Origin of the sequence: Shewanella sp. 10N.286.51.B8 (assembly GCF_041469325.1) — a bacterium.
Classification (GTDB): domain Bacteria; phylum Pseudomonadota; class Gammaproteobacteria; order Enterobacterales; family Shewanellaceae; genus Shewanella.
In genome coordinates, this window is the sequence record NZ_JBFRKG010000035.1 from 57,672 (window position 1) to 115,342 (window position 57,671).

A 57,671-nucleotide genomic window follows, 5' to 3' on the forward strand; every position below is an offset into this window, starting at 1 on the left:
ACTTCTATGGCGCCTTTGTGAAATACAGCCAAGAAGATAAAACCGGCCATAAATCAGCCAGCCTGGTATCACCAAGCCCGATTAACTTCGGCTTACCCACCGATTCTCGCACTAAGCAGTTAGATGCTGGAGTGAACTTATCTGGTGAAAACTGGCTCACTGAGTTGAGCTACTTTGGCAGTTATTATCAAAACAATATCGACCACTTAAGCTTGCCTTATGCCAATGATGTGTACTCAGCAGCGCCAGATAACCAAGCCCACCAGGTGGCGTTATCAGGTCAGTACCAGCTCAATCGCACCGTGATGAACGGCCGCATTGTGACAGGCCGGATGATACAAGATGACAACCTCATTCAAGTAACGGGTAACCCGCTACAAAACTGGGATGGTCAAATTGACACCCTTGATGGTCGTTTTGCGCTGACCTCGATGCTCACTAACCGTTTACGTTTAGGCGGCAGCGTTGATTACAGCAAGCGTGATAATAAAAGCTCAACCGCTGAATTTGCCCAATACAACTTCAATAGCTTAACTGGCGCCTTTAGACAAAATACCCCGCAAGATATTGAACGTAACACCTATAAAGTCAATGCCAGTTACCGCATCGCCAGTGGCTACCGCTTACAAGCCGGTTACGACCGCAAAGAAGTGGAACGCACCTTCAGTGACCGCGAGCAAACCAATGACGACAACCTATGGCTAAAATTCAATGTCCGCGCCTTAGACAAGGTTAATTTTAATCTTAAGGCCGAGCACGCTAATCGCAGTGGCTCTGACTATGAAGCCAATGAGCTGACCTCATCTGAAAATAACGCCCTGCTGCGCAAGTACTATTTAGCTGACCGCACCCGCAACGCCGTTGAATTAAAGGTGAACTACACCCCTATCAACTGGATGAGTCTGGACATCAGCAGCCGTTATGCCCAAGACGAGTATGACGATACCCAAATCGGCCTGACTGAATCTGAAGATTACGGTTATGACGCTAACCTTAACATCGCCTTTAATCAGCATGTTGATGGTTACGTGTTTGCTGGGCAGCAATGGATTAACTCAAGCCAAGCAGGCAGCCAACGCTTTGGCGCAGCAGATTGGATGGCTGACATTGAAGATGAATTTATCAACTTAGGCGCAGGCGCAAGCTACGGCGGCCTGATGCAAGACAAGCTCACCTTAGGCATTGATTACTTATTCAGTAACTCAATCAGTGACACTGATGTCACCGCCGAAACCATGAATCCGTATGGGGATTACTACTCATACAACCACAGTGCCAGCATGTACGCCGATTACGCCTTGAGCGAGCAAATGGCACTGAAATTAACTTACCGCTATGAACGCTATTTCGATACCGATGCAGCCAACGTAGGGGTCAATGATATTCCGGGGATGATTACTCTGGGTGATATCAACCATAACTACAACGCACACCAAGTGATGTTGTCGTTTACCTACCAATTGCGCTAAGCCGCATCGTTAATGCTACGAGAGGATATATCAATGGAACGTAGAAGTTTTTTAAAAGCCAGTGCCGCATTAAGCTGCGCAGCAACGGTAACCGGTTGTAAAACCAGTTCAGATGATGCCAATGTCACCCCAACTCCGCCACCTGTGGCCGATGAGCAAATGAATTGGTCTGCCTGTTTGGTTAACTGTGGTTCAAACTGCCCAATTAAAGTATTTAGTCGTGATGGGGTAATTACTCGAATTGAAGCTGATCATGAAACCACTGACGAATACGGGGTTAACCACCAAATCCGTGCCTGTGCCCGCGGCCGCTCTTTAAAGCAACGCACCTATGCACCAGATCGTTTAAAAACCCCAATGAAGCGTATTGGCAAACGTGGCGAAGGTAAGTTTGTACCTATCTCATGGGACGATGCTTACGCAGAAATTGCAGCGAAACTACAAGAAACAGCAAGTACACATGGCAACGAGTCAATCTACTTTAACTATGGAACTGGCGCCTACTACGGTTTTGCAAACAATGCTGCCACTTGGGGTCGATTACTTAACCTAAATGGTGGATTCTTAAACCATCATTGGGATTATTCATGGTCGCAAGTTTACATGGCGGCAATGGCCACTTATGGCGACAAATGGGACTCGATTGGTGGTTCAAGTTTGGCTGAAATCGAAAACAGTGATTTATTCATTGGTTTTGGTTTTAATCCAAACGAAATTCGTCAATCAGGTTCTGGTGAAGGCTATGACTTCATCAAAGCACTTGAAAATAATAAGCATAGTATCGAAGTGTATATGGTTGAGCCGCGCTATACCGACTCAATGCGTGGTAATGAACACAAGTGGTTAGCTGTTCGTCCAGGTACTGATGCAGCGCTTGCTGAAGCCGTTATTCACCACATGATTGATACTGGCTGGGTTAACGATAACTCTGCCGCTTTCTTAGAAAGCCATTGTGTTGGTTATAGCAAAGCGTCACTTGAGCAACTAAAAGCTGAACTAGAAGTTGAACAAGACCAAAACAAGCGTGAACACGCACAATATATTAACCCTGAAGACAACTACCATGACTACATCATGGGTATGGGTAAATACCTTGGACAAGGCGCTCGCACCCCTGAGTGGGCTGAAAAGATTTGTGGTGTTACCGCTGACAACATTCGTGAACTTGCAACCAAGTTAATGAATGCTAAAGCTCCATACATCTCTGCCGGCGCAGGTGTCAGCCGTCATGCTAACGGTGACCAAAATACTCGCGCAGTTTATATGCTTTCTATTATGACGGGTAAACTCGGCCAAGCGGGTGTTAGCACCGGTGCCATGCCATCAAGCAACCAGTTCCCACTTGGTGGTGGTTTGCCAGCTGGTAACAACCCAGTTGATATTACCATTCCTTGTTTCTCTTGGTCTGATGCCATTGTCCGTGGTGAAGAATTTACTGGCACCACTGACGGCGTTCGTTACGCTAGCAACGCCTTAAATGAAATCGAAGACAACAACAGTGCCAAGTTAAACAGCAACATCAAAGTGATCATTAATACTTCAAGTAACATCTTGATCAACCAACACTCTGATAGTAACGGCACCGCTGAAATCCTCGCTGATGAGAGTAAATGTGAGCTGATTGTTGTTTGTGATTGCTGGATGACGCCTTCAGCTCGATACGCCGATATTATTCTGCCTGATACCACTTGGCTTGAGTCAGAAGATCTTGCCGATGACAGCTATGCATCAGGTCAAATGGCTTATGCAACCATGATGAGTTCATCGCTTAACCCGCTAGGTGATGCAAAATCAATGTATGACATCTGTGCTGGTATTGCAGACAAAATGGGTAAAGGCGGCGAATATACTGAAGGTAAAACAGGCCGTGATTGGTGTGAAGAGATTTACGCTGGTACCCGCGCTGCAAATACTGATGTTGATATGCCAGCTACCTATGGCGAAGCGCAAGAAGTGGGCTTATTCAGAAAGTATATGGCTAACACTGTTGTTGCCTTAAAAGACTATGTAGCTAATCCTGCAGCAGCTCCAAGACCTACCATCAGTGGCAAAATTGAAATCTACTCAGTGTCTTTAGCTAAAAAAGCCGCTACTTGGACCTTACTTGATGGCGATGAAATTACTCCGCTACCAAAATATGTAGTGACATGGGATGGCTTCGAAGATGAAGAAGCAGCAAAAGATTACCCATTACAGCTATGTGGTTTCCATACTAAAGGCCGTACTCACTCAAGCTACCACAACGTACCTTGGTTACGTGAAGCGGTTGAAGATGCAGTATGGATGAACCCAAAAGATGCCAATGCCAGAGGTATTACCCAAGGGGTAAAAGCACAAGTATGGAACGACCGCGGCACAATTGAATTACCTGTTCGTGTCACACCACGTGTGGCACCGGGTGTGGCAATGGTTGGTCAAGGCGCTTGGTATACACCAGATCCAGCAGGCCGTGTAGGTCAGTCTGGTCATATTATCGATGTTGGCGGTTGTATTAATACCTTAACCAAATACCACCCAACTCCGGTGACCAAAGGTAACCCACAACATACCAACCGTGTACAAATTGCAACAGCTTAATGGAGTAAATAACAATGACCACTAATATCCAATATGGTTTTTATCTCGACACTGCTAAGTGTACTGGTTGCAAAGCGTGCCAAGTATCTTGTAAAGATAGAAAAGACTTACCAGTCGGTATCAACTGGCGCCGTGTATATGAATATGGCGGCGGACAATGGGTTGAAAACCAAAACGGTAGCCTAGAGCAAAACGTATTCACTTATTACACCTCAATTGGCTGTAATCACTGCTCTGAGCCTGTTTGTGTAAAAGCTTGCCCAACAGGGGCAATGCACAAACGTCGTGAAGATGGCTTAGTGCACGTGGCAACTGATTTATGTATTGGCTGTAATAGCTGCGCTAGAGCATGTCCATATGATGCGCCACAACTAGACCAAGAACGTAAAGTAATGACCAAGTGTGATGGTTGTTATGAGCGTCTAGCTGAAGGTAAAAATCCAATGTGTATTGACTCTTGCCCGTTACGTGCAATGGACTTTGACACCATGGACAACCTCCGCGCTAAATATGGTAATGGTGATGGCCACATTGCACCTTTACCACCAGAAAGCATTACATCGCCGAACTTGATTATTAAAGCGAATGTGAATGGCGGTCGTGATGGTGAAATCGTCAACTTCTCTGAAGTTTAAGACGTCATAAAGCCAATTAGCTAGCCAAGTATATTGATACTTGGCTAGCTTTTTTAGCATAAATAATCGTATTTAATGTGACCTAAGTAGGGTCATAGAATAAAACCCAAAAAATCACCACATTTCCATGTAGCATAGCTAATACAGCATCACGTTAATTACTCTTTATCCGCGCTATAACTGGTATTATCAACAAGCCTATGACTGCAGAAATTACCCAATATGGATTCTATTTTGATACACGTAAATGTGTTGGCTGTAGAAAATGTCATCGCGTGTGTAATAAAAAATTTGATGTGGAAAAATCCGTCAGCACTCGACGGGTCTATAAATATGGCGATGAACGCATTCCTACGGCATTATCAAAACAACCCAATATCTCGACCTATTATTTATCAGTATCCTGCAACCATTGTAGCGAACCAGTATGCGTATTGGCCTGCCCAACAGGGGCGATGCATAAACGTGCCAAAGATGGCTTAGTTCATGTTGCTCAAGAGACATGTGTTGGATGCGGTTCTTGCGCCCGTGCTTGCCCTTATGAAGCGCCCCAACTCGACCCAACACGTAAAGTGATGGTCAAGTGCGACGGTTGCTTCGAGCTAATCGAGCAACAGAGCCTACCTTTGTGCGTCGATGCCTGTCCAAAAGGCGCATTAGACTTCGGCTTGATCCATGAGTTAAGAAGCAAATACGGCACTGAAGTAAATATCTCTTCATTGCCTTCAGCACACATTACCTCCCCCAATATGCTTTTAGGTGGACAGCCAATAACCTCCTCGACTAATAAACCCAAGGGCAACATGGGTAAGCGATATTAGTTTTCTTTATTGGCCATATGACTAACGTTATAAATGACCTTAAGTAACTCATCTGAGTTGATAATGCTAACGTTAAAATGTGCGCTAAAAATCATCACCAATTAAGTCCATTCTATTCGCACGGCTTTATGTGATTGGCGATAGCATCAAATCACAGTATATTGAGTTTATGATGTCGGCCATGTTCTCAATACGCCGCTATCGACGCGCTGTTATTAACGCGATAATCACTGAATTCGTTATTAAGGCTAACTACGTGAAAACCAACCTCATCACCCCTGAAGGGATGACTAAACTCAAAAATGAGCTCAATTATTTATGGCGTGAATATCGTCCTGAAATCACCAAAAAAGTGACTTGGGCGGCGAGCCTTGGTGACCGCTCCGAAAACGCTGACTACAAAGAGAATAAACGTTTATTACGACAAATTGATGGCCGAGTGCGGTTTTTACGTAAGCGTATCGAAAACTTAAAAGTGGTTGAATATGCCCCTGAGCAAGAAGGTAAAGTGTTCTTTGGCGCTTGGGTCGAGATTGAGAATGATGCTGGCGACACCTTGGCATTTCGTATTGTCGGCCCCGATGAAATTTACGGCGATGCCAAGGGCTATATCTCCATTGATTCACCCATGGCACGAGCATTATTGAAAAAAGAAGTCGATGATGATGCCGTTGTTCCCACCCCCAATGGCCCCCAAGATTGGTATATCAATAAAATATCCTACACCGTTTAGCTAATAGAAAACCTCAAAGCCTCAAACAAAAGTAGAATTTTGCACTGCAAAGCATGCAGTTTAAGGCTGTTTTAGCTACTAAAATTTGCCCTATAGATATATTTAACTAGACTTAAAGTTGTATTTATTTAGCTGGCCTTAACGATATATAGTGCTTTAGCGCTTAGTTTTTAATCTTGGTTCAAGCGCTGATAATAGTACTGTCTATAGCCAAATCGCTGAGCTTTCAAGCAAAAGTCCATTCACCCCCTAATACCTGCATGGAAGCGAGCTTTGAATAAGATGAATAAAAGGATTTTTTATGTACAGTAAAATCTTTTGGGCTGTTGGACTGCTTGTTGTTAGCTTTAAGCTAATGGCGCTGAGCTATGTACCGCAAAATATTGTCGGTAACTGGCTCAATCAGCAAACAGATTACATTGAGCTATTACAAATCAATGAAGACGGCTCCTACCTGCAACTGGGGCTTGACCTACTCCAGCCTGAAAATAGCTTTGCCGAATGGGGCAGTTATACCTTATCTGAAAGCAGCAACTTTGCTGACTTACCGCTGATCATTAGTTTTAACCCCACCTTCAGTAATAATCCTGCAGAAGGCTTGATAACATTGCTCACTGACCGTAGTAAAAGCCATGTCTATATCAATGCCAGTGCCAGTGCCGAGCGCTTACAGCTCAATATGGACTCCCAAAGCGACAGCTCAATTGATGTCATTATTGAATATCATCAGCTGCAGGCTCAAAGTATTGAAGGTTATTGGTACAATCAGGAGTTCGATGATTTATTTGCGGTATTGATGCTCAATAATGGCTTGTATGTGCAATTACAAATCAACTTGGATCATGATGATGAAAATACCGGCATGGAGTGGGGTCAATATCAACACCAAATGGACTCAGGCGAAGTCTACTTTCAAGCTGAATACGATGATAACCAACAAATCGGCTTTAACCGCTTAAATGATATCGCCGCTGCCGCGTTTAATATTAAGCTGCACGATAACCAGCTTATTTTTTTATTGGACAGTAATGATGATGGCGTGATTGACTCCTGTTCAACCTTATTGCGTAAAAACTGATTTAGTTACAATTTCCCTTAATCAATTTAATGCCATTAAAATCACTTTTTTTCATAGACTTAATCCTTGTTATTGATCATATTACCCCTCACAATTAGCAAACAATTCATCCAGCGCTTGTTTGCACTCTTATAAAGTCGCTATATTTAGCTTAATAACTGTATTTAGTGCCGAAATTTAGCCAAAGGATATGTCATGGGCCAAGAAACATCTAAAATTCTCGTTGTCGATGATGACATGCGACTCAGATCATTATTGGAACGTTATCTGCTGGAGCAAGGTTACCAAGTTCGCAGTGCAGCAAATGCCGAGCAAATGGACCGCTTATTAGAGCGAGAAAACTTCCACCTGTTAGTGTTAGATTTAATGCTTCCCGGTGAAGATGGATTATCGATTTGTCGCCGCTTACGCCAACAAGAAAATCCCATTCCTATTATTATGCTGACCGCCAAAGGCGACGAAGTTGACCGTATTATTGGTCTAGAGCTTGGCGCTGATGATTACTTACCTAAGCCGTTTAATCCGCGGGAATTGCTCGCACGTATTAAAGCCGTTATGCGCCGTCAAACGGCTGAAGTACCAGGTGCGCCAGCGCAACAAGAAGAAGTCATTAGCTTTGGTGAGTTTTCCCTTAACCTCGCCACTCGTGAGATGTTTCATGAAGATAAAAGCATTGCCTTAACCAGTGGCGAGTTTGCGGTATTAAAAGTGTTGGTTTCACACCCTAGGGAGCCACTATCGCGGGACAAACTAATGAACCTTGCCCGTGGCCGTGACTACTCTGCACTTGAGCGCTCAATTGACGTACAAGTATCCCGTCTGCGCCGCTTAATTGAAGTCGATGCTGCTAATCCCCGCTATATCCAAACGGTTTGGGGTTTAGGTTATGTGTTCGTGCCTGACGGCACCGCTCGAGGTTAAGCCTTATTAGCCAAGCTCAAGCCATAAAACTGAAGTGGTGGCAGCGTTTCCTGCCACGTAATTCATTCAGTCAAACCGTACTATTAATTGGTAGCTTGCTACTGATTAATCAGTTGGTGTCTTATTTATCTGTGACGGTTTATTTCATTAAACCCAGTTACGAACAAATCAATCAACTGATCGCACGGCAAATCAACTTATTATTTATTGATGGCGTAGAGATCAGCCGTGAACACCTCACCATTGTCGATGCCCTAAACGCCAAAGTGCGTGACGATGAGATGAAAGTCTATAACCAACAAGGCGCCATTGAAGCTGGGGTAGACAGTGCGACCTACTATGGATTTTTATCTGCACAAATGTCTGAGTATTTAGGCGGAGAAGCAGAAGTGCGCTTTTCCCAAGGGACTCAGTTAGAAGTGTGGATCCGTCCACCTCAAGCCACCTCGGTGTGGATTAAAGTACCGCTGACTGGCCTAAACGAAAATGATTTATCGCCACTGACCTTATATTTATTGGTTATTGGCGCCTTAAGTGTCGCTGGAGGCTGGTTATTTGCTCGGCGTCTTAATAAACCACTTAAACGCCTACAGCGAGCGGCCTTTACAGTATCAAAAGGGGAATTTCCTGCGCCATTGCCCTTAAGCGGCTCTTCTGAAATCGTTGAAGTGACTCACGCCTTTAATCAAATGTCTCACAGCATGAAGCAGTTGGAGCAAGATCGCGCGCTATTGATGGCGGGGATTTCCCACGATTTACGCACACCACTGACTCGTATTCGCCTAGCATCTGAAATGATGGTGGAAGAAGATCAATATCTAAAAGATGGCATCATCACCGATATTGAAGACATGGACGACATCATTAATCAGTTTATTGCCTATGTGCGCCATGACCAAGAAAGCGCCCGGGAACCCAATGATATCAACCGCCTTATTCGCGAAATCGCCCAACAAGAAATGCATCGACAAGGTGATATCGAGCTGCAATTGCAAGAAGGCCCTATGGTGTCCTTTCAAAGTGTGGCCATTAAACGGGTATTAAGTAATCTTGTTGAAAACGGCTTTCGCTACGGTGGCGGCTGGATAAAAATTAGCTCAATCCATAAAGCCAAATACGTCAGCTTTATTGTTGAAGATAATGGCCCTGGTATTAATGAAACTAAAATTGATGAACTATTCCAGCCATTTACCCAAGGCGATAGCGCTAGAGGCTCTGTGGGTTCAGGGTTAGGGTTAGCGATAGTTAAACGTATTATCGATAGGCATCACGGTAAAATCCTCCTTAAAAACCGCCCAGAAGGCGGGCTGCATGCCCAAGTGTGGCTGCCTATTAGCCGTCATTAATACCCAAAAATAAGCATAAAAAAAAGCGACTCATAGAGTCGCTTTTTTAGTTAAGCCTCAGCCATTATAAATCAGCATGAGGGCCAAATACTTCATAATGCAGTTGTGATTCTGGCACATTAAGCGCTAATAATTGCTGCTTAACGGCTTTCATAAAGCCGATAGGGCCGCAGAAGTAGTATTGTGCGTTTGGCACAATATGTTCAGCAATCTTGTTGAGCTCAACTGTCCCTTCAAAATCAAAATCTTCCGCCGGTAAATCTGTCGCTAAAGGATTGCGATACCAAACGTAGCTTTCTAAGTTGGTATTCACATCTCGTTTGGCTTGAATTGCTTGTTTAAAGCTGTGCTGTGCGCCATCTTCACAGGCATGAACCCAAGTGATATTCGCTGTATGTGATTGCGATAATAGCTGGTTCAACATGCTCTTCATTGGCGTAAGGCCGACACCAGCCGACAACAACACTACAGGCGTTTCAGCAGCGGTATTCAGCACAAAATCACCCGCAGGTGCAACCACATCGATGATATCTCCGACTTGGTAATGCTCATGCAGTAAGTTAGAAACTTTACCGCCCTGTTCACGCTTAACACTAATGCGGTACGTACTGCCATTAGGTGCATCTGATAATGAATACTGACGAATTTCAGTAAACTCAAGCTGTTCATGCTCAAGCGACACACTTAAGTATTGCCCTGGAGTGAATTCGACGACTGGCTGACCGTCTTCTGGTGCTAACAGGAATGAAGTGATAACCGAGGATTCGGGCGTTTTCGCTTGAACCACAAAGCGGCGTGTGCCTTCCCAGCCACCTTGAGCCTGTGCTGTTTGCAGGTAAAGCTGTGCTTCGCGGTTGATAAAGATATCCGCTAAAAAGCCATATGCATTACCCCAAGCGGTCAGCACTTCTTCAGTCACGGCATCACCGCCGAGTTCTTTAAGTGTCGCTAAAAGGTGTCCACCAACAATGGCGTACTGCTCTGGCTTGATTAAGAAACCTGTGTGTTTATGAGCAATACGCTCAACAGCTGAGCCTAGCACGGCAAGATTATCGATATTTTTTGCGTATGCGGCCACCGCACTGAATAAGGCAAGCGGTTGTCCGCCAGAATGCTGATGGGTCAAGTTAAATACATCTTTTAACTCGGGATTATGTTCAAACATACGTTGATAAAAATGCGTCGTCAGCGCAGGACCAGCTGACTCTAATAAGGGAATGGTGCTTTTAACAACGTCAATCGTATGTTGATCTAACATAAACAACCTCTAATATGTATTTATAATGCATGTTTTGATAGATGTTAAACATGCATTTGATTTAGATCAATGTTTTTCGACTCTTTTATCCTTGAGTGATTAGAAAAATAGCAATTCAGTATAAGCCAAATAAAAAAACCAGCGACATCAGCGCTGGCTTCATTAATTGACGACTCATAGCTACAACTCAGGCATACAAATCAGCCAAGCTGATAGAAGCATTCTTACATGCAGTTTTACAGAGCGCTCAATATCGCTTCTGCAGTACTGACTTCAAAAGACTTTGGCGCTTCCACATTTAAGCTGGTTACCACACCATTATCGACAATCATCGCATAACGCTGGGAGCGAATACCGCCAAAGCCTGCGGTATCCATATCTAAACCTAATGCTTTGGTAAAACTTGCATCGCCATCTGCTAGCATCATGAGTTCACTGGCATTTTGCGCATCCCCCCAGGCTTTCATTACAAAGGCATCATTGACAGATACACAAGCAATGGCATCAACCCCTTTAGCTTTAAGTTGATCAGCAAGCACCACAAAACCCGGTAAATGCGCTTCTGAGCAGGTGGGTGTAAACGCGCCAGGTACAGCAAACAGCACGACTTTTTTACCGGCGAAAAATTCACTTACATCATGATTTAGCATGCCATCATCAGTTAGTTCGCTTAATGTACCTGCTGGTAAAGCTTGTCCTTGTTCTATCATGGTAAATCCTTATTTATTGAATAATGTGCTCATCAGCATAGCGCTAAAGCGGCGTTACAAACACTGAGTAACTGTATGGGCTTTAGCTGTTGTTAGCGTTGAGCTTATTGTGAGCTCACTTTAACCGATATCGGTTTTAGTGCTCGATATGCATGTCGACAGCCTTTGCCACAACCCAGCAAACAAAGTTCACATATCAGTGATAATAAAAAACCGAGCACTAAACCTATGGTTATCGCCCGTGTATCGAGCATGATGGTATGGCTAAAGTTGTGCCATACCTCTTGGCGTATATCTTTCATTGGCTCAAATGCCACCTGTTCAAAACCACTAAAAGCCGTTTGATTGAACTGCATAAGTGCCCCATTTAGCAACTGATAACGTTGATAAATGGCTTGAATACTGTCGCCACCTGCACTAAAAACTTGGTCAGGGTTATGTTGATAATGGGCTATGAGCTGTTGAATATCACCAGCAAAAAATCGATCTGCATCTTGCTCAAACTCGGCTAAACTCAATTTTGCTTCTTGGGTATGAGCTTGCAATCGCTGACCATACTGATCAACAAAAGCAGGCACTTGCACGCCAAGTAATACCCCTGAGACAAATAGTATTAAGCGTAAATAATCGAATACAGATTTCATAATAGATCACGGCCTTTAAATGAGTATGACGGCTAAAACACTACAGTAAGCCGTTCGCGCTTCTATGTAGCAAACAGTAAGCTAAAAACTATATCTACCAGATTAGCCACAAATAGAAAGCGCTTTATCATTAAAAGCAGTTAACAGCCGCAAGCTTACCCATGAAGGCACCTGCTCATGAGCTTTATTTAACCCATAGGGTTAATACGTCACTCAAAGCAAACCAACATTACATAATTTTATTGTTTATATAATTATTGATAATTTTTCATTAAAACCTTGTCTGTATACAATTCGCTCATCAAATTTACACCAGTTAATGAGGAATACACCATGAGCAACCACGATGACAGCAGCAATGCTAAAAATAACGACTTAAACCTAGGCCGCAGAAACATGCTAAAAACAATGGGCGTGGGCGTTGCAGCCGCTGTTGCCGCCACTACTGCCGCATCAGTTATGGCAGCCACAGGCACTGAGCCAACCAAGCTTGCTGGCGCTATGGGTAATGATAAATTCAATACCAATAATCCCTACCCACGTACTTTTTCTCATATCGGGGTGTCAGTACCTAATCTAGAGGAAGCGGTTAAGTTTTATAGTGAAGTCCTCGGCTGGTACGTGATCATGGAACCTACCGAAGTAAAAGAAGATGACAGTGCAATCGGGGTTATGTGTACCGACGTATTTGGCGCAGGCTGGGAACGCTTCAGAATCGCTCACATGTCTACGGGCGATCGCATTGGCCTTGAACTGTTTGAATTTAAAAATCAGCAAAACCCTGAAGATAATTTTGAATATTGGAAAACTGGTATTTTCCACTTTTCAGTTCAAGATCCAAACGTTGAAGAATTAGCGGAAAAAATTGTTGCTGCTGGCGGTAAAAAACGTATGAAAGCACCACGTTATTACTTCCCGGGTGAAAAACCATACCGCATGATTTACATGGAAGACCCATTCGGAAATATCATCGAAATTTATAGCCACAGCTATGAACTACAATATTCTAGCGGTGCTTATAGCTAAATCGAGCTAAAAGCCAAAGCTCGGTAAAGGCTAAATCTAGGTAAAAGACAAAGGAGGCATTATGTGCCTCCTTTTTTGATTTTTAGCTAACGGCTAAAGCTTAGCCTCGATGCTTATCTTAAGCACTTATCTTAAGCGCTTATCTTAGATGCTTGGCAATTCACTAAAAAATCCATTGATAAGTGAAACCTGCCAACATAGCCATGGACAGAATCACTACTAAGAATGCGACTATCATCTGATTTTTAAATATTGATTTAAGTAAAATAACCTCAGTTAAACTGGCCCCAGCGCTGCCGATAATTAGCGCCATAACAGCACCTAAACCCATACCCTTTGCTGCCAATGCGGCGCTTAATGGAATAACGGCTTCAGCACGGATATAAAGTGGAATACCAACCACTGCCGCTATTGGAATAGCAAACCAATTATCTTCACTGGCAACATTGGCAACAAATTCAGTTGGCATAAATCCGTATATTAACGAGCCAACAGCGATACCACCGATAAGATATGGCAATACTTTTTTAAAGTCAGACCAAGTGGTGTTCCACAATGCTTTACTGAAAACTTTATCCCATTTACTGAGAGGTTTTGCCGCTTTACCATTACACGAACTACCGCATCCACCCTTCACTTCAGCTTTTAGATAGGCTTCAGGTTTGACATATTTTTCAAAGCCTAATTTTTCAAGGCTGTAACCTGCAATAACCGACACTCCCATTGCTATGACAAAGTAAAATAAGGTCACTTGCAGCCCAAAAGTCACTGCGAATAAACCAATAATAATGGGATTGAGTAAGGGGCTTGCAAACAAGAACACCATCATGGTGCCAAAGCCTGCTTTTGCTCTGAGTAAGCCCTTTAAAAATGGAATGGTAGAACAAGAACAGAAAGGGGTAATCGCCCCTAAAAAAGCGGCAATGATATAACCTTTACCGTTTTTACCACTCAATATTTGCTGAATTTTTGCTGGCGGAATAAATTGCTGTAGCACCCCAACAAAGTAACTGATAGCCAGAAACAGCAAGGTCAGCTCTACCGCCAAAAATAAAAACATATGCAAAGTTTGTTTAAGCATATCTGAATTAATTAATAGTAAATCTTTCATGGCTTATAAATCCGTATTTCTAGAATAGTCGAAATATAGATTATGGCACTGGCGAGATCAAGATATTTCTAGTAATATCGAAATATAATTTTAAACAGGATTGGACATGGATATCGAAATTATAGCTAAAGCATTGAAAGAATTAGGCCATCCAACAAGATTAACCATTTTCAATAAAGTCGTACGCGCAGGGTATCAAGGTATTGCTGTCGGTGGACTTCAACAAAGCTTAGCCATTCCGGGTTCGACGCTCTCGCATCACATTTCGAGTTTAGCCTCTGCAGGGCTAATCACCCAGCGCCGTGAAGGACGCACCCTATTTTGTGTCGCCGAATTTGACAAACTGCAAGCTGTAATCAGCTTTTTACAAGATGAATGCTGTGCCGATGAAAAACTTCAAACTAAGTAGTCCACAACAGTTACACAAGCTAGCCAGTATTATATTTAGTAAACAGGCATATGCTCCACCAGCAAGTCGATAAAGCGGCGAACTTTTGGGGATAAATGCTTACGGCTTGGATAAACCGCATATATGTCGATTTGAGGTTGAATGTAATCTTCAAACAGTATGCTGAGCTGTTGCTTTTCAAGCGCTGCTGTTAAGTAAAATGAGGGTAAGCGGCAAATACCGTGATGATCGAGCACCATCGCCAGTTCCATATCGGCATTATTACAACCAATCACTTGCGCCACAGTTACCGTTTCTGAGCGACCATCAACATGTTCAAACAGCCAGCGATCTGGCTGCTTTAAATTGCTATAGCAAATACATTGGTGCTCAGTTAACTCGCTGGGTACTTGCGGGGTTCCGTGTGTTGCAAGGTATTGCGGTGTTGCCACAACATGCGCATGAAATTGACCAATACGTTTACAGATTAAACTCGAATCAGTTAATTGCCCAGTGTCTCGAATCGCTAAATCATAGCCCTCTTGCACTAAGTCCACATGGCGATCGCTAAAATCAATGTCTAGCTTTACCTCGGGATACATGCGCATATACAAAGACAAAATGGGTTGTAAATATTGCAATCCAAAGGTCACTGGGCAGCTAATCTTTAGAGTGCCGTTGGGGGTCATTAAGCTGCTATCGATCATATTGATTGCCGCTTGGGCATCGGCGACCATTTGCTGACATTGCTGATAAAACAGCTTGCCCTCTGCGGTTAAACTCAGCGAACGCGTGCTGCGATGCAATAATCGAGTATTAAGCCGCTGCTCTAATTTTGTGACAGTTTTACTGACATAAGAAGTGGAATGGCCGGTTTTTTCTGCCGCTAACGAAAAGCTCCCAAGCTCGATCACTTGGGTAAAAATCACCACACCATCAAATAGCTTTGTATCTTGATCCATCACGCTCGGCCATTGTTACTGCATTTGAGCCACTATAACGGCGTTATTCATTCCAATAAAGATTAAAATAGCTTAAAAAACCACTATTGCGAGTTATATGGAAACAATAAATATCCAACAACTAACTTAATCAATCCGCAAAAAAGCCGTACAGTAGCTGCATAAGTTAATAGCAAACACACTTTAGTCATCCACCGCTTTGGTTTTAGGTGTTTACAATATCAGCGATTTAAATAAGGCAATAACATGAAAATATTAGCATTTGCAGCAAGCAGTAGTCGTCATTCAATCAACAAAACCTTGGCAAATTATGCCGCTAACTTAGCCGCTAACTTAGTCGATGGCGCGGAAGTAGAATTGTTAGATATTAACGATTATGAAATAGCATTATTTAGCGAAGATAGAGAAAAAGAGTTAGGCAAGCCTGCATTGGCACAAGCCTTTTTTGATAAAATCACCCAGGCAGATGCTTTAGTCATTTCTTTTGCAGAGCATAATGGCTCTTACACTGCAGCCTACAAAAACCTGTTTGACTGGACATCACGTATTGATCAAAAACTGTTTCAAAATAAACCAACGCTATTATTAGCCACCTCACCAGGCCCTGGCGGTGCTAACACGGTATTAACCGCCGCAACCACATCTGCGCCCTACTTTGCCGCTGATGTAAAAGGCACTTTGTCGGTACCCAGCTTTTATCAAAATTTTGATGTAGAAACAGGTACATTAACGAACCCAGAACTTGCCGAAAAACTCACTCAAGCCGTCAGCCAGCTCGCGAGTTAACTCTAATTCAAGATACTCGATAGCGCTGTATTATTGCCACAGCGTTATCTTGCTGATTTTTCTCATTGCTTTGAGTATCTAATTCAATTTCAGAATCAAGCACCCCACCATTGGCGATGATCATTTTTGCCGAGGCAAGATTGTGCTTATAACAATGAATATGCAGCTCATTGATGCCTTTACCCTTTGCCAATGCGATAGTTTGCGCCAGCAATTCAACCCCTAAGCCTTTACCTCGAAAACGCGGTCGAATACCGAGTCCAATATGGCCGCCACAATAACGAATATTATCATTGAGAGTTAAGCGTAAATTGGCGACACCTAAGAGCTCATCACCTTCCACTAACCAATAAGTTTCACTGGCCACATAACCTGCAGGTAAATTCTGCCCGCGGGCAAAGTCACTGATTTTTTCGAGCATTGCGCCAAAATCACTGTGGTCAAAATCAAGCGGAAACGGGTAGCGCTCTTCATCCCCTTGCTCGGTAATATAATCAATATAGCTTTGCTGGTAGTAGCCACTTGGCTTTACGAGTTGCAACAGGCTTCTCCTTGGATGATCTGACTGACACCAACAGCGCCTTATGGCTCTGTTGGTGTCGCCTTACTCGATTTTACTTACGACCCAGAATACGCAAAATTCTAAGGAACAAGTTAATGATATCCATATACAGGGCTGCAGCACTATCAATAGCATTATCTACTGTTTTCGGAATTTGATTGGCACGGCCCCAGTCATAGCCTATGTAGCCACAAAAAATCAGCACCACAATCCAATCTAATATGCCGTGATGAATACCAAACACGTATATTTCAATCAGCTCAACGACAATCACTAACAATAAAGCAATAGTTAGCGCACCAGCGATTTTGCTAAAAAACGCCGGAAATAACGTTCCTAGACACATCATGCCGATAGTCACTAGCCCTGTAATCCGAATGGCTTCTGATACTAATGCGGCATCATATTGGCTCACCACTAAATTAATAATGAAGCCAAATGGCACCACCACAAAGTTGTAGCCAGCAAAACTAACAATGGGTTTATCAGATGAGGAAAATAGATAAACACCCAAAAAGCATGACGCAAAATACCCGATAAAAAACACCCACGAATTAATATCTGCAATTGCTTGCGGTGAAATATTTGTCACCATCCACCAATTAACGCCAAAGCCCCAGCAGAGTGTTAAGCCAATAACAAGATTATAAAAAGTGGGACTGATCAGGGTGTCGTCTGTATTGCGACGGTCAAAAACATTACTTTCCACAACAATATCCTTTCGTTGTTAATAGACGTTATTGAGCCATTAATGGCTCAATAACTGACAGCAGATTTACTTAATTAATCGCAAAGTATATGGCACGCGAAAGTTATCACCTTTTGATGTGGCAATCGCGCCCATAATGCAAAAGACCAAATGACAAACGCCCAATACCAAGGTAAATAACACCCCAATTAAAATGAAAGTAAGAATGAACGAAATGAAATAACCAATGGTGGCAGTAATTGACCAGTTCAGCGCCTCTTTAGACTGCTCTCTAAGGTATGCATCATCTTCTTTGACTAGATACAACACCAACGAGGGGATAAACCCAAAAAAGATGGTACCAATCCAGCACAACAGCGCCATATTTTTACTATCTTGTGAAATTTCATTTATCACTACGTCGGTATTTTCGCTCATTATTCATTCCTTTATAGACACCCAATGAACCCACTAAAACTGGGTGCAAGACTTTAGCGGTATTTAGTATTTAGTTCGTAGCAAATAGAAAAAGTAATAAACACTATCCAGCAGATCTGAAAGAATATGATTGATATCCATATCAGGGCTTAAAATAGTTGTCCTTTACTATCTATATTGATACTTAATGCCCAATAACAGCTTGATTAAAGCATCACAGTGGCACTCAAGGTTTAAAATATAACCACGATTGATATTAGCAAGTCAAATTAACCTTTTAAAACAGAACGATATAAACCATATTATCGCTTTATGAGTTAATAATTTCAGCCTAGGTCATCGATACTGGGTAATTGATACTGGGCATTTAATACTACTGGGCATTGGATAACAGCATCATAGTTTGGCTTTTTACTATAAAAAGCTGGCGTAAAAGATAAATATATTTCATTGATGCAAAAGGGAATACCGCCTAAAACGCTTGCTTTGCTCCTCCGCACAAAATAAACAAGATGTGATGTTAAAGTCTGCATAATTCAATTAATGTATCATCACTTATACCAAGTTATTTACCCCACTAAAAATAAAAAAGGTAAACAATAACAACGTGACCAATAATCAAATCAATAATAATAAAATCCACAATAATAACGTCGCAAAATCAGCGGCTTTAATGGGCACGCCAACAGCACAACTATCCGCATTACGGCTCATTTATTGGCTATTAAAAATAGGCTTGATCTTATTTGCGACTCAGTTATTTGGCTTAACCGCCCCACCAATGGAACTCAACTTTATTCTTGCTGTTGAAGCTGTCTATGTCGCTATTGGCTTTCGCGTTCGTTACGCCATTAACCAAAACCCATTATTGTTTGCCACCTTATTGCTAGATACCCTATTTTGGATTATATGGCTGTATTGTACTGGTGGCTCAGCTAATGCCTTTATTTCATTGCTTTTATTGCCTATCGCCATCGCTGCTGTCATGTTGCCACAATGGGCCCCTTGGTGTTTGGCGCTTATTTCTACCGCCGCCTACAGTGCGATGATTTTTACTCAACCCGATCACAGCATGCACCATGGTATGGACATGAGTTCCCACTACTTAGGCATGTGGTTTAACTTTGTTATTTCAGCATTAGTACTCACCACCACGGTGGCGTTTATTGCTAAAAAAATTCGCCAAAAAAACGCCCAATTACATTACTTGCGCGAAGCGCAAATGCGCCAAGAAAAGCTATTGGCGCTGGGCACAGTATCAGCACAAATGGCTCACCAATTGGCTACGCCACTGGCTACTTTAAGGCTATTATTAGAAGAGCTTGGCGAAGATAATCAAGCGGGTCACTTACAGCTTGAAATGAATAAGGCGCTGAATCGCTGCGAGAAAAGCCTAACAGATTTAAGGCAGGCCACCGAGTCTATTCGATCGGAAAAAATGCACTCGCAAACCGTGAATAATTTAACCAGTAGCCTGCAAGAGCAAGTTAATTTACTCATGCCTGAAATTCAGCTGTCTTTAACCCTGGCTGACAACGCTGACCGAGTAGAAATTCTCACCGATATGAGTCTATTACCGGCATTATTGGCATTAATTGAAAATGCCGCCAGAGCCAGTCAGGAAAATATTCAAACCCAAAAAGTAGCGATAAAAATCACCTTAGATAAACAAGTTGGGCTAAGCATTGGCATTTACGATTTTGGTGAAGGTATGTCTGAAAGTTTGCTGGAAAAACTTGGCCATAAAATGATTGAAAGCCCCAAAGGCTTAGGGATTGCAGTGTTATTAAGCCATGCCAGTTTTGAGCGCTTAGGCGGCAAACTAACCCTACAACCCAACCCAGAGCAAGGCACGATTGCCACTGTAACCTTACCCATAGAAAAATAGGCTTATTAGGTATGAATAACTTACTCATTATTGAAGATGATAGCGCCTTAGCCGCCGTGCTCGCCAGCCGCTTAAGCCGTCATGGGTTTAACTGCGTGCAATGTAACAGTGCGGAGCAAAGCTTATTAAAAGCCCGCCAGCATGCACCGAGTCATATTTTATTAGACATGAAATTGGCCGATAAGAATGGTTTAGCGTTAATCACCCCGCTGCGCCAATACCTGCCTAACGCATTAATCGTATTACTAACGGGCTACGCCAGTATTGCCACTGCAGTTGAAGCCATCAGATTAGGTGCCGACAATTACTTAGCCAAACCCGTTGATACCCAAACCTTATTAAACGCCCTCAATGTTAGCCCCAATGAGCAAAATGAGCCGTTATTGTCTGAGCAGCCGATTTCGCCCAAGCTACTAGAGTGGGAGCATATTCAACAGGTTCTGACCGCCAATAATGGCAACATTTCTGCCACGGCAAGGCTATTGGGGATGCACAGAAGAACGCTGCAACGTAAATTACTGAAAAAGCCCATTACTGACACGCGATAAAGGCCCTAGTGGCTGCTATATACATTTTTCAGCCCCTAAAACTGTCACCATGGGATTTGACTTCAGTTTACTTAATTAATCGCAGGCTAAGGGCACGCGGAAACTGTCGCCTTTGGAGGTGGCTAAAGCGCCTATGGTACAAAAGACCAAATGACTGATAGCCAATACTAAAGTAAGCATGACTCCCATTAAGCTAAAGAAAAGCATAAACCCAATGCTATAACCAACGACACCAGTGAGAAACCAATTCAACGCCTCTTTTGATTGTGCTTGGATATAGTCATCATCTTGTTTCACAAACAACAATACCAGCGCCGGAATGAAGCCGAAAAACAAGGTGCCAACCCAACATAGTCGCGCCATATTTTTCGCATCTTGGGTAATTTCATTGATGACTAATTCCGTGTTTTGGCTCATGGATAATTCCTTTATACACATTCAATGAGCACTGTGAAGCTGGCTACATGATTGGTGTATGAGTTTAATGGTATTTAAAAAATTAAAAAAAGTGCATGAAAACAGCAATGAAGGTCTGACAGGATGTCATCGATATCCATACCTGGCTTAGAATAGTTATCCTTCACTATTTGTACTTTCACCTGTACCTGTATTTATAATTATTTTTGCGGCCTAATGACAGCTTGCGACAAAGTAGCTAATAAACTCTGTTTAAAATATAAGCAGCGCCACTGACAATAAGTCAAACTAGCAAATTTAACCCAACATAATAAAATAAACGCCCTAAATATAAGCGCTTAATTTATCTTTAAAGCTAATTGTCTCGCCAATTTTGCCCTCTGTTTTGCCTCGGATATAAGCAAGATTATTATTAAACTTTTACCGCCAATTGCCGATATGTTTGTATGCGGCGGTCTTTTAACAATAAGGCAAATAACGCCAATCATTTAACACTGGGATTAGCGTCAATTTATTTTAAAGCTATTCCTTTTATATCAGTTACATACCAAGACTAAGGCTTACGCCGAGGATTTCAAATGAAACAAATTAGTTTTCGCAAAGTCGATGCCGTACTAATTAAGCTGAGCCTAAATGGTAAATTTTGGGTTATTTGTACCCTAGTCACCTTTTTTACCGCAGCTATAGCACTGACAAATTACCTTAATAGCAATAGCCAAATAAGCCAGTCATCACAGCAATTTGCCCAAACAACCATTGATGCTTACGCGAACAGTGCCAAGGCTCAAAACTTATCAGACGATGCACTTGCTGACTTTGCCCGACAAATAAATGCGTCTGTGGGTTATATGAGCGCCGCCAAACGTAGCGGCGATAACATTACCGTCAGTGCTGCGGTTGGCAATCAAGCACTTGTAACCACTATTAATGTCACCCAAATTGAAATGGCAGCAAAATCAGCTACTAAAAACATAATGATGATAGCCTTATTGAGCTTATTGCCCTTATATCTGGTTTGCTATTGGATCTCGACCTCCCTTGGTGGCGGCCTGTGGGATATGTATATTGCCATTAAGCGCCTTGCAGACGGTGATTTAAGCCAGCGACTGAATTTTTTTGGTAGCGATGATTTCAGTGTTATTGCCCGTGAAATTGATCGCAGCGCCGATAATATGAGTGAAATGGTGTCAGCCATTGCAGTTAATGCTGAAACACTAGCTGGTGCTGCGGTTGAGTTTAATCAACAGGCGCAACAAAGTGAGCAGTTAACCCAGTACCAACATGATTTTTTAGATACGGTATCAGTTGCTATGGCGCAAATGACCGCAGCCATTGAGGAAGTATCCCACAATGCCTCGAATACCTCTGAGCAGACTCAGCTCAACTCAGCCCAAGCTAATAACAGCCAGGTGCAAATTACTGAAGCCGTTACCCGTATTAGCACCTTAACAGGCAGAATTTCAGAAGCCTCAAGCTCAGTGGCTGAGTTATCTACCGCCGCCGCTAATATCGGCGCTGTGGTCACCACCATTAACAGCATTTCAGAACAAACCAACCTGTTAGCCCTAAATGCTGCTATTGAAGCGGCTCGCGCCGGTGAGCAAGGTCGAGGCTTTGCCGTGGTTGCTGATGAAGTGCGCACCTTAGCCAGTCGCACCCAGCAAGCCACGGTTGAAATTCAAACCATGATTGAGGGACTGCAGCAAGACACTAATACTCTTTCGCACATCACCACCGATATTGTGGCGCAGGCAGATAAAGGCCGTAATGCCATTGAGTCTGTCGGTAACGATGTGGATCAAATGGTTGGCTCTATTAGCCATGTGTTTGATATGAGTAGCCAAATAGCAACCTCATCAGAGGAGCAAAGTGCGGCAGCGCGAGATATTGCTGGCCAGCTAAGGGATATTCGAGGCCAAGCAGAAACCATCAAGGATAGTGCCCAGCGCTCGGTCAGTCTCGCCACCAATTTAAATGACTCTTCGAATAGCTTGGAAGGTATTTTAAAGCAGTATACTTTAGCGAAATAACAGCACTTGAGCGAAATAACAGCACTTGAGCGAAATAACAGCACTTTAGCTAAAAAATAACGATATAAAAAGTGACCCTAAAGCAAGGTTAGCCCTTTGCTTTAGGTTGCTGATTTTAAGCAATTTATCTTTTAAGCGGTTTTTACACTAAGCCACGTTACTGATCCACACCGTTTGATAGGGCTCAAGTAACATCACTGCGTTAATGTCTGCAATCACCTCACCATCAATGAGATCAAACCAGGTTTCAGTGCCAATTAAATTCAGTTCAGCCAACGGCAGCTCCATCACTTGATCGGTAATATTACTGATACAAAAAATACTTTGTCGTCTATCACGGCTTTGACGCCAGAAACCAAATAACTGTAAACCTAAATGCAACGTAAACTGGGTCGCATTAGGGTTAAATGCTCGCTGCCGTGTACGAATACTAATTAGCTTAGTTAATGATGCCAGCACTTTACTGTGCTGATTATTATCATCGGCTAGTAATCGACTTAGCTCTTCATAGTCCCAGCGATGACGGTTAATAGCCCGGTTATGGGAGGTATTGGCTAGCTTTTCATAATCATTGCCAGTGCCTAACAAGCTATGAATATAAATACCTGGTATGCCCTCAAGCCCCAGCATAATCGCGTGGGCGCAGCTAAAGCGAGCTAAACCAAACTCATCTTTACCTTTCACTGTGCCTTGTAAGGCGTCAATTAAAGCAATGTTCATTTCATAGGGCTTTTGCTCCCCCTCTTCAGAGGTGCGGCTAGATATTTTGCCGCCAAATGACACCATGGTTTCCACTAGGGTGTTAATTTCATCCTCATCTAATAAGCCTTCAGCAGGTCTTAGCCCTACACCATCGTGGGAGGCAATAAAGTTAAAGTAAGTGGTGCCGTCCTGCGCGGGCGGCATACTCATCTGCCAACGTTTAAGGTATAAACAACTGCCAGTGATCAAGGTATTAATCAATAACGGCGGCAATGAAAAGTTATAAATACAATGGGCTTCGTTAGCATTACCAAAATAGGTTAGGTTTTGGGTATTGGGTATGTTGGTTTCGGTGATCACCACCGCATTATGTTGCGCATGCTCAATAAGGGTGCGTAGTAATCTAATCACTTCATGAGTTTGCACTAGATTAATCGATTTAGTGCCGACGATTTTCCATAAAAACGCCACTGCATCTAAACGGAAAATATTCACGCCTGCATCAAGGTATTGTCTGATGATCTTCACAAACTCCAGCAGCACTTGCGGGTTTCTAAAGTCAAAATCCACTTGGTCATGACTAAAGGTGCACCACACATGCTGCAGACCTTTAGCGGTATCTGTGGGCCTTAGTAAATCAGATGTCCGTGGCCGCACTACCGCAGATAAATCATCCTCAGGCTTAGCGGTAAAAAAGTAATCATGACCTAGGCCCTCACCTTTAATGAAGTTTTGAAACCACGCGCTACGGCTAGAGCAGTGATTAATCACTAAATCAGACATTAATCTGCGTTTGTTGGCAATTAACTCAATATCCGACCAATCACCTAAGGCATCATTGACACTTGAGTAATCAATTACAGCAAAGCCATCATCCGAACTATAAGGAAAGAATGGCAAGATATGCACCCCATTGATGCACTCAAGGTAGTTATCCATAAATTCTGCAAGAATGGATAACGGCTTTTGCCCCTCTTGAATAATGCTATCACCATAGGTGATCATGATGACATCGTGCTGCGACCAATGATTGGCATAGGGATGTGGCTCATCACAATCGACACTAATATTCATGGTGTTAATCAATTGCTCAGCAAGATCATCCACTGACACATCTAGTGTGATATCTTGATAAATACAACCTAACTGCTGAATTAGCTTTTGCTTAAGTGCATTAATGTCTGCCATTTTGACCTCTTCAAACCTGCGAGCTTGCCCTGCTCGCGGGTATCCTAAAATCTCACTCATAATTACATAAACTCTGCATTATCAGCCTCTACCGCTTCTTTGAGCTGCTCAAGCACATCAGGCATAGCGCTGATCACCCGGCTCCATGTTGGCATAAAAGGGGTTTCCATTGGGTTATCAAGAAAACGCTGCCCAGCGGTCACAATATTTTGGGCAAACATTTCTACGGCTTTTTCTTCAGTATGGATATCGGTGGTGAGCCCATTCATAAGCGCATCATTATGGTAAGTTTCCACATAATCGAGGGCGATACGATAATAGGTCGCTTTTAGGGTTCTAAAGGCTTCGGTACTAAAGGTTTCCCCTTGGGTAGCCAATTTACGATAAAACGCCTTGGTGATATCAATCGACATTTTTGATAAGCCCGCTTCCGCATTATCTAGGGATAAATCCTGATGTTTGTGATCGTAATTATCCGCAATGTCCACCTGACAAATACGGTTATGAGCATAGTTACGATGCATCTCACTCAGCACCCCAATCTCTAAGCCCCAATCACTGGGAATACGTAAATCGTTTAACACATCACGTCTAAATGAAAACTCACCGGCTAATGGATAACGAAAGCTGTCCATATATTCTAAATAATCATTATGACCCACCACTCTTTGTAAGGCTTTAATCAATGGCGTGACCAATAGTCGAGACACGCGGCCATTAATTTTGCCGTTGGACATGCGGGCATAAAAACCTTTACTGAACTCGTAATTAAACTGTGGATTGGCCACCGGATATAACAATCTTGCCAGCAGGGATTTTTCATAGGTGACAATATCGCAATCATGCAGTGCCACTGATTCCGTTTTGCCGGACGCCAAAATATAACCCATGCAGTACCAAACGTTACGGCCTTTACCGAGCTCTTTCGGCGCAAGGCCCAACTCACTTAATTTAGCATCAAGGGCTTGCAGTCTGGGGCCGTCATTCCAAAGTACTCTATGGTGTTGTGGCAGCTGATTAAAAAAACCCAGCGCCTGTTTATATTGCTCTTTATCGGCCCTATCAAGCCCAATCACAATTTCATTTAAGTAAGGCACGTCTTTTAATTTACTAATAATTGCAGGTAAGGCTTCACCCTCTAGCTCTGAATACAGCGAAGGTAAAATCAGCCCTAACGGCCGCGTTTTAGCAAATTTAAGTAAGTCCTGCTCCATCTCTTCATGGGTACGCTGGGTCAGATTATGTAGGGTAGTCACTATGCCATTTTGGTAAAAATCAGCCATGTTATGCCTCCTCAAGCTTCAATGATGTTGAAGAATTTGGGTTTAAAAACAAAGCTTCTAGGCATTCTGCCCAGCCTTTAGGGCCGTATTGGCTACTTTGAATCGGTGTTGATGTGGTATCGATTTTTGGAAAAGTATGAGTGGGAGATTTAATTTGAATGGCAATATCAGCCGCCTCTAGCATGGCGCTGTCGTTACCACTGTCACCGAGGGCAATGGTTTGCACGCTGGTTTGATAAGCATTGGCATATTGCTGGGCTAACCAGTCCATGGCGCGGCCTTTATCTGTATGGCCGCCAACATGTAAGAAACGCCCGCCTTGGAGCATATTCACGCCTAGGCTATTCATATGGGCCATAAAGGCTTGCTTTCGAGTGTCATCACCGGTCCACAATAACGGCTCAGAGTAATGCCTTACCAAGGCCAGTGTGGCTTTTTCTGGGGTTAAATCCGTTAGCTCACAAAGCTCTTCGGCTGTCAGAGATGAAAAACCAAGGTAATCTTCTGTAAATGCTTTGGCCTCGGTTTCCAGTAAGGTTAACCAATGGCTTCTTGGCTCACAAAATTCTTTTACCCAATAATACCCTTGGGTAAAGGTGTCTTGAGGCTGAGTGTCAAAGTAACCAATGGGAATGTAGATCACTGCGCCATTTTCTGAAATAAACGGTGAGTTAAAACCAATGGTTTGCTGAAACTTTTCCATTTCGGCAAACGTTTTACTGGTATTAGGGATAATAGGAATTTGCTTTTCATTTAATCCTTCAATTACCGCTATTGCGCTGGAGAAACTGTAATCAAAGTGATCAAGTAAAGTACCGTCCATGTCTGTAAATATTAGCGGTCTTGTGGTCATATTTATTCCCTTCCATTACCTAAACAATTATTCAACTGCCTAAAAATGTTTCAGGTTACATGCCAGCTTTTGGCGCTTTGCACTAAAATGGTTAGAAACCAAACATTAGACACTGAATTTATTGATTAAATAATTTATCCGAAGGGAAAGAACACATTAAAAAAAACACAGAAATGGATCATAAATGCAGGATTTTGAAACAAACTTTGCACCATTACGGTGCAAAGAGAGCGTTAAAGGTTAGCTAATTACACTTGCTAATAGGACTGCATTAGCCAAGCTGTTTTTGGTAAGGGTTATGCGCACTCAGCAGCAAGGTGCACTTTATTTTTACCTGCATATTTAGCTCGGTACAGTGCTTCATCTGCTATTTTTGCTAAATCAAATAATGACTTAGTGCTATCAATATTATTTACCACTCCCATGCTCACCGTTAAATCAAGACTAATATCGTCAAAGTGAAACGCTCGAGATGCTATGCCGTGACGCAAACGCTCTGATATCGCAAAGGCTTGATCCATATTAGTATTGGGTAACACTATCAAAAACTCTTCACCGCCGATCCTACCTATCAAGTCACTGTTTTTTAATAAGGCTTTTGCTCTTTTTGACAGCGATTTTAGCGCAAGATCGCCCACATGATGCCCATAAGTGTCATTAATGGTTTTGAAGTTATCAATATCAAACAGGATCACTGCCAAAGGTTGCTGTTTTTTTGCCGCTTTTTCAACGAGGCTCTGACCTTGGGTAAAGGTTTGGCCACGATTATAAAGCCCGGTAAGAAAGTCAATTTCTGCACGAAATTTTAACGATCGCCGCGAGAGCAATAGGAAAATAATCAAGGTTAATAACACCACAGCAGAAACAAAAAGTAGCATCAGATTAAGCTGATAAATACGCTCTTTATCTTCAACTGCTACCAAGTTTAATTCATTAATAGCAAGCCTATTCGCCAGTAATTGATTTTCAAAATTGACCAATTGGTCATTATGACCAAGCGCAGAAATGATAACTTGGTTGCTAATGACGCTTTGGTGCGCCTCCCTTTCTAAATCAATGACATCAAGCAGCGTATTAACGGCCTCAATGGGCTTAGCCTCATCCATCGCAATTATGGCATCGGCCTGTAAAATCATGCTTTGCTGGTTTTGACTAAAGTGTTTATCTTGTTTGAATGCGCGCGCCATTTCAGCCGCTTTTACTGCATCACCAATTCTTAAATAAGCTAACGCCAGATATAAGTAATTGCTGGTTTTAAAATAACTTTCTTTGGAAGTGTGGTGTAATGCAACCGCTTTTTCTAAATGCTCAATAGCAAGGGGAAAATCATTCATTCTTAGCGCCACGCGGCCGCTATTTAGATGCGCGAAAAATAATAAATCTTTGTAATCTTTAGCTTCATTGGCCAAAGTGAACTGCACCGTCAGGCTTTTCTGAGCTTTATCCCAATCCCCTAGCTTTAATGCCTCGCTAAGCATATTGTGTTGCATATTGAACATGTCTTCTTTGTCATTAATACGCTGCCAAGTCAGGTAGGCTTTTTCAAAGTTTTCATACCCTTGTTGATGTAATCCCACACGCCGATAAAGATTACCTGTCGCATTATAAATCAAAGCTTTACGGTTTAAGTTTAGCGCACTACTTTTATCAACGACTGTCAGCGCTTCGCTTAATAAATCAATGCCCTGTTGAACCGTAGTAGGCTCTGTATAACAAAAAGCATTTTGAGTTAATGTCTTAGCGAGTAATTCTGAGTTGTTATGCTGACGAGCATAATGGAGCGCGAGTGTTCTATCTTCACAGTAAACCGCAGGATCGTTAGTTTGGAGATATTTAGCAAAGGAGCGCTCTAAGTAGCTATCAATTAAGATATCAGTCACCGCCAAAGAGCTAACCAGCGCGATACCCTTATCATAACTGGCTATAGCTAATTCCAACTGGCGAGTTTTTTCGTACTGCTGGCCATAAACAAAATAATACTTTGCTTGAGATTCAGCATCAAAGTTGCTGCCTGTAAGATCAAATTGGTCTAATAACGCAATCGATTCTGCAGCAGAAAGCCCTTTAATTGATTGTTCTAATTTGAGGAAAGCATCATTGGCAACAGCACTCAAGCTTGCTAAAAAAAGCATACTGCACAGCCATGGGATAAATCTTCTCATCTACAAACAATCCATTTTTCGTTAGCTAAATAGCACTTTTGTAGTATATCGACTTAGGCGTAATATGGAATGGCTTCGCAACAAAACTCACAACCACCTACAAATTGATACAAATAGACTAACAGAACTGATACACAAGTAACTTAAACCCGATAAGCCCTTAAAAAATGCACTAGGCATAACAGCAAGAGTTAACGATGAATAGAGTCTGGGTTTACTTAGCATTGGCTAATGCTTGAGATGAATTATCTGAGTTTGCGAGAATCGTTTTGTGAGGCCGATAACAGCCATCACAAATTATTTTTTGCCATAAAAATAGTCAAAAATAACGATTTTAATGCTGTAAATTGGCGTTATTTAACAGAGCTTGGTTCGCACGATGAAGAGTAGCTGTCGAGTTCAATTAACCCTTTGAGGATAATGCCGTGATAGCGCGCTTTAATCAGTTGATAATCCATATCTGCCGCAAAATAGTAGGTGACATCTTCATCGCCAGTTTGCTCCACGGGGATCAAGGTTAACTCCCCCCAAGGTGCAAGTGTAACCGTTTGCTTTTGCTGCACATAAAACTGGTAGGGCTCGATGCCATCAGAGGCTTGCCTTACTAAGGCGAATTGCTGCCGACCTTGTAATAAATGCTCCCGAATTTGAATCGCCAAGGTATCCACATCACGCAAAGGGAGTTCTTTTGACACATAGGTATCCACATCGCCATCAATATCGACCCGCGACTGTCGCCCTGCGTCATCAAAAGTGACTTGCATATCCCGTGAGCGAAATCCTGACACTTGTTGATGAAACTCATCCGTTAACCATTCATTAGTTGCATCAGACCAAGACAGTTCTGCCCGCTGCTGATATTGGGTGCCAATGCCTAAAATACTGGCTTCACTGTTTGACGTTACTACCGCTGATTTGCCTTGCCAATGCTCAGTTCTGGTCATTTCGCCAGTGTGTATCCCATTAAGATAAATGCTGTAATGAGCATTACGGCTGCATTGCTGGTCTGTTTCATTAGCAAGAGATTCACTAGCAAGGGCATCTTTGACGATGGCTTCATTGGCCAATGCATCACTAGCAGCTGCCGCATACAGTATGGCGAGCATCACCAATGACATAGCCACTGACTTAGATGACAGCGCCAATGACATGGCCAATGAGTTAGCCAAAGTTCGCCATCTTGTGGTGCTTATATGCAATTCAGAAATTGTGTTATTCATGCTCGCCTGTTATTGATACGTCAAACAGTAAATTAAAAAACTTCATTCACATTAAGATAGAAGTTAGTTTCATTTTCACCCACACCGACATCAAAACGCAGATTAATATTGTCTTTTATATTGAAGCGAAAACCGGTGCCATAGGATGTCATTAACTCATCAGATAATTGGCTCACTTTAGGCGCAACGCTGCCCACCGCGCCCCAAAAAACCATGCCATAACGCTGAAAAATCGGTAATCGATACTCAACTTGGCCCATCATCATTTGCTCGTCACGGTAACGCCCTTTGATATAACCGCGCATGGCGTTAGAGCCACCTAGATCTGGCAGTAAATTCCAAGGTACATCGCCATCAGTAAAGTGCCCTTGCAGTTGCCAAGCGATTAATCCTGGCGCAGACATAGAGCTTAAATCAATGTAATTGGCTAACTCGACATTGTAAGTTGAAAATGACGATGATTGATCGTTTTGATACAGGCCGGCATCCACTTGAAACAACCAACCTTTAGTGGCATTTAAACGGTAATCCCGCGAGTCGTAAATACTGGTGACGACCACGCCTGAACTAAAATTATTCGGCAATGTTTCAGTCGCATCTACGGCCATTTCAGGCTCAACTAAGGCTAAGTTTTCAGCACTGGCATAGATAAAATCTGCGCCAACACCAATAAAATAGTTGCTGGCAACTTCGGTCATCCACCGTGGCTTAAAACTATAAAGCTGCTCTTCAAACTCATGGTGATTTGCATCGATATTACCTTGCTCGATACCTTGGCCATAATAAACCGCCGCTTCGTTATGCAATTCTAATTGCAGCAATAAACGTTGCTTTCCTTGATTGAAAAACGTCATGTTTTCCACTTCAACGCCGTAAGAATTATTCATCGATACAAATGAGTTCAGTACTAACGATGACGGCTGCTCCTCTGCCGCTGCGCCATCAGTTTTATATAACCCCACCATTAACAAACCTAAGCCAAACTTTTTCTCGGGGGTGTAATAAGCGGTGGGTAAATAGCTCATATCGATAGCTTTAGTGTCATCAAACTCACCATCGGCGCCAAAGACTGACAAAATATCATCAACCCATGTCGGCTGCATATCTTCTGGGGTTTCAAATAAAGGTTCTACTGCGACGCTTGCGTTAGAAAACGCCATAAATACTAGGAATAAAATCCGTTTCATAACAACTCTAATTAATGATGGGAATGGGGAGTTAATAAACACCTTGTATGCAGCCAATTGACTTGCCGAGTGCATTTTAACAGAGTTTGAGCAATAAAAAATGCCGCTATCGTTGCAGTAATAGCGACATTTATTATCAATGATGGGTTTTATCTCAAACCCATTAACTCAGAGAGTTACTTACCCCAAGGGTTAGTTGGGTCTTGTGATGGCGCAGGTCTTTTGGCGCCCGACTTATCTGAGCTACGATTTTGCGCATAAGCATCTTGTTGTCTTGGCTTATCGCTACCATAACGAGGACGCTGATTTTTAGCCTTCATCGCTTCGTAATTCTCAGTCGCTTTAGCGCGCTGTTCATCTAACAACTCAACCGTTAACTCTTGTGGCTTACGTGGCACGATACCATCAGCAAACCCGCGAGCTCTTGGCTTTAGTTCAAACTGTTCAGCAGTACCTTTTGGCATTTGCTTAAAACGATAAAGATAGAAAGACTCAACTCGCTCTCTAGCCCATTCGGTTTTTTTAAGAAACTTGATACTCGCTTCCATACTTGGATTAAGGTTAAAGCACTCCAACCTCAGTGCCGCATAAAGTACTTTCCAATCATAAAAATCAACCAGCTCAGTCATCATGATGTCTAAAGTCAGGCCGTGAAGTGGGTTATTCTGTTGCTTTTCAATCATGTGAGACTCTAATAAAGGATAGTATTTAAAGGGAATGAAGCGGGTTTTGAACTGCTGTGCACATTATAGCGTTTTTAACTGCCTATATTGAGATATTTTTAATATTCAAGTGCGACAAAACCCCGCGTACAGCAAAAGCATGCCATATATCATCTATTCAGTTAATGAGTAACACACTGTATAAAAGCAAATTTTAAAGTCTGTAAAATTAATGCTAATATCCTCAGCTTATTTTTTAACCTCTATTTTAAATATTACTCTCGAAGAGTTATCGGCTTTTACAACTTAAAATCGATGACCATGCTATGTAAAGTATGAGAGTGAGATGCATTTTTAGTTATCAAGGAAGATAATGTGAAGAAAATTTTTATTTTATGCGTTCTATTCGCCATCTATCAAAATTGGCCATTATTTCCTAAGAAGTACGACCAAACTAACGAGGTGGTGTTATATGCCACTGACTGGTGTGGATATTGTGAAAAAGCGCGAGTATTCTTTGATAAAAATAATATTGCCTATACTGAATTTGATATTGAAAAGTCAGCTGAAGGTCGGCGTCGTTATGAAAATCTAGGTGGGGATAGCATTCCATTACTGGATATTAATGGCACCATTATCAGAGGTTATAATGAAAGAAAAATGGCTCAGCAACTATATGAGAAGCGATAATTTCAATCGTAAACCCCATACTTAATCTAAGTATGGGATTTGATAAAATAGCTGTGTTGGTATCGACTACTAACTAAAAAATCAAACTATAGCTAAAAAATGTGAAGCCCTACTTCATTGCCGCTTTCACATACACATCAAAGCGGTTTTTCTTAGTCGCAATAACCATACTCGGTTTTACTCCATCAAGATCTTCAGCGTAATCAGGGCGTTTTACTGCCACTCGCTTAGTGGCTAATGCCATTGCTGGCGCCAATAGGCCATCGGCATCAAGGTCTGCGCCCACTAATGTTTGGAATACGCGCATTTCTTTTTTTACCAAGGCTGACTTTTCGCGGTGGGGATACATGGGGTCTAAATAAACCACATCAATTTCTGTCGCGGTCGTTTTAGCCGCATCAGCTAAGGCACTAAGGCTCGATCCATGAAATAAACTCATGCGCTCACGCATCCACTCACCAATTTCAGCGTCTTCATAAGCACGGCGCAGTCCATCTTCAAGTAACGCTGCTACTACAGGATGGCGCTCAACCATAATCACTTTGCAACCTAGGCTAGCCAACACAAAAGCATCGCGGCCTAAACCTGCGGTGCCATCTACAACTGTTGGTGTCACCCCTTGTTTAAGGCCTACCGCTTTGGCGATTGATTGGCCGCGGCCGCCACCAAATTTACGACGGTGAGCAACAGCACCTGAAACAAAATCGACACTTATACCATCTAATTTAGGTTCATCACGTTTGTGCAGGCTTAAGGTGTTGTGCTCAAAACGCAATTCAAACTGCGCCTCTTTGCTCCACTCAAAACCCCAACGCTCACTGATATCAACCAGTGACGGATATTGCTGATTAAAAAAAATCGGTATTTGCAAAAGTATTTCCAGATATTTAGTAGACTCAAGGCTATTATGCCAAAAGCCCGCCAGAGTGAATACCTATACCTGCTTAGACTTAGCCCCTATAATGTAGCTATCTTGCAGCTTAGACTGCTTATTAATTTTCGGACACTCTCATGTTAAGTTACCGCCACGGTTTTCATGCTGGCAATTATGCCGATGTACTTAAGCACACTATGTTGCTGCAAGTACTTAAATTGATGCACAAAAAAGATAAGCCTATGGCCTATATTGATAGTCATGCGGGTGCAGGCGGTTACTCACTAACTGATGAGTTTTCAAAGAAAACCGGTGAATACTTAGATGGCGTAGCCAAGCTTTGGGGTAAAGATGATTTACCAGAGTCATTGCAGCTGTATATTGACGATGTAAAACACTTCAACCAAGGTGAGGAAGAACTGTCTTTTTACCCGGGTTCACCTGCTTTTGTTGATATGAACATGCGTGAAAAAGATCGCATGGTTTTACATGAGTTACACGGTACTGATTTTGCTTCACTTGATGAGCAGTTTGCTGATGACAGACATGTTCGTGTCGTTAAAGGTGATGGCTTGAAAGGCTTAATTGGTGCAGTGCCACCACTTGAGCGCCGCGCGGTTGCCTTGATTGACCCAAGTTATGAAATGAAAACCGATTATCAAGATGTTGCCCATGCCATTATCAAAGCACACAAACGCTTTGCTACTGGTGTTTATATGCTGTGGTATCCGGTGGTTGATAGAGCTCAAACTGAGTCCATGTTGAAAATACTGGCAGATAGCGGTATTAAAAATCAGCTGCGCATTGAGCAGTCAATTACCCCTGACAACAATGTATTTGGTATGACGGCTGCAGGCTTATGGGTGATTAACCCACCATGGAAGCTAGATACTACCGCGAAAGAAACCTTAGATTACCTAGAGCGCTGTCTTGGCCAAAGCGGTGGTAAAACCGTGGTTAAGTTAGAAGTGCCTGAATAATTTATTTCTCTCGGTGCTTTTAGCAGGTATCTTTAGCGATAATTTTAGTAAAGAAATGCCACTAAAAAGCCCATGTAATGAAAATTACATGGGCTTTTTTGTAATACCAATACTGATGCAATATAAACTATATGCACTCATCGCCATCGTCGCTGAAAGGTCTTACAACCAGCCCAATTAGGGCGGTAAAAATACCAACTAAAATATCACCATCATGTGAATCACTGCTAGTTGCTCCCGGGCTCGAGTCACGTTCACGTCTATCTGAATTACTTTCTGCCGTGCCGCGAACAAAATCACAGCCTGCATTGGTGGCACTTGATGATGAGCAAGCCGTGTTCAACATCATTGGCAGCAATAAACTTGCCAGTAAAATCCTTTTCTTCATCCTAATCCTTTTTTACATCAAAAAAATCTATTAATTGAACGCGCCCGCCGCTCCAGGGAATACCACTGGACTGGTATTACCGTTGTCGCCGACACTGGCAACACCGTAGACATAATTATCTATGACCATGTTTTTCATAATAAATTCATTCACGTTACCAACAAAACGACTATGACTCCATTCAGATTCTGTGGTTGAGCGCCAATAGACCCGATAACCTAATATATTCTTATTCGGTTGTGGCTGCCATTGCAGTTTGGTATCGGGTTGCATAATACCTTCGATGTTCACCCCTTTTGGCGGCTCTGGTGCCCACGCCATTGAAGCCAAACTAATGGCATTAAGTGCGGTGAGTTTGGCATTAAAGTCAAAATCCACCCCAGCAAGCACATCACCATATTCAATACCATTTTCAGTGCGAATATCTTGATGCTGACGATCATAATGCTCATTAGCTTCCATCACTCTAACGGTAGGCATACCTGCTTTATTAAACGGTAAATGATGGCCGCCACGGCCAAAGCGATCGAGACGATATACCAACATCACATCAAGGTTAGTCATGTATTGATCAACTAAGGATTTAATTTTTCGTGCAAGATTACGTGAAGCGGAATCATTTTCGCCGCCGCTAAAATAGCGCTGTTTAGCTTCTTCTGTGGTTTCTGCAATTCTGACCCCTTCAGAAAATACTCTTACAGTAGAATTGTTGATAACCCCGTTAATGCCAGCAATATTACCAATCATGTCATTGTTCAACACCGCTTGGATTTGCCAGTCATGCTTTTTAGCATAATTAATCAGCACATCACCGCCATATAAACCTTGCTCTTCACCTGAAAGCGCCGCATAAACAATTGTGCCATTGAATTGATATTTCGACAGCACTCGCGCGGCCTCTAAAGCGCCAGCAACCCCAGAGGCATTATCATTGGCCCCCGGAGATACCGAGGTAAAATCCATCGGGTCGGTTACCCGAGAGTCAATATCACCACTCATCATTACCACGCGGTTAGGATCTGTTGTGCCTCGCTGAATCGCAAATACATTTACCACTTCAGTGGGTTCAGGAATGCGTTTACCACTAACCGTTTCGCCCACCATGACAACTTCTAAACAGCCACCACAATCAGCAGATATCCGTTCAAATTCAGCTTTAATCCAGCGCCTTGCTGCGCCAATACCTTGGGTATCAGATTGTGTTTCAGATAAGGTATGACGAGTGCCAAAGCTCACCAGCGTTTCTACATCTGTGCGTAAACGCTTAGCCTGCGGCGCTGTGGCAATATCATATAAACGCAGATCTTCTTCTGATGGCGCGAGATGACTTTGCTGGGCTGCAATCGCATTAAACCCAACAATATTAACGCTTAATAGCGATAGTACGCCAATAACTTGATAGCACTTTTTTATGGTTATTGTGTGTGTATCCCTGTTCATATCATCCTCTTAAATCTTTAGATTATTAGCTCGCTAATGCTGCTTGATAGCGTTTTAGCAAGATTTTTACCCGCTCAACATAGGCTTGAGTTTCTGGGTATGGCGGGATTCCTTGGTACTTAGTCACGGTTGTTGGGCCAGCATTATAGGCGGCGCAGGCAAGATCAATATCATTATCAAATCGTTCAAGTAAGTACGCTAAATATTGGCTACCACCCAGAATATTCTGCCGCACGTTATAAGCATCGGTCACGCCCAACTCTTTGGCTGTGGCAGGCATTAATTGCATTAATCCAATTGCCCCCACCTTTGAGTGCGCTTTGGCATTAAATGCTGATTCCGCATGGATCACCGCCCGAATTAACGCAGGATCTAACTGAAATTGTTTGGCAGCATCCTCGACTAACTGTTTATGCTTAGAGACAAATATGGGAATACGCTGCCAATCAAGCTGCGAGTCTACTTGGCAGGCAAAGCAGTCATACAATAAAACGTCAAAGTCCTCAGTGGTGGGCACGACATTTGAAAAAGTGGTCACGCCATTACGTTGATACTGATAGATTTTACGTTTTGGTTTTTTAGTCTGACTACCTGCGGTCAAGGTACTTTTTGCGGTTAATGCGCTTGAAACCATTGTTGGTGCTGCATTATCCGCTGACGGCTGGCGCGAAAAATACTTCTTCTTTGCAGGAGGCTGATAACGCTCTACAACAGCCGCAGATTTTATCGCAGTTTGTTCAACAATCACTTTGGGCTTTAACACCATAGCAGGTTTTGCTGGCTGCTTAAGCGCCACGACCGGGGGGTGTAATACCTGTTGTTTCTTTGGTTTAACTTGAGAGCGGGGTTTAACTTGAGAGCCAGACTCAGCATCACCCGTGTCACTTGCTAAAGGTAATACCACAATAGGCGCATGCAAGACTTGTTGACGCTTGGGCGCTTGGGCTAGGGGCGTCGGCATAGTCGCCACTTTAATCACTTTAGGCTGCACGTTAGTGCTGGTTGCAAGCTGCTTTTGAGGTTTTATGCGCTCACTTTGCGACGCAGTAATTTTATCCGCTTGCGGCGATTTTTCAGTTAATCCTAACGACGCTGCTGTGGGAGTAAGTTTCTGATTCGGTTTGCTTTGCTCAATCTGCGTTTGTGCTTTGGCAATTATTTGCGGTTTAACTGGCGCAGTCATGGTTAGTTTAGTTTTAGCTTGAGAGAGCAGCTGTGCTTGATTCACTTCAAGGGCCTGAACCCTATCTTGTGCATGCGCCACCGTACCAGAGGTAATTAGCCACATGAGTAAACTCATCCAACAACGGGTCGTAAAGCTGAAGCGGCTGAAATGTAGACTATCGCAGTATAAAGGTTTTTTTATCATTATTATTATCACGTTTATATTAAGCATTAACGAGCTTGCCTCATCATAGCGAAGAATCAACATCATGGTTACTAAATAAACACCTTGGAGTGGTGTTGTTTTTTGCACGATTTTTTACAACTCACGCGAAAAGCAGATTAAAAACCCAGTTCAAACTATCAAAAATAGTAACTTAAGCATCGGCTTTGCCACTAGAGTTCAAAATAGTAAAATTAATAGAACAATATGATGAAAACTATTTTTTTATAAAAATAAAACAGCAACTTAAACAAAAATAAAACTGGGTGTTTTTTATACCCACTTACAACAAAGATCGGTTTTATTAGACTTTTTTTACGATAATGAGTTGTTATTGAGTTAGACTCAATGAATATTTGATGTTAACTGATATTTATCAGTTTTTTCAGCCTAAATTTAAGCTTATTTTAAAATAGGTAATATAGTCTGTAGATTGGCAAAATCTCAAATTCTAATAATTAAGCCTATTTAAGGGATATTCATGAACCTTGATCCATCTAAAGCTGTGCCCAATAAGGGCTCACCTCAGGACCTCGCCTCCAGTGGCGCCTTTGTCCGTTTTCTTAACATTGTCGAAAGATTAGGCAATTTATTACCTCACCCAATTACCTTATTTGCCATGTTCTGCTTAGCTGTCATTGCCATTAGTGGTATTGCGGGTTATTTCGAAATGACAGTTGCAGACCCTCGCCCTATGGGCAGCTCAGGTCGCAGTGAGGATGGCTTAATCCATGTGGTCAGCTTGATGAATGCTGAAGGTTTGCGGATGATCGTATCCAACTTAGTGACTAACTTTACCGGCTTCACCCCATTGGGCACTGTATTAGTGGCCTTACTGGGTGTCGGTATTGCTGAGCGCTCAGGGTTATTATCTGCCGCTATGCGTTTATTGGTCATGGGCACTTCAAAGCGCCTTGTTACACTAACGATTGTGTTTGCGGGTATTGTGTCCAATACCGCATCAGAGCTAGGTTATGTGGTGCTGATCCCAATGGCGGCAATGATATTTCACTCCCTTGGGCGTCATCCTTTAGCCGGATTAGCAGCCGCTTTTGCTGGGGTATCCGGTGGCTACAGCGCTAACTTACTATTAGGCACGGTCGACCCTTTACTATCAGGTATCACTGAAGCTGCGGCGCAAATGATTGACCCAGATTATATTGTTGGCCCAGAGGTCAACTGGTACTTCATGTTTGTGTCGACCTTTTTAATCACTATATTAGGCGCACTGGTTACCGAAAAAATCGTTGAACCCAAACTAGGAAAATACGATGTATCTGAAGCGGCTGATGACTTATCTGAACAGAAAATGGATATTGTCACTACAGAAGAAAAACATGCCTTAAAGGTGGCGGGTTTCTCTGTATTGGTCTTATCAAGCTTATTGGCATTGACCATTATTCCTGAAGGCGCCCCACTACGAAATCCTGAAACCGGCTTAGTTTCAGGCTCACCATTTTTAAAAGGCATTGTGGCGTTTATCTTTATCGGCTTTGCTATCCCGGGCTTGGTGTACGGTAAAGTGGTCGGCAGCATGAAAAAAGACACCGACATCATTAATGCCATGTCTCACAGTATGAGTACCATGGGTATGTATATTGTGTTGGTATTTTTTGCCTCGCAGTTTGTGGCTTTCTTTAAATGGACCAATTTAGGCGCGGTATTAGCGGTAACTGGCGCGGATGCCTTGAGCAGTATTGGTTTAACTGGGCCATTAGTATTTGTACTGTTTATTATGTTGTGTGGTTTTATCAACTTAATGCTCGGTAGTGCTTCGGCGCAATGGGCAGTTACTGCGCCGATATTTGTACCTATGTTAATGCTAGTAGGCTATGCCCCTGAAACCATTCAGGCAGCGTATCGAATAGGTGATTCGGTCACTAACTTGATAACGCCAATGATGAGCTATTTCGGTCTAATTCTGGCGGTTGCAAGCCGTTATAAGAAGAATCTAGGTATCGGTACCTTGATTGCCACCATGCTGCCTTACTCAATCGTGTTCTTTATCGGTTGGACGCTGTTCTTCTTCCTATGGGTATTTGTTTTAGGCTTCCCTGTAGGTCCTGGCGCTGCAACTTATTACACGCCATAACGAATGTCGTTGTCATACCATAATGACTGAAACTGATTAGCTTATTAGCCCTGTATTTACAGGGCTTTTTATTGCGTTTTTGACAGTGACTCTTTCATGGAGGGGTATTCATTGATAGGTATTCATTGATAGGTATTCATTGATAGGTATTTATTGATAGGAGTATTTCATTGATGGCACTATTTCATTAATAACAGGAATTGGGTTAGTTGCATTTGCTAGCTATAACCGAGGTTCTGCAACCAAAGCATCGAACTCAACTTAACTGACTCGAGTTATTGCAATACAAGGTGCTCCCACTGATCCGGTCGTTCTTGTCATAGCGCCGTTAACCTGCGCCCATGCCATTAAGCATATCTCACTATGTTAGGTCACAGTAACGGCGCACTTCTCCCTGAGTCAGCTCATCAACTTAAGCGATAGCATGGCTGATTAAAGGCAATAAGCCTTAAATAACGAGCAACAAAAAGCCCAGCATCTGCTGGGCTTTTTAAGGATAACTACAGTGATTAGCGCTTATTCAGCTGAATCACTTTTCGTTTCAGGTGGTACATAACCTTTACGCTCTTTCTTATTGAAGATTTTCTCAACCACCACGAAGAACAGTGGGATTAAGAAGATACCAATAAAGGTAGAACTCATCATGCCACCAAGTACGCCTGTACCTAGTGCATTCTTACTACCAGAACCAACACCGGTACTAATTGCTAGCGGTACAACACCTAAACCAAAGGCTAGAGATGTCATCAAGATTGGACGTAAACGTACTCGCACTGCGTGCAAAGTCGCTTCAACCAGTCCTGCACCCTTGTCATAGAAGTCTTTGGCGAATTCTACAATCAAGATGGCATTCTTGGTTGCCAGCCCTACCGTCGTCAGTAGACCTACTTGGAAAAATACATCGTTAGGTAAACCACGACCATTCATCGCCAGCAGTGCCCCGATAACCCCTAATGGCACAACTAGGATTACCGCAAATGGTACCGTCCAACTTTCATAAAGTGCCGCTAATACAAGGAATACCACTAGAATAGACAGTGCGTATAACGCTGGAGCCTGGTTACCTGATAGTCTCTCTTCATAAGATAAGCCATTCCACTCGATACCAAACCCTGGTGGTAAATCTTGCACCATTCTCTCGAAATCAAGCATTGCATCACCAGAGCTATATCCGGGCATAGTTGCACCTTGAATATTGACCGCTGGTAAACCGTTAAAGCGTTGTAATTGTGGCGAACCAAATTCCCATGAACCAGTAGTAAAGGCCGAGAAAGGTACCATTTCACCTTTTGAGTTACGCACAAACCAGGTTTCTAAATCACTTGGTTGCATACGGTATTCAGCATCACCTTGTACGTATACTTTCTTAACGCGACCACGGTCGATAAAGTCATTCACATACGAACCACCATAAGCGGTTGCTAGTACACTGTTTACATCATCGATATCCACACCTAAGGCGCGAATTTTAGCTTGATCAACATGGATTTGGTACATAGGTGCATCTTCTTGCCCATTAGGACGTACGCCCACAAGGTTCGGATTCTGCGCTGCCATACCTAATAACTGATTACGGGCTGCAATTAACGCCTCATGACCTTGACCACTACGATCTTGCAGGTACATATCAAAACCATTGGCCGTGCCTAATTCAATTACCGCTGGCGGTACAAAGGCAAACACTAAGGCGTCTTTCATCTGCATGAAACGACCCATTGCACGGTTAGACAAGGATTGAACATCTTGCCCTTCACCACCACGTTCAGCCCAGTCTTCAAGACCGACGAAAGCAATACCCATGTTTTGACCAGAGCCAGCGAAACTGAAACCTGCAACACTAAATACAGATTTAACGATATCGCCTTCTTCTTCCAAGTAATAGTCACTCACATCCTCAAGCACTTTCATGGTGCTTTCTTGAGTCGAGTTAGTTGGCAAAATTGCTTGGGTAAACAAGATGCCTTGGTCTTCATCTGGCAAGAATGCTGTTGGCATGCGCATGAAAATCCAACCAGTCGCGATAACCAGTACAAGATAGACACCCATCATGCGCACAGTACGCTTAAGGATTTTTGCTACACCCGCTTCATAGCGCGAGGTTAACTTATCAAAGTTACGGTTAAACCAGCCAAAGAACCCAGTATTAATATGGGTATGGCCTTTTGGAATTGGTTTAAGCATGGTGGCACATAATGCCGGGGTTAAAATCATCGCGATTAAAACAGACAGCGCCATTGCAGACACAATCGTAATCGAGAACTGACGATAAATAACACCAGTTGAACCTGACATAAATGCCATAGGTACGAATACTGCTGACAGGGTTAAACCAATACCCACAAGTGCGCCAGTAATTTGATCCATCGATTTGCGGGTGGCTTCAAGTGGGCTTAAGCCCTCTTCAGACATAACACGTTCGACGTTTTCCACCACAACAATCGCATCATCTACTAACAGACCAATAGCCAGTACCATAGCGAACATGGTTAAGGTGTTAATAGAGAAACCAGTCGCTGATAAAATGGCGAATGTACCAAGTAATACCACGGGTACCGCAATCGTTGGAATTAGTGTTGCTCTGAAGTTCTGCAGGAACAGATACATGATCAGGAACACTAAAATCACTGCTTCGATAAGGGTATGCACAACACCTTCAATTGATTTCTCAACAAATGGCGTAGTGTCATATGGGTAATAAATCTCTAAGCTGTCAGGGAAATAAGTTTGCAAGTCAGCAAGCATTTCACGAACATTATTTGCGGTATCAAGCGCGTTAGCACCTGTGGCTAACTGCACACCAATACCAGCAGCGGGTTTACCGTTAAAGAATGATTCCACTGAGTAGCTTTCAGAACCCAGTGCAACGCGAGCTACGTCGCTCAGGTAAACGTTAGCACCAGAGGTGTCAGATTTGAGAATAATCCCTTTAAATTGCTCAGGAGTTTGCAAACGGCTTTGGGCAGTAATGGTCGCATTTAATTCTTGGCCAGCAATTGATGGCGCACCACCTAATTGACCCGCTGAAATCTGCGCATTTTGCTCACGAATCGCGGCCATAACATCAATACTAGTTAAGTTGTATTGCGTCAGCTTTAACGGATCAAGCCAAATACGCATTGCATATTGGGCTCCGAATAATTGCAATTCACCTACACCAGCAACACGGCTTAACGGATCTTGAATATTGGCAGCAACATAATCGGCAATATCGGTTTTATCCAGCGAACCATCTTCAGATACAAACGCTGCAACCATCAAGAAACCAGCACTTGATTTAACCACGTTAACACCCTGAGATTGCACCTCTTGCGGTAACAAGGTCATCGCAGCTTGCAGCTTATTTTGCACTTGTACTTGAGCAATATCCGGATCGGCTTCAGCATTAAAGGTTAAGGTGATTTTTGCATTACCAAAACTATCACTGCTTGAGGCAATATAACGCAGATGGTCAATACCCGTCATACGTTGTTCAATAACCTGAGTTACTGTATCTTCCATGGTCTTTGCAGACGCGCCAGGATAAAACGCGGTTATTTCAACTGTTGGCGGTGCAATACTCGGGTACTGCGCCACAGGAAGATCTTTAATTGCTAAGACCCCTGCCAACATGATTAGAATTGAGATCACCCATGCAAAAATAGGGCGATCGATAAAGAAACGAGCCATAACGTTACCCTATTTAGTTGGAGTGTTTTCGGTTAAAACTTGTGGAGCAACTTCAGCGCCAGGACGAACTTTTTGCAGACCTTCGACAATCAATTTGTCGCCAGCCTTTAAGCCTTCAGTAATACGCCATTGGTGATTAATCACCTCTGCTGTTTTCACCACGCGCGCTTCAGCTTGATTATCAGCATTAACAATCATAGCTACCGCTTCACCTTTTGTGTTACGGGTAATGGCTTTTTGCGGCACTAAAATGGCTGATGGATCTTGTCCGGCATTTAAAATCGCGCGTACATACATACCAGGCAACAACACCCCATCAGGGTTAGGGAATTCAGCACGGATAATCACCGAACCTGTTGCTTCATTGACGCTCACTTCAGAGAACTGCAATGTACCTACGTTCTCGTAAGTGCTACCGTCTTCAAGAATAAGGGTCACTTCAGCATTTTCGCTTTGCTGTAACTTGCCTTGTCTAAGTTTTGACTTAAGACGTAATAGTTGCGCACTTGATTGAGCAATATCGATATTGATTGGATCAAGTTGCTGAATTTTCGCCAGTGTATTTGATTGATTAGCAGTAACTAGTGCACCAGGAGTGACACTTGATGTGCCAATACGACCAGAGATTGGTGCACGTACTTCTGTGTATTCAAGGTTGATTTTAGCAGTATTAATTGCTGCCTCAGCAACAGTCACCTTAGCGATTGCTTCTTTGTAGGCTGCATTAGCTTCATCAAAGTCTTGGGCACTAATAGCATTGGTTTTAACCAAGGCTGCATAACGGTCTGCTGTAGCTTTCGCAGAAGCCAAGGCTGCATTCGCGCTGGCTAAATCTGCTTCTGCGCTAACTAAAGCAGCTTTGTAAGTTGCAGAGTCAATTTGATACAGTGACTGACCCGCTTCGACATCTTTACCTTCAACAAAACCACGGTTGGTGATGATGCCTGATACCTGTGGGCGTACTTCCGCTTCTAAAAAAGCACGACTACGACCTGGTAATTCAACATAAATGGCTTGAGATTGCTCAGTCACACTCATCACCCCTACTGGTGCGGGTGGTGCTTTTTGTTGGCCTTGGCCTTGTTCGGCTTGACCACAAGCGGTAATCCATAAAGCCGCAGTGATAACTGAGGCTATTTTCAGTGCTTTGCGCATGACTGCTCCTACTCCTAATGACATCATCAGTAAATTTCACCTTGTTTGAAGGGTAAATATTTGCTGGATATATATTTCAACGTTTTTCAACGTTTTAAGCTTGAAATTTTAATGGACGTTGTTATCCCATACACTTGCGAGCTCAACAACCATTACAACCAATTAAAAAATTATAAATTGTAAACAAATAATAAACTTAGATACTTTGTATACGCTTTGTTGACTTAGCTGTAGCAACAACAAAAAATACACACGAAAGTGTTACAAAAAGGTTAACTGGCTCACTTTTAAAAGTGCGTAAATATACAACATTCTAATCAAAAAAGGTGTGCGCCTAGTATTAAATCCTGAAAAAATACCTACCTACAATATTAATTGTGGCACTTGTAGCACGAATACAGAGTTTATCAGCATATCCTGCCACTATCATGAGCCTTGTCAGGATGCTTTATACTGCTTAACCACAGCAGCGTAAGTTGTCATACGCTGACTAGACCACGATCACTAGCCTTCTGATAAAATAAACATATCCCGTCAAAGCTAACAAATATCTTAAGCGCAGATTGGTAAGCACCATCGCCATTAAAGAATAGTTTATTTTTTAGCCTTAGCTATCCCAACTTGCCTATAAATTGATATAGCGCTCAAATATACCAAGGTGAGGTAATGCACTCAGCTGAGGTTACGACGAACCTGAGCTCACCTGCTTTTTACCACCTTGTTGCGACACTAAAACGGTCAGGAATGCTTCAATCAATAAAAAGATAGTCTACTTATTGATTGAGGCATTAAAATATTTTGCCAATCTTTGAAACCAATACGACGGCTTTATTAAAATGATCATAATGCTCATTGCCATAAATGGCTGAACTAATAGCATGTAGCAGTTCAACATTCATACAGCAAATGTAAACTACACGGTGCAGTTTATTGATTTATTGTTGAAAAGTAAACTGCTCAGTGTAATATACTTGCACGACTCCCAGCGAAGATTTGTAAACAGATATGACAATAACCAAGAAAACCCTCAGCCAGCAAAAGCATGAGGCCATAGTTGACGCAGCCAAGCGGATGTTCAAAAAACTAGGTGTAGCGGCGACCAGCATGGATAAACTGGCAGAAGAGGCACAAGTGTCTAAGCGCACTGTTTACAATCACTTCGCCACTAAAGAAGCCTTAGTCATGCACCTTGTAAGTGAGTTATGGTTTGAAGCCATGGCCAGCAATCAAGGGCAATATCAGCCGCAACAAGCGCTGTTTTCGCAGTTATCAGCCATCATTTTGACCGAGATTCAATTTATGAACTCTCGAGAGCATATTGATATGGCACGCGTCGCTATTGGGCACTTATTTTACAATAGTGAAGAAATGGTTCGTGAAATTGAAAAAATGAAACAGCATGAAACGGCGATATTACGCTGGATTAAAGCCGCAGCTTTAGATGGAAGGATTCAAATAGAAGATGCGATGTTTGCCAATGAACAACTGCTGCATTTAATCAAAGGCCAATGTTTTTGGCCGCAAATTTTAACCTGTAACCCACTGTTAAATGATCAACAACGGCAGCATTTAGCCGATGAAAGCGCAAAAATGTTTTTAGCCCGATATGAGGTTTAAAGCCTATTTTCACCCACACTAAGTGAAATAATGCGGCTTATTTCAGCCAAGGTGAGTCCTGACTCTTGCTGCCAGTGGTTAAAAGCCGCTTGGGATTGGCGCAATGCCGTTTGCGAGGTAAATCCGGCATCAACCACCTTAGTGGCTTTGAGATATGACTGCACATCAGTGGTTAATAAAAACGTATCCTTACCCACATTACGTAAAAAATACGGCCCAGTATTGCCACCTAAACGACTGCCTTTCTTTTTTAATACTTGCCAAAGTCCTGTGATATCTTCCGATGGCCAATTAGCAATAAACTCAGCAAAGCTGCCATGCTCAGCCGCAATTTGCTGCACCATATAGGCATTATCAACAATAGATTGGGTTTTCTTTTGATGGCGAATAAGCGTTGCGTCAGTGGCGCGCTGCTGAATTTGGTCCGGTGACAGCATTAATACTTTAAACGGTTCAAAATCAAAGAAGGCTTTTTCATACGCAGGCCATTTATTCTCAACCACCCGCCACACAAAGCCACTTTGAAACACTTGCTTGCTCATGGCAGACAAAAGTTGTGCATCAGAAAATTGACCAATCTCATCCGCTTCAAGGGTCAGAGGCAATAAATGAGCTAACGCCTTACTGCCACCTTTACGCTCACTGGCGCGGTCAAAAATATCGCTGAATTTTTCTAATTTGGCCACAAGCTAACCCCGTTAAATAAATGACTAGCGCTTATTATGCTACCTGACTCAGCTTAGGGGCAATATTCTGATCTTTTTTTACTTGCAGAAATTGTTTCCACTTAACCACTTCAGCAGTCATTACTGGCATAGCGCCGTCGTAGCCCGCTTCGGCAATTAACTTACTGATAGGCACTTGCTTACCTTTGCAAACAAACACACCACGCACATGGGCAATACAATGAACCCCACGATTAGATACAAAGCGCTGCTCAATATAGAAATATTTCTCATCCCAACCAACTATCTTGGTTTCAATGTCAAATTTCTCCAGCGGCTTAATATCTTTAATAAAGGTAAACTCAGATGCGTTTACAATGGGCAGCCATTTAAGTTTTAAAAATCGCTTCATTAAACCCATTTCAGCAATCATATAAGTACGAGCTAAATCTAAAAAGGCAGGATAGCGAGAATTAGTAAGATGCATATTGATATCGCAATCGAGCGGTAATGCGCGATATGAAATACGACTGGTACCTAAAAAATCGATGTGATTACAGTGACGAATACGCCAGACAAACAACCAAAACAGACGAAAATATAAATTCATGGGGCTACAACTCCTTTGTCAGCGGCAAAGGCTATCAGAGGTCATACCAGCGAGCAAGTTTGTTCACAAAATTATCCAGTCACCCCCTAAAACGCCCCACTCTTGATGACATTTTATATCTAAGACTGTGAGCATAAGCCCTTTTTTTATAGTCATTTTTGCCATAAAATGGCCGCGCTTAACTTTATTAAGCATCACAATTTAAATTCTCAGGGCGGGGCGCAATTCCCCACCGGCGGTAAATCGAGGCGACTAAATGCGCCAAGATGAGCCCGCGAGCGCTCGATATTTTTCGAGGTCAGCAGATCTGGTGACTTAGGCCATGTTTTCACATGAAGTACGCCTAACAGTCCAGAGCCGACGGTTATAGTCCGGATGAAAGAGAATAGAAAACACCACTACTTAGGTATGCTGGTGCATTTCGTTTGGCGTAAAGCCACTCTTCAAAGCCCTGATTCTGGTATTTTTTTAGGAGTAAACCATGAATCAGCTAACACTACTTTCGCCATTTGGTGATCCAATCGAACGTGTTGAAAAAGCCTTAGCCGCCTTACGATTAGGTAACGGTGTGTTATTACTCGATGATGAAGATCGTGAAAACGAAGGTGACATCATTTATTCAGCCGAGCACTTAACCGCAAAACAAATGGCATTAATGATCCGCGAATGCAGCGGCATTGTGTGTTTATGTTTAACGGACGAGCAAGCCAACAAACTTGAACTGCCGCCAATGGTGCAAGACAACAACAGTGCTAACCAAACTGCTTTTACGGTTTCAATTGAAGCTAAAGAAGGGGTTACCACTGGCGTATCAGCTCAAGATCGGGTGACGACAGTTAAAACCGCAACGGCAGCCAATGCTAAAGCCAGCGACCTCGCTCGTCCTGGACATGTATTTCCACTGCGCGCGCGTGCCGGTGGCGTTATGGCTCGCCGTGGTCACACTGAAGGCACGGTTGATTTAATGCAAATGGCCGGTTTATCTCCTGCAGGTGTTTTGTGTGAAGTAACGAACGAAGACGGCACTATGGCCAAAGCGCCTGAAATTGTCGCCTTTGGTTTAAAGCACAATATGCCAGTATTGACCATTGAAGATATGGTGATGTATCGCTTGCAGCATGACTTGAAATTAGCCTAAGGCTTGTTTATAAAGAGCATCTATTTTAAAGCTCTGTTATAAATAAAATGGTAAAAAGAGACGAATATACGTCTCTTTTTAATTTTCAGCTTTATAAGTTATTCACAAACGCTTGATAGCGGCTCATCGCGTGAGCGTTATCTAGCATTCCTTGGTGACCAGTATTTGGCACCATAATTAACGCTTTAACCTCTGACTGACTGGCATCAAATAATTTTTCAGACAACTCTGCTGGTACTTGATCATCATTCTCTGCACCAATGACCAGTAATGGGCCTTGGTAGTATTGCGCGACCACTTGCTCATTATCTGCTTTACGGAAATCTTCAGGCATTTCGATATGGGTAAATAATAGATACCAAGGTGTTTTCTCATCAATCCAATCATCAACATTGGTGGCTGAGCCTTGTAATACTAATGCATCAACACTATTGGTTTTTACTAATTGCGCAGCAATGAAACTGCCTAGAGAATAACCATGCACAATCACTTTATTTGTTGGGTAATTCAGGTGTAAATAGTCAAGTTGCAACTGTGCATCGGCGATTAAATTTTCAATTCGAGGCTGACCTTCACTGGCCCCTAATCCACGACGATCAACAATGAAAATATCGGTGTTGAGCGCAGATAGACTGGTTAATATTGATAAACTGTCAGGCTCAATTTTCATGCCGTTACCTTGAAAAAACATCAAGGTCGTATCACTTGTAGGGTTATCGATGTAAAAGCCTTTCAACCTGACTTGTTCGCTGGCATCAATACTCACTGGCGTAATGGTATTATTAGGCATGACTTGCTGTAATTGATCAACAAAATCAGTTTGATAGGCGGCTGGTTGCTCATCACTAACAATAAACGTATCTTCACTGATCCTTATGGTACAAGCGGTTGTCATCAATATCATGCAGCCAACTACGGCCCCAGAGAGTATATTTTTAATCAAACTTTTCATCTCATCTTCCTTAATAAAAAACGGTCTAGGTTTCATCCTGATACAGTAAAATATCACCCGGTGAACACGCTAAATGCTGGCAAATCGCATCTAACGTCGAAAACCGGATAGCTTTAGCGCGGCCACTTCTCAGCACCGATAGATTTTGTGGCGTAATCCCAACGAGTTCAGCCAGTTCAGTTGACTTCATTTTCCGTTTTGCCAACATCACATCGAGTTCAATAATTATGGCCATTAAATTGTCAGATCTGCCTCTTGTTGTAATTCAGTCGCATGCTTCATCACCCATGCGATGCAATAAAAAACTAGCCCGAACAAGGCAAACTCAAGTTCATAACTACCAAGGCTAAAGTAAATCGGCACTGCACTACTGAGACCGCTAAAGTGCAGTACAGAAGCCACAATCATCGGGTAAAACAGGCTCAATACAATCCACCAAACAAATACCAGCGCGATATGACGTAAGTAACGGAAGTTGTTTTTTGTGAACACTAAGCCTTGCTGATAAAGGTCAAATAACTGATATAGAAAAGTATAGATAAGTAAGTAGGGTAAAATTTCGACGCTACCTAATATCACTCCAGCATGAAAACCTTCAGCATAAAGTGTCTCGGCTAGGATTTTCCACGGCGCACCAAAGTCGACAGCCAGGTAACTGTTAAACCAGCCCCACCAGTCGATCGTCATTACGTATTCGCCTTCTCGAAACTCACCAAATACCATAGTGGCGCCATAACTACTGATTTGTAGCAAGGCTAAAAATATAATAAGTAATTTAATCCATTTACTAAGTAAAACTATTCTATCCATGATTAATTTAGGGTTGGCTGAAGTTAATTAAACGTTAACAGACTTAATAATTAACAGCAACTAATTATCGTTAAACGATAATTACCTCTGTTGATTAGATAATGATAAAAATTGATTTATAAGCTGCAGTCATAAAAAAACCGACAGTAATATGTCGGCCAATTAGATGAACTCTAAATCATGCTTACAAGTCGATAAACAACTGGTTTAAAAGCTGTTTAATTTTCGGATCATTATCTTCAAATTGAATACCTACATTGACTTTGCCATTTTCAAAACGGCTATTACATACTTTGGCTGGTATGGTGATATTCGTGTCATTGGCGTTGCGAATATTAACGAAAATGTCTTTCTCGTTAACTTTTAGGTTTTCATTGTCGGTCTTAAACAAGAAGCCACACCCCTTGGCAGAAATATCAGCAATAATCCCTTTGAGTTCAGAGCCGAGCTTACCTTCACTGTCTTCTCTTGCCTGTATTGAAGACGGTAAATGGGTCACAAAGCGTTGATGGGTGCGTAATTGACGATTCTCAATTTCTTTGGGATAGGTGAGAAATATGAATTTTTCAGGAAATTTAGTGATGTTTCTAATGGTGGTTTTAAATGCAAAACACTCACCTTGCTGGCCTTCCAACAAATAACGCACGACCACACCATTACCATGAGCAAAAACATCTTGATGATTATTCATCTGAAGCGGAGCTGGATGTTTGAGAATAATATACTTACCAATCTCGTAGCCCACTAACGTGGCTTTAGTTCTAAATTTAACCGGGGAGTTTATTTGTAGATCAACCAAATTACCTGGCATTAAACTAAAAAATATTTGTTCAACTTGTGCGGTCAAAATACGATTCCATTCTAATTTTTATCAGCAACATTCTAGTGCATTCACAACAATAAATTAAGCATATTTAGTGACTTAAAATGAAAATGTGTGATCTTTAAATAATAAAAAGGTGCCCTAAGGCACCCTTGAAATAGTCATAACTCTCGCAAGCTTAACTCACTAGGCGTTAATACCTGAATGACGCAATAGTGCATCGGTATTAGGTTCACGACCCATAAAGCGTACAAATAAGGTCATTGGCTCTTCACTGCCACCCATTTCTAAGATGTTATTTAAGAAGCTTTTACCGGTTTCAGGGTTAAAAATACCTTCGTCTTCAAAACGAGAAAACGCATCTGCCGATAATACTTCAGCCCATTTATAGCTGTAGTAACCCGCAGCATAGCCACCAGCAAAAATGTGCGCGAAGCCATGCTGAAAACGATTAAATGCCGGTGGCACATTCACCGCTACTTGGCTACGAACTTCATCTAAAATGCCTTGAATATCTGCGCCTTTAGCTACATCAAACTCATGGTGCATTCTAAAATCAAACAATGAGAACTCAAGTTGGCGTAACATCATCATCCCAGATTGAAAGTTCTTTGCCGCCAGCATTTTATCCAATAAAGCTTTTGGTAATGGCTCGCCGGTTTCAAAATGACCTGAAATTTTCGCTAATGCCTCTTCTTGCCAGCACCAGTTTTCCATAAACTGACTTGGCAGCTCTACCGCATCCCAAGGCACACCATCGATACCCGATACGCCGCCCACTTCAATTTGAGTCAGCATATGGTGAATACCATGACCAAATTCATGGAATAAGGTGGTCACTTCATCATGGGTGAATAAAGCAGGTTTACCGTCCACTGGGCCATTAAAGTTACAGGTTAAATAGGCCACAGGCTTTTGCAAACCTGTGGATGTAACGCGGCGACCACGACAGTCATCCATCCAAGCGCCGCCGCGTTTGCCGCTGCGAGCGTATAAATCTAGGTAGAAACTGCCACGATGGACTTTATCAGCATCATAAATGTGGAAGAAACGCACATCATCATGCCACTTATCAAACTCATGTTGCTCTTCAATGGTTAAGCCAAACAGGCGTGACACTGTGTAGAACAAGCCTGATAGCACTGTGTTTTCAGGAAAATATGGACGTAGTAGTTCTTGAGAAACTTCGTACTTGTGGTGCTGTAATTTTTCTGCGTAGAAACTTAAGTCCCACGATGCCATTTCAGTCACATCATAATGCTCTTTAGCGAAAGCTTTTAACTCAGCAAGTTCAGCTTTGGCTTGATCTTTTGAGCGTAGGGCTAATTCATTTAAAAATGACAATACTTGACTAGGATCATTGGCCATTTTAGTTGCTAAAGATTTATCAGCATAGCTGTCAAAACCCAATAGCTGGGCTAACTCATGACGCAACGCCAAGATTTCGTCCATATTGGCACTGTTATCAAATTCGCCTGCATTGGGGCCTTGATCCGATGCGCGGGTGACAAATGCGCGATAGCATTCTTCACGTAATTGACGATTTTCGCTGTAGGTCATTACCGGTAAATATGAAGGGAAGTCTAGCGTAAATAACCAGCCTTGTAGCTCTTTGGCCTCTGCCATTGCTTTAGCTGCCGCAATAGCTGAATCAGGTAAACCCGCTAATTCAGTGTCATCGGTAATCAGCTTAGTCCATGCTTGGGTTGCATCAAGCAGTTGATTTGAAAAATTACTGGTAAGCTCTGATAGGCGTTTTACTATTTCGCCATAGCGCAGTTTTTGCTCATCATTTAAGCCAATACCCGATAACTCAAAGTCACGTAAACTATGGGTCAGTAAGGTTTGCTGCGGGGTAGTAAGCTTTGCAAAACCGTCAGATTGTTGCAATGATTTATAAGCTTGGTATAACCCTTGGTGCTGACCCACAAAAGTGCCATATTCAGATAATAACGGTAAGCATGCATCGTGCGCTTCGCGCCATTCATCAGTGCTAACCACTGAGTTCATGTGTGATACTGGCGACCAAATTTTGCTTAATTGATCGTCCACTTCTTCAAGGGGGGCAATTAAGTTTTCCCAAGTGTAAACAGAGTTATTGCTTAGCACTTGTTCAATTTTACTTCGACAAGTTGCAATAGCCTGCTCAACTGCTGGCTGGATATGCTCCGCTTTGATTTTCGAAAACTGCGGCAGTTCAGTGTCACTTAGCAATGGGTTGCTCATCTTTGATTCCTCGGGAAGTCGATTCAATATCACCTTCATTGTTAATAGGGGTTAAAGTGGCGAATTTCAAGGGTAAGCAATCATCATAAGCAGGATAAAAGCATCATAGTGACCAACCATTGTTAACCCCTAAGTGCATTAACTAAATGCCAGCAGCGCAATTATCACTCACTAACTGAAAGCCAACACAATAACTGTGAATAAGATCTCAACCTCAGTCAGCCACTTTTTATAAACAAATATTCGACAAGTTGATCACAAATCGTACTCGTTATCATTTTTATTTGAGAAAGTTAATGTATTCTCATTAAAAATTAATTCCTTTTGAGTCTGATACTAAATATGAAACCAACATTGTCATTGTTAGCTGTATCCCTATTGAGTATTTCCCCTTTTATGTCAGCAGCGAATGCCAGTGATGTTGCTGTCGCAGTTGATTTAGGTTGGGACTCAAAATACATCTCAGAAGGGCGTAATAACCTTGAAGATGGCGGCATCTATTGGGCTGGCGCAGCCATAGAAACGGGCAATCTAACCACTTATGCAGTTGTTGGCCGTGGTGACAGTGTTCATTACACTGAATGGAACTTTGGTGTTGAATATAGTTTGCAGCTCCATGATGACTTAGAAACCTTAATCGGCTACCAACGGCTTGAGTTTTATGGTGATGAGCGCGCAAACGATAATGAATTATTTGCTGAAATTGCCTATATCGGCGTGCCTTGGTTAATTCCTTCACTGGCTTATACCTTTGCCACCGAGGCCAGTGGTTATTTTGTTGAACTGAGTTTACATAGCCCCTGGCAAATCAGTGAACGTTTCTCTGTTACGCCCTATGTGACTCAAGGATTTGATTTTCGCTATGCCAGCCAAGACTACGATGGTGCCAATCATTTTCAGTTCGGAGTTGAAGCGGGTTATGAAATCAGCTCAGAAATTGCTATTAGCGCCCATGTTAGTCACTCGATTGCAATGGAAGATATTAAGCAGCAAGCCCGCAATGAAGGCGTCACGGGCAGTTTAGATCAAACTTATGCAGGGGTTAATTTAAGCTTTAGTTTCTAAACCTTTAGTTTCTAAACCTTTATAAAAATAGCGTAAAAAACGCCATAGATTTATGGCGAAAGTCTACCGCATATTCTAAGCTAAGCGGGTGAACCATGACTCACTTGAAGCAAAGGAATGCTTATGACCATATTGAAAGGGATTTTCCCGCTTATTTTTGTGTTTATAATTAGCCAAATAGCGCCATTATTTATGACCATTGACTCACCTCAGGCCAACGAATTTGAGCAATTAGTCAGTAAACCGGCCAGCGAGAACAAGCAACCCAACCAAGCATCACTATCAATGAAGTCATTGCCGATGAATGTGGTACTTGATCATCAAGGTCAAGCAATCGAGCTACCCGCCACACAATCAGCGCTGGACTATTCTGCTGATGAGATGCTGCTAGAACCGTCGTCTACTCAGCAAGCAGTAAAGCGTGATACAAGCACCGCAAACAATAAAAAAGCCACCAGCAAAAATAAACCGCTCAAACTAGCAAAAAAGACCGCTAACGACCCCAGTTGTCGCTGGCTAGGTAATCGGATTAAACAACTGAGGGTGCAATTAAAAAGGCACTACTCAGAACATGTTGAAACTGAGCTATCTCATCGACAAACTGAGTGGGATTGCTTGCAATGCTCAACCTCAGGCCCAAGCCAAGAGCAATACTCCCAATGTCAGTATCGGCGCTAAACAAACCATAAAAACTTTTTAGCCACCGTAAAACCAATTCCCGACTTAAGCGGCCTAGGAGACTAGCTTGTGGCTGAATTCCGCCCTACAATGGCTGCAAATGAAATATTCTTATCCTAAGAAACCACTTGTTCGAGGTAAAAACCTCCAAATAACAAGCTGTAAAAATACAATTAGAGAGGGTTAACATGGCTCAACATTTTGACTATATCTGCCTAGGCGCAGGTAGTGGCGGTATCGCTTCAGCAAACCGTGCCGCACAGCGCGGTGCCAAGGTATTAGTAATTGAAGCCAAGCATGTTGGCGGTACCTGTGTAAATGTGGGTTGTGTACCTAAAAAAGTCATGTGGTACGGTGCTCATGTCGCTGAAGCCATGAACCTATATGCAAAAGATTATGGTTTTGATGTTACGGTAAATAAGTTTGACTGGAATACCTTAGTTGATAATCGCGAAGCATATATTAGCCGTATTCACGACGCCTATGGGCGCGGCTTTGCTAACAATAAAGTCACCTTAGTAAATGGTTACGGTCGCTTCATTAACAGTAACACTATTGAAGTGAACGGCGAGCAATACACCGCTGACCATATTACTATTGCCACTGGCGGCGCGCCGACTATTCCTAACATTCCTGGTGCTGAATACGGTATTGACTCTGACGGTTTCTTTGCTTTACGTGAACAACCTAAACGCGTTGCTGTTGTTGGTGCTGGTTACATTGCGGTAGAAGTTGCCGGTGTATTACACGCCCTTGGCAGCGAAACCCATTTATTAGTGCGCAAACACGCCCCGCTACGTAATTTCGACCCTATTTTAATTGAAACCTTAGTTGAAGCAATGGCAACTGATGGCCCTAAACTTCACACTCATAGTATTCCAAAATCAGTGACTAAAAATACTGATGGCAGCTTAACGTTAGAGCTTGAAAACGGTGAGTCACTCACGATTGATTGCTTAATTTGGGCCATTGGTCGCAGCCCATCAACTGGCAACATTGGTCTAGAAAATACTGATGTCACCCTAAATCCTAAAGGTTACGTGGTTACCGATGCACAGCAGAATACCACCGCAAAAGGTATTTATTGTGTTGGTGACATCATGGAAGGCGGTGTTGAACTGACGCCAGTTGCAGTTAAAGCTGGGCGCTTATTATCAGAGCGTCTATTTAACGGCATGACAGATGCCAAAATGGATTACTCGGTTATTCCTACCGTGGTATTCAGCCACCCGCCAATTGGCACTATGGGCTTAACTGAACCAGAAGCTATTGAGCAATATGGTGAAGCCAACGTTAAGGTATACAGCTCAGGCTTTACCTCTATGTACACAGCGGTTACCGCCCATCGTCAAGCTTGTAAAATGAAGCTGATTTGCGCTGGCGACACGGAAGTGGTTGTGGGGATTCACGGTATCGGTTTTGGTATGGATGAAATCTTACAAGGTTTCGGCGTAGCCATGAAAATGGGCGCAACTAAAGCTGACTTTGACGCCGTGGTAGCGATTCATCCAACTGGTGCTGAAGAGTTTGTTACCATGAGATAAGTCATCGTTAAATAATGATTTAAAGCAAAGCGAGAAGTCATTTCTCGCTTTTTTATCGCTTTTTTTAACTACAAAATCAAAATCGCTTATTTTTGACAGCTTAATGTGCAGTATGCACTTTGGTTTTCAGCCAGCTTTTAAAATCTTTTTCTGTGGGGATACGTTTTGCTGAGTGACCTAGCAATTGCGTTAACGCATAACTAAATTGATGATATAACTTAGGATCGTCATGCTGCTTATGGCCATCATCGATATTAATTACTGCGCCGCGTAAGTAATTCATCACCAACTCAACCCGGTCAAAGCCTGCCACTTCACCTATTTCACGTATGGTATTTTCATTCCAGCGATAAGACTCAGCGGTCAATTTCTCATAACGTTGACGATAATAATCGCTGCAATTATTCAGTAGAGTTTCATTGGGCAGAACCCGCTCAATGACAAAATGTTGCTCAGATAAAATACTAAACAAACGCTGGCAGTGATGGAAAATAAAACGTTGATAGGGATCGGGGTACATTGCTGTATCTGACTCAATTTGCGCTAACCACTGCTCGAACTGGGCACAGCCAACTGCC

The 57,671-nt window shown here is 42.5% G+C and carries 52 protein-coding genes and 1 riboswitch (2 of these 53 cut by a window edge); of the genes, 22 read left to right on the forward strand and 30 right to left on the reverse strand.

Annotated features, from left to right (window positions below; translation table 11 throughout):
- The 8 genes from AB4160_RS13850 to envZ all read left to right on the forward strand — a co-directional run.
- Nucleotides 1–1,469: the 3' portion of an MtrB/PioB family decaheme-associated outer membrane protein gene (locus tag AB4160_RS13850; RefSeq protein WP_372005088.1), read on the forward strand. Its footprint begins 526 nt before the window's first position; only the last 1,469 of its 1,995 coding nucleotides appear in the window; its start codon lies beyond the left edge, outside the window; it ends in the stop codon at nt 1,467–1,469.
- A gap of 33 nt (nt 1,470–1,502) precedes the next feature.
- A complete protein-coding gene (locus tag AB4160_RS13855) occupies nt 1,503–4,046 on the forward strand; it encodes a DMSO/selenate family reductase complex A subunit (RefSeq protein ID WP_372005090.1) in 2,544 nt (847 codons plus the stop codon).
- A gap of 14 nt (nt 4,047–4,060) precedes the next feature.
- Nucleotides 4,061–4,681 carry a DMSO/selenate family reductase complex B subunit gene (locus tag AB4160_RS13860; protein WP_102439416.1) on the forward strand — a complete coding sequence of 207 codons (621 nt, stop codon included), beginning with the start codon at nt 4,061–4,063 and terminating at the stop codon, nt 4,679–4,681.
- 200 nt (nt 4,682–4,881) lie between these two features.
- Complete coding sequence (locus AB4160_RS13865; RefSeq protein WP_102439415.1) at nt 4,882–5,502, forward strand: 4Fe-4S dicluster domain-containing protein; 621 nt, start codon at nt 4,882–4,884, stop codon at nt 5,500–5,502.
- Nucleotides 5,503–5,758: 256 nt separating this feature from the next.
- The gene (gene greB / locus AB4160_RS13870) at nt 5,759–6,235 is read left to right on the forward strand and encodes a transcription elongation factor GreB (protein WP_372005093.1); all 477 of its coding nucleotides are present in this window, start codon (nt 5,759–5,761) and stop codon (nt 6,233–6,235) included.
- Nucleotides 6,236–6,536: 301 nt separating this feature from the next.
- On the forward strand, nt 6,537–7,313 hold the full coding sequence (locus tag AB4160_RS13875; RefSeq protein ID WP_102439413.1) for a hypothetical protein: 777 nt from the start codon (nt 6,537–6,539) through the stop codon (nt 7,311–7,313).
- A gap of 195 nt (nt 7,314–7,508) precedes the next feature.
- The gene (gene ompR / locus AB4160_RS13880) at nt 7,509–8,234 is read left to right on the forward strand and encodes a two-component system response regulator OmpR (RefSeq protein WP_102475949.1); all 726 of its coding nucleotides are present in this window, start codon (nt 7,509–7,511) and stop codon (nt 8,232–8,234) included.
- A 23-nt stretch (nt 8,235–8,257) separates the two neighbouring features.
- On the forward strand, nt 8,258–9,580 hold the full coding sequence (gene envZ, locus AB4160_RS13885; RefSeq protein WP_102439411.1) for a two-component system sensor histidine kinase EnvZ: 1,323 nt from the start codon (nt 8,258–8,260) through the stop codon (nt 9,578–9,580).
- Between the two features lie 64 nt (nt 9,581–9,644).
- Here the strand turns inward: envZ and hmpA are convergent, their stop codons facing one another.
- The 3 genes from hmpA to AB4160_RS13900 all read right to left on the reverse strand — a co-directional run bounded on the left by hmpA (nt 9,645) and on the right by AB4160_RS13900 (nt 12,192).
- Nucleotides 9,645–10,838, reverse strand: coding sequence for an NO-inducible flavohemoprotein (hmpA, locus tag AB4160_RS13890; RefSeq protein WP_372005095.1), 1,194 nt, complete (start codon nt 10,836–10,838; stop codon nt 9,645–9,647).
- A 236-nt stretch (nt 10,839–11,074) separates the two neighbouring features.
- Nucleotides 11,075–11,548: a peroxiredoxin gene (locus AB4160_RS13895; RefSeq protein ID WP_372005097.1), complete on the reverse strand. Its 474-nt coding sequence runs from the start codon at nt 11,546–11,548 to the stop codon at nt 11,075–11,077.
- 104 nt (nt 11,549–11,652) lie between these two features.
- Nucleotides 11,653–12,192 (reverse strand): DUF2937 family protein, encoded by a 540-nt coding sequence (locus AB4160_RS13900; protein WP_102439408.1) that lies wholly within the window; start codon nt 12,190–12,192, stop codon nt 11,653–11,655.
- Between the two features lie 501 nt (nt 12,193–12,693).
- Here AB4160_RS13900 and AB4160_RS13905 point away from each other — a divergent pair.
- Nucleotides 12,694–13,218, forward strand: a complete 525-nt coding sequence (locus tag AB4160_RS13905) for a lactoylglutathione lyase family protein (protein ID WP_076538443.1) — start codon at nt 12,694–12,696, stop codon at nt 13,216–13,218.
- 163 nt (nt 13,219–13,381) lie between these two features.
- Here AB4160_RS13905 and AB4160_RS13910 read toward each other — a convergent pair whose 3' ends face one another.
- Entirely contained in the window at nt 13,382–14,329 is a 948-nt protein-coding gene (locus tag AB4160_RS13910; protein WP_372005099.1) for a permease, read from the reverse strand.
- Between the two features lie 106 nt (nt 14,330–14,435).
- On the opposite strand from AB4160_RS13910, the gene AB4160_RS13915 reads away from it, so the two are divergent.
- Complete coding sequence (locus AB4160_RS13915; RefSeq protein WP_303460101.1) at nt 14,436–14,738, forward strand: helix-turn-helix transcriptional regulator; 303 nt, start codon at nt 14,436–14,438, stop codon at nt 14,736–14,738.
- Between the two features lie 35 nt (nt 14,739–14,773).
- Here AB4160_RS13915 and AB4160_RS13920 read toward each other — a convergent pair whose 3' ends face one another.
- On the reverse strand, nt 14,774–15,679 hold the full coding sequence (locus tag AB4160_RS13920) for a LysR family transcriptional regulator (RefSeq protein ID WP_372005102.1): 906 nt from the start codon (nt 15,677–15,679) through the stop codon (nt 14,774–14,776).
- 246 nt (nt 15,680–15,925) lie between these two features.
- Here AB4160_RS13920 and AB4160_RS13925 point away from each other — a divergent pair, with 246 nt between their 5' ends.
- Nucleotides 15,926–16,465, forward strand: coding sequence for an NADPH-dependent FMN reductase (locus tag AB4160_RS13925; RefSeq protein ID WP_102520297.1), 540 nt, complete (start codon nt 15,926–15,928; stop codon nt 16,463–16,465).
- Between the two features lie 7 nt (nt 16,466–16,472).
- On the opposite strand, the gene AB4160_RS13930 is transcribed toward AB4160_RS13925, so the two are convergent.
- The 3 genes from AB4160_RS13930 to AB4160_RS13940 all read right to left on the reverse strand — a co-directional run bounded on the left by AB4160_RS13930 (nt 16,473) and on the right by AB4160_RS13940 (nt 18,153).
- Entirely contained in the window at nt 16,473–17,006 is a 534-nt protein-coding gene (locus AB4160_RS13930) for a GNAT family N-acetyltransferase (RefSeq protein ID WP_372005104.1), read from the reverse strand.
- A 73-nt stretch (nt 17,007–17,079) separates the two neighbouring features.
- Nucleotides 17,080–17,736: a Bax inhibitor-1 family protein gene (locus AB4160_RS13935; RefSeq protein ID WP_372002147.1), complete on the reverse strand. Its 657-nt coding sequence runs from the start codon at nt 17,734–17,736 to the stop codon at nt 17,080–17,082.
- 66 nt (nt 17,737–17,802) lie between these two features.
- Nucleotides 17,803–18,153: a DUF4870 domain-containing protein gene (locus AB4160_RS13940; RefSeq protein WP_102439402.1), complete on the reverse strand. Its 351-nt coding sequence runs from the start codon at nt 18,151–18,153 to the stop codon at nt 17,803–17,805.
- A 607-nt stretch (nt 18,154–18,760) separates the two neighbouring features.
- Between AB4160_RS13940 and AB4160_RS13945 the strand changes: the two genes are divergently transcribed.
- The gene (locus tag AB4160_RS13945; protein WP_372005106.1) at nt 18,761–20,041 is read left to right on the forward strand and encodes a sensor histidine kinase; all 1,281 of its coding nucleotides are present in this window, start codon (nt 18,761–18,763) and stop codon (nt 20,039–20,041) included.
- 11 nt (nt 20,042–20,052) lie between these two features.
- Nucleotides 20,053–20,589 carry a response regulator transcription factor gene (locus AB4160_RS13950; RefSeq protein WP_102439401.1) on the forward strand — a complete coding sequence of 179 codons (537 nt, stop codon included), beginning with the start codon at nt 20,053–20,055 and terminating at the stop codon, nt 20,587–20,589.
- Between the two features lie 75 nt (nt 20,590–20,664).
- On the opposite strand, the gene AB4160_RS13955 is transcribed toward AB4160_RS13950, so the two are convergent.
- A complete protein-coding gene (locus AB4160_RS13955) occupies nt 20,665–21,006 on the reverse strand; it encodes a DUF4870 domain-containing protein (RefSeq protein WP_372005109.1) in 342 nt (113 codons plus the stop codon).
- A 578-nt stretch (nt 21,007–21,584) separates the two neighbouring features.
- Between AB4160_RS13955 and AB4160_RS13960 the strand changes: the two genes are divergently transcribed.
- On the forward strand, nt 21,585–23,036 hold the full coding sequence (locus tag AB4160_RS13960; protein ID WP_303411467.1) for a methyl-accepting chemotaxis protein: 1,452 nt from the start codon (nt 21,585–21,587) through the stop codon (nt 23,034–23,036).
- 147 nt (nt 23,037–23,183) lie between these two features.
- On the opposite strand, the gene AB4160_RS13965 is transcribed toward AB4160_RS13960, so the two are convergent.
- From AB4160_RS13965 to AB4160_RS13995, 7 genes are all read right to left on the reverse strand, one after another.
- Entirely contained in the window at nt 23,184–24,926 is a 1,743-nt protein-coding gene (locus AB4160_RS13965) for a sugar phosphorylase (RefSeq protein WP_303503670.1), read from the reverse strand.
- Nucleotides 24,927–24,988: 62 nt separating this feature from the next.
- Nucleotides 24,989–26,209 carry a glycosyl transferase gene (locus AB4160_RS13970; RefSeq protein WP_076538328.1) on the reverse strand — a complete coding sequence of 407 codons (1,221 nt, stop codon included), beginning with the start codon at nt 26,207–26,209 and terminating at the stop codon, nt 24,989–24,991.
- Nucleotide 26,210: 1 nt separating this feature from the next.
- Nucleotides 26,211–27,062: an HAD-IIB family hydrolase gene (locus AB4160_RS13975; RefSeq protein ID WP_372005112.1), complete on the reverse strand. Its 852-nt coding sequence runs from the start codon at nt 27,060–27,062 to the stop codon at nt 26,211–26,213.
- 296 nt (nt 27,063–27,358) lie between these two features.
- A complete protein-coding gene (locus AB4160_RS13980) occupies nt 27,359–29,194 on the reverse strand; it encodes a diguanylate cyclase (protein ID WP_372002151.1) in 1,836 nt (611 codons plus the stop codon).
- Nucleotides 29,195–29,577: 383 nt separating this feature from the next.
- Nucleotides 29,578–30,444: a hypothetical protein gene (locus AB4160_RS13985; protein WP_368501204.1), complete on the reverse strand. Its 867-nt coding sequence runs from the start codon at nt 30,442–30,444 to the stop codon at nt 29,578–29,580.
- Nucleotides 30,445–30,476: 32 nt separating this feature from the next.
- Nucleotides 30,477–31,631, reverse strand: coding sequence for a BamA/TamA family outer membrane protein (locus tag AB4160_RS13990; protein ID WP_102520291.1), 1,155 nt, complete (start codon nt 31,629–31,631; stop codon nt 30,477–30,479).
- Nucleotides 31,632–31,807: 176 nt separating this feature from the next.
- Nucleotides 31,808–32,314: a VF530 family DNA-binding protein gene (locus AB4160_RS13995; RefSeq protein WP_372005114.1), complete on the reverse strand. Its 507-nt coding sequence runs from the start codon at nt 32,312–32,314 to the stop codon at nt 31,808–31,810.
- 354 nt (nt 32,315–32,668) lie between these two features.
- Between AB4160_RS13995 and AB4160_RS14000 the strand changes: the two genes are divergently transcribed.
- A complete protein-coding gene (locus AB4160_RS14000) occupies nt 32,669–32,983 on the forward strand; it encodes a glutaredoxin family protein (RefSeq protein WP_198590430.1) in 315 nt (104 codons plus the stop codon).
- Nucleotides 32,984–33,092: 109 nt separating this feature from the next.
- Here AB4160_RS14000 and AB4160_RS14005 read toward each other — a convergent pair whose 3' ends face one another.
- Nucleotides 33,093–33,860 carry a class I SAM-dependent methyltransferase gene (locus AB4160_RS14005; RefSeq protein WP_198589950.1) on the reverse strand — a complete coding sequence of 256 codons (768 nt, stop codon included), beginning with the start codon at nt 33,858–33,860 and terminating at the stop codon, nt 33,093–33,095.
- A gap of 134 nt (nt 33,861–33,994) precedes the next feature.
- On the opposite strand from AB4160_RS14005, the gene AB4160_RS14010 reads away from it, so the two are divergent.
- Nucleotides 33,995–34,837, forward strand: coding sequence for a 23S rRNA (adenine(2030)-N(6))-methyltransferase RlmJ (locus AB4160_RS14010; protein WP_372005117.1), 843 nt, complete (start codon nt 33,995–33,997; stop codon nt 34,835–34,837).
- 127 nt (nt 34,838–34,964) lie between these two features.
- Here AB4160_RS14010 and AB4160_RS14015 read toward each other — a convergent pair whose 3' ends face one another.
- Genes AB4160_RS14015 through AB4160_RS14025 form a run of 3 tightly spaced genes read right to left on the reverse strand, consistent with a single transcriptional unit; the run spans nt 34,965 to nt 37,431 of the window.
- Nucleotides 34,965–35,225 (reverse strand): hypothetical protein, encoded by a 261-nt coding sequence (locus AB4160_RS14015; RefSeq protein WP_102520287.1) that lies wholly within the window; start codon nt 35,223–35,225, stop codon nt 34,965–34,967.
- Between the two features lie 30 nt (nt 35,226–35,255).
- Nucleotides 35,256–36,665, reverse strand: a complete 1,410-nt coding sequence (locus tag AB4160_RS14020) for a M28 family peptidase (RefSeq protein ID WP_372005119.1) — start codon at nt 36,663–36,665, stop codon at nt 35,256–35,258.
- A gap of 25 nt (nt 36,666–36,690) precedes the next feature.
- Nucleotides 36,691–37,431 (reverse strand): lytic transglycosylase domain-containing protein, encoded by a 741-nt coding sequence (locus AB4160_RS14025; protein ID WP_372005208.1) that lies wholly within the window; start codon nt 37,429–37,431, stop codon nt 36,691–36,693.
- A 1,102-nt stretch (nt 37,432–38,533) separates the two neighbouring features.
- On the opposite strand from AB4160_RS14025, the gene AB4160_RS14030 reads away from it, so the two are divergent.
- A complete protein-coding gene (locus AB4160_RS14030) occupies nt 38,534–40,144 on the forward strand; it encodes an AbgT family transporter (RefSeq protein ID WP_372005122.1) in 1,611 nt (536 codons plus the stop codon).
- Nucleotides 40,145–40,660: 516 nt separating this feature from the next.
- Here the strand turns inward: AB4160_RS14030 and AB4160_RS14035 are convergent.
- Together AB4160_RS14035 and AB4160_RS14040 are read right to left on the reverse strand one after the other, a co-directional pair.
- Nucleotides 40,661–43,810: an efflux RND transporter permease subunit gene (locus AB4160_RS14035; RefSeq protein ID WP_372005125.1), complete on the reverse strand. Its 3,150-nt coding sequence runs from the start codon at nt 43,808–43,810 to the stop codon at nt 40,661–40,663.
- A 9-nt stretch (nt 43,811–43,819) separates the two neighbouring features.
- On the reverse strand, nt 43,820–44,965 hold the full coding sequence (locus AB4160_RS14040; protein ID WP_372005127.1) for an efflux RND transporter periplasmic adaptor subunit: 1,146 nt from the start codon (nt 44,963–44,965) through the stop codon (nt 43,820–43,822).
- 1,005 nt (nt 44,966–45,970) lie between these two features.
- On the opposite strand from AB4160_RS14040, the gene AB4160_RS14045 reads away from it, so the two are divergent.
- Nucleotides 45,971–46,582 (forward strand): TetR/AcrR family transcriptional regulator, encoded by a 612-nt coding sequence (locus tag AB4160_RS14045; RefSeq protein ID WP_102439383.1) that lies wholly within the window; start codon nt 45,971–45,973, stop codon nt 46,580–46,582.
- Here the strand turns inward: AB4160_RS14045 and AB4160_RS14050 are convergent.
- Nucleotides 46,579–47,268 carry a DNA-3-methyladenine glycosylase I gene (locus tag AB4160_RS14050; protein ID WP_102439382.1) on the reverse strand — a complete coding sequence of 230 codons (690 nt, stop codon included), beginning with the start codon at nt 47,266–47,268 and terminating at the stop codon, nt 46,579–46,581. The genes AB4160_RS14045 and AB4160_RS14050 overlap by 4 nt on opposite strands.
- A gap of 34 nt (nt 47,269–47,302) precedes the next feature.
- Nucleotides 47,303–47,857 (reverse strand): thioesterase family protein, encoded by a 555-nt coding sequence (locus AB4160_RS14055; RefSeq protein WP_102439381.1) that lies wholly within the window; start codon nt 47,855–47,857, stop codon nt 47,303–47,305.
- A 201-nt stretch (nt 47,858–48,058) separates the two neighbouring features.
- A riboswitch (FMN riboswitch) is annotated at nt 48,059–48,248 on the forward strand.
- A 90-nt stretch (nt 48,249–48,338) separates the two neighbouring features.
- Here AB4160_RS14055 and ribB point away from each other — a divergent pair.
- Nucleotides 48,339–48,995, forward strand: a complete 657-nt coding sequence (gene ribB / locus AB4160_RS14060) for a 3,4-dihydroxy-2-butanone-4-phosphate synthase (protein ID WP_372005129.1) — start codon at nt 48,339–48,341, stop codon at nt 48,993–48,995.
- Nucleotides 48,996–49,086: 91 nt separating this feature from the next.
- Here ribB and AB4160_RS14065 read toward each other — a convergent pair whose 3' ends face one another.
- From AB4160_RS14065 to prlC, 5 genes are all read right to left on the reverse strand, one after another.
- Nucleotides 49,087–49,947, reverse strand: coding sequence for an alpha/beta hydrolase (locus tag AB4160_RS14065; protein WP_372005132.1), 861 nt, complete (start codon nt 49,945–49,947; stop codon nt 49,087–49,089).
- 25 nt (nt 49,948–49,972) lie between these two features.
- Nucleotides 49,973–50,182 (reverse strand): helix-turn-helix transcriptional regulator, encoded by a 210-nt coding sequence (locus AB4160_RS14070; RefSeq protein WP_102439378.1) that lies wholly within the window; start codon nt 50,180–50,182, stop codon nt 49,973–49,975.
- A complete protein-coding gene (locus AB4160_RS14075; RefSeq protein ID WP_372005134.1) occupies nt 50,182–50,757 on the reverse strand; it encodes a DUF2975 domain-containing protein in 576 nt (191 codons plus the stop codon). Before AB4160_RS14075 ends, AB4160_RS14070 begins: the two co-directional genes overlap by 1 nt.
- A 184-nt stretch (nt 50,758–50,941) precedes the next feature.
- Entirely contained in the window at nt 50,942–51,604 is a 663-nt protein-coding gene (locus AB4160_RS14080) for a flagellar brake protein (protein ID WP_372005136.1), read from the reverse strand.
- A gap of 162 nt (nt 51,605–51,766) precedes the next feature.
- Nucleotides 51,767–53,806, reverse strand: a complete 2,040-nt coding sequence (prlC, locus tag AB4160_RS14085; RefSeq protein ID WP_102530968.1) for an oligopeptidase A — start codon at nt 53,804–53,806, stop codon at nt 51,767–51,769.
- A 342-nt stretch (nt 53,807–54,148) separates the two neighbouring features.
- On the opposite strand from prlC, the gene AB4160_RS14090 reads away from it, so the two are divergent.
- From AB4160_RS14090 to gorA, 3 genes are all read left to right on the forward strand, one after another.
- A complete protein-coding gene (locus AB4160_RS14090; RefSeq protein ID WP_372005139.1) occupies nt 54,149–54,871 on the forward strand; it encodes a hypothetical protein in 723 nt (240 codons plus the stop codon).
- Between the two features lie 123 nt (nt 54,872–54,994).
- On the forward strand, nt 54,995–55,549 hold the full coding sequence (locus AB4160_RS14095) for a hypothetical protein (protein WP_372005141.1): 555 nt from the start codon (nt 54,995–54,997) through the stop codon (nt 55,547–55,549).
- A gap of 188 nt (nt 55,550–55,737) precedes the next feature.
- Nucleotides 55,738–57,093 (forward strand): glutathione-disulfide reductase, encoded by a 1,356-nt coding sequence (gorA, locus tag AB4160_RS14100; protein WP_102439373.1) that lies wholly within the window; start codon nt 55,738–55,740, stop codon nt 57,091–57,093.
- 100 nt (nt 57,094–57,193) lie between these two features.
- Here the strand turns inward: gorA and AB4160_RS14105 are convergent, their stop codons facing one another.
- Nucleotides 57,194–57,671 carry the 3' portion of a TetR/AcrR family transcriptional regulator gene (locus AB4160_RS14105; protein WP_102439372.1) on the reverse strand. The gene runs 164 nt beyond the window's last position, so the window shows 478 of its 642 coding nt (coding positions 165–642); its start codon lies off the right edge, out of view; the stop codon is at nt 57,194–57,196.

Excerpts from the sequence above, each read along its gene's own strand:
- AB4160_RS13865 (WP_102439415.1), top strand. The coding sequence starts at position 4,882 with ATGACTGCAGAAATTACCCAATATGGATTCTATTTTGATACACGTAAA.
- AB4160_RS13975 (WP_372005112.1), bottom strand. The coding sequence starts at position 27,062 with ATGACCACAAGACCGCTAATATTTACAGACATGGACGGTACTTTACTT.
- AB4160_RS13920 (WP_372005102.1), bottom strand. The coding sequence starts at position 15,679 with ATGGATCAAGATACAAAGCTATTTGATGGTGTGGTGATTTTTACCCAA.
- AB4160_RS13910 (WP_372005099.1), bottom strand. The coding sequence starts at position 14,329 with ATGAAAGATTTACTATTAATTAATTCAGATATGCTTAAACAAACTTTG.
- AB4160_RS13995 (WP_372005114.1), bottom strand. The coding sequence starts at position 32,314 with ATGATTGAAAAGCAACAGAATAACCCACTTCACGGCCTGACTTTAGAC.
- hmpA (WP_372005095.1), bottom strand. The coding sequence starts at position 10,838 with ATGTTAGATCAACATACGATTGACGTTGTTAAAAGCACCATTCCCTTA.
- AB4160_RS13895 (WP_372005097.1), bottom strand. The coding sequence starts at position 11,548 with ATGATAGAACAAGGACAAGCTTTACCAGCAGGTACATTAAGCGAACTA.
- AB4160_RS14030 (WP_372005122.1), top strand. The coding sequence starts at position 38,534 with ATGAACCTTGATCCATCTAAAGCTGTGCCCAATAAGGGCTCACCTCAG.
- AB4160_RS13950 (WP_102439401.1), top strand. The coding sequence starts at position 20,053 with ATGAATAACTTACTCATTATTGAAGATGATAGCGCCTTAGCCGCCGTG.
- AB4160_RS13860 (WP_102439416.1), top strand. The coding sequence starts at position 4,061 with ATGACCACTAATATCCAATATGGTTTTTATCTCGACACTGCTAAGTGT.
- ribB (WP_372005129.1), top strand. The coding sequence starts at position 48,339 with ATGAATCAGCTAACACTACTTTCGCCATTTGGTGATCCAATCGAACGT.
- AB4160_RS13855 (WP_372005090.1), top strand. The coding sequence starts at position 1,503 with ATGGAACGTAGAAGTTTTTTAAAAGCCAGTGCCGCATTAAGCTGCGCA.
- AB4160_RS13980 (WP_372002151.1), bottom strand. The coding sequence starts at position 29,194 with ATGCTTTTTTTAGCAAGCTTGAGTGCTGTTGCCAATGATGCTTTCCTC.
- AB4160_RS13925 (WP_102520297.1), top strand. The coding sequence starts at position 15,926 with ATGAAAATATTAGCATTTGCAGCAAGCAGTAGTCGTCATTCAATCAAC.
- AB4160_RS14025 (WP_372005208.1), bottom strand. The coding sequence starts at position 37,431 with ATGGTGTTAAAGCCCAAAGTGATTGTTGAACAAACTGCGATAAAATCT.
- AB4160_RS14065 (WP_372005132.1), bottom strand. The coding sequence starts at position 49,947 with ATGAAAAGTTTGATTAAAAATATACTCTCTGGGGCCGTAGTTGGCTGC.
- AB4160_RS14040 (WP_372005127.1), bottom strand. The coding sequence starts at position 44,965 with ATGCGCAAAGCACTGAAAATAGCCTCAGTTATCACTGCGGCTTTATGG.
- AB4160_RS13970 (WP_076538328.1), bottom strand. The coding sequence starts at position 26,209 with ATGGCTGATTTTTACCAAAATGGCATAGTGACTACCCTACATAATCTG.
- AB4160_RS14055 (WP_102439381.1), bottom strand. The coding sequence starts at position 47,857 with ATGAATTTATATTTTCGTCTGTTTTGGTTGTTTGTCTGGCGTATTCGT.
- AB4160_RS13955 (WP_372005109.1), bottom strand. The coding sequence starts at position 21,006 with ATGAGCCAAAACACGGAATTAGTCATCAATGAAATTACCCAAGATGCG.
- ompR (WP_102475949.1), top strand. The coding sequence starts at position 7,509 with ATGGGCCAAGAAACATCTAAAATTCTCGTTGTCGATGATGACATGCGA.
- AB4160_RS14090 (WP_372005139.1), top strand. The coding sequence starts at position 54,149 with ATGAAACCAACATTGTCATTGTTAGCTGTATCCCTATTGAGTATTTCC.
- AB4160_RS13985 (WP_368501204.1), bottom strand. The coding sequence starts at position 30,444 with ATGAATAACACAATTTCTGAATTGCATATAAGCACCACAAGATGGCGA.
- AB4160_RS13940 (WP_102439402.1), bottom strand. The coding sequence starts at position 18,153 with ATGAGCGAAAATACCGACGTAGTGATAAATGAAATTTCACAAGATAGT.
- AB4160_RS13960 (WP_303411467.1), top strand. The coding sequence starts at position 21,585 with ATGAAACAAATTAGTTTTCGCAAAGTCGATGCCGTACTAATTAAGCTG.
- AB4160_RS13900 (WP_102439408.1), bottom strand. The coding sequence starts at position 12,192 with ATGAAATCTGTATTCGATTATTTACGCTTAATACTATTTGTCTCAGGG.
- AB4160_RS13875 (WP_102439413.1), top strand. The coding sequence starts at position 6,537 with ATGTACAGTAAAATCTTTTGGGCTGTTGGACTGCTTGTTGTTAGCTTT.
- AB4160_RS14015 (WP_102520287.1), bottom strand. The coding sequence starts at position 35,225 with ATGAAGAAAAGGATTTTACTGGCAAGTTTATTGCTGCCAATGATGTTG.
- AB4160_RS14075 (WP_372005134.1), bottom strand. The coding sequence starts at position 50,757 with ATGGATAGAATAGTTTTACTTAGTAAATGGATTAAATTACTTATTATA.
- prlC (WP_102530968.1), bottom strand. The coding sequence starts at position 53,806 with ATGAGCAACCCATTGCTAAGTGACACTGAACTGCCGCAGTTTTCGAAA.
- AB4160_RS13905 (WP_076538443.1), top strand. The coding sequence starts at position 12,694 with ATGGGTAATGATAAATTCAATACCAATAATCCCTACCCACGTACTTTT.
- AB4160_RS13965 (WP_303503670.1), bottom strand. The coding sequence starts at position 24,926 with ATGGCAGACATTAATGCACTTAAGCAAAAGCTAATTCAGCAGTTAGGT.
- gorA (WP_102439373.1), top strand. The coding sequence starts at position 55,738 with ATGGCTCAACATTTTGACTATATCTGCCTAGGCGCAGGTAGTGGCGGT.
- AB4160_RS14045 (WP_102439383.1), top strand. The coding sequence starts at position 45,971 with ATGACAATAACCAAGAAAACCCTCAGCCAGCAAAAGCATGAGGCCATA.
- AB4160_RS14020 (WP_372005119.1), bottom strand. The coding sequence starts at position 36,665 with ATGAACAGGGATACACACACAATAACCATAAAAAAGTGCTATCAAGTT.
- AB4160_RS13990 (WP_102520291.1), bottom strand. The coding sequence starts at position 31,631 with ATGAAACGGATTTTATTCCTAGTATTTATGGCGTTTTCTAACGCAAGC.
- AB4160_RS14035 (WP_372005125.1), bottom strand. The coding sequence starts at position 43,810 with ATGGCTCGTTTCTTTATCGATCGCCCTATTTTTGCATGGGTGATCTCA.
- AB4160_RS14010 (WP_372005117.1), top strand. The coding sequence starts at position 33,995 with ATGTTAAGTTACCGCCACGGTTTTCATGCTGGCAATTATGCCGATGTA.
- AB4160_RS14070 (WP_102439378.1), bottom strand. The coding sequence starts at position 50,182 with ATGGCCATAATTATTGAACTCGATGTGATGTTGGCAAAACGGAAAATG.
- AB4160_RS13915 (WP_303460101.1), top strand. The coding sequence starts at position 14,436 with ATGGATATCGAAATTATAGCTAAAGCATTGAAAGAATTAGGCCATCCA.
- AB4160_RS14095 (WP_372005141.1), top strand. The coding sequence starts at position 54,995 with ATGACCATATTGAAAGGGATTTTCCCGCTTATTTTTGTGTTTATAATT.